A 54,457-nucleotide genomic window follows, 5' to 3' on the forward strand; every position below is an offset into this window, starting at 1 on the left:
TTCGGGGTGGAAGCGCAGCAATGCGTGCAGCTGACGAATACTAATCGGTCGAGGGCTTATCCTATTAAGAACAAACAAACCAGCTAAGTTCTATAACTTCATTCGCATCCGGTTTTCAGGGTGTAAGCAAATACGCTAGATTACCCCTGTGTAGTTGGTGCGAGAATGCTTATATAGACAGTTGATCAAGTCTTTACCTGATCTGAATGGTTAACCGATGGGCCATTTGGACAAGCTTACAATCATCGGACCAATGTGGCGGCATAGCTCAGCTGGCTAGAGCGTACGGTTCATACCCGTGAGGTCGGGGGTTCGATCCCCTCTGCCGCTACCAACTTTATAAGGACGCTTAGCTCAGCTGGGAGAGCATCTGCCTTACAAGCAGAGGGTCGGCGGTTCGATCCCGTCAGCGTCCACCATTTTTTTTTGCCGATTTTCGGTTTTAACTGTGGAGCTGTGGTGTAGAGGCCTAACATGCCTGCCTGTCACGCAGGAGACCGCGGGTTCGAATCCCGTCAGCTCCGCCATTTTTCTTATAAGGTACGGCTCGGTAGCTCAGTTGGTAGAGCAGAGGACTGAAAATCCTCGTGTCGGCGGTTCGATTCCGTCCCGAGCCACCATTTAAGCCAAATATGGCTGGTGGATTACATGGAGGGCTAGCGAAGTGGCCAAACGCAGCAGACTGTAAATCTGTTCTCTTACGAGTTCGGTGGTTCGAATCCATCGCCCTCCACCAGTTTTAAATCAAGAGCCATTAGCTCAGTTGGTAGAGCACCTGACTTTTAATCAGGGTGTCGTAGGTTCGAGTCCTACATGGCTCATAACGTTTCAGTCTTAACCCCTTGCGGATCCCCGCAAGGGGTTTTGTTATATCTAGGCGTACTTCTTCATGCTCGTGGGCATGCTACATCCGAAAGGGGTGTGAAGTCTTGGTTTTTTGGCTTGCCGCAATCACTTCGTTCGGTATTGTATATGCAGCAGTTCCCTTCATGAAGAAGATTGCAATCCGGTATGGGGTTGTAGACCGCCCAGGAGCACGCAAGATCCATTCCTTGCCGGTTCCCCTGCTTGGCGGTACTGCCATTTATGTCGGTACAATTGTGTCGCTCTGGTTGTTCACTGGGGTACATGACTTAACAGAAGCCATTGCAATTGGCGGCCTGCTGATCGTTGCAATTGGTTTACTCGATGATATTACCAAGTCACGCGGGATAGACTTTCCGGTCTGGCCAAGAATCATTGTATACACAACGGCTGCCATTGTGCCGGTTGTCCTGGATATCCGGGTACTCGGGCTGACCAATCCTGGTCCGGGAGGAATGTTTATTTTCCCCTACTGGCTGTCTGGGGTTGCTACCGTTCTATGGATATTCGCCATGATTAATATGGTCAACTTCATCGATGGTGTAGATGGTCTGGCGGCGGGTGTATGTATGATTTCCTCGTTGACCCTGTTTGTTGCAGCTTTTGTGAAAGGGAATATGGATACGGCTGTCTTGGCTCTAATTGTCTTTGGTGCTTGTGCAGCATTTCTGACCTACAACTTCTACCCAGCCCGTATTTTTATGGGGGATGCAGGGGCAGCCTTCTTGGGATATACGCTTGCAGTCATTGCTGTCCAAGGCACCTTCAAAGGCACAACCTTCATTACAACGTTTATCCCTTTCCTGGCATTAGGTGTTCCAATCATGGATACGCTCGTAGTCATGATGCGGCGGGCTATGGAGGGCAGAGAGCTGCACAAAGCGGATAAGCTGCATACTCATCATGTGCTGATGCGCTGGGGACTGACCCAAATCCAAACGGTATCGTTTATGTATTTGCTCGCTATCGTGTTTTCCCTGCTGTCCATTGTACTGCTGCTGGCCGCTGGATAAACCAGAAGGCATTTATAGGCAAGCTCCGGTTATGATACAATGGCAAAAAACAGGTGACACCGGATAGGAGCTGCCTAAACATGAATGCATCTTGGCGAAACCAGCTGGAATCATTATTTCCTCATACGTTCTCTACCAAGACAGTTAAGAAATCGGAGTGGCTCAAAGATTTGGAGGAAAGCGCCCTTCCTGAACAAATGGAGAATCAGGCATTAGAGATGGGAACTCCCTATCGAACGAAGAATGGAACTGTCCGTTTCTTGGTGAGCAAGAAGCCTGAGCAGATAGAATATGTTGAACTAACCGACGTTATAACCCACCGGGAGCAGCAGCTGCTTAGCATTATCATCCGTCAGGCAGCGCTAGAGCATAAGCCGGAAGGCGGAAAGCCGGCAGCTGAAAAGGAGCGGATCGCTCTGGAGCTTGGCAGATGGGTTAAGGAACAGCTGGAGTCCGGCAAGAGGACTAATCCGGTTCCTATTGATTATACAAGCAGCCGTTTGGAGCACGAGATGATTCCTTTCCTTATTGTGCGCGAGCAGGGGACTGCTCACTCTGAGCATGAAGGCCTGGAAAAGCTGCTTCAATCCTTCTTCGAGGAAGAAGTCATGATCATTCCTCTGCAGGAGCAGGAATGGCTTATATTAGGCCCGGCGTCTATTCTTAGGGAGGACATGGCTGAAAGCCGGATGGATGAAGAAGGTGAGACGGCTGATGATATGCTTACCGGCATCTGTTCCGGACTTCATGGCATGCTGGCGAACGAATGGGTAGGCGAATGCCATGTGGCGGTTGATTACCCGATCATCCCGGCGGAGTCGATTGTCGATACGGCAGCTACCCTGCGGGAGACAATCTCGCTGGGCCGTAAATATCATATCGGCGAGAATATCCATTTTCCCTGGATGCTTTCCCTGGAACGGCTGCTTAATGGCATCCCGGAGGAACAGAGGCACCGTTATATTGAGCTTGTTGTGAACCGGTCCGATCTGCTGCTGGAGCCTGAAATTATCACGACGCTGGAAACCTTCTTCAGTATGAATTGCAATGTTAGTGATACGGCCAAGAAGCTATACATCCATCGAAATACGCTTTTGTACAGACTGGACAAGCTGAAACAGGATACAGGGCTTGATGTCCGGCTGTTCCGGGATGCGGTTCTCGTCAAGATTATATTGTTATTGTATAAAGTAACGAAAAGAAAGTAGTTTTTTTGTATAGTATGTGCATATCCATTTCCCCCATATTGCGATACTATTAAGTCAGTTAAGAAATCAATCGTTTAGGGGGAAATGAACATGGCAGGCGTACGCTTAGAGCATGTCTACAAGAAATATCCCGGTTCCGATAATGCATCCGTTAAGGACGTTAATCTCGATATTAAAGATAAAGAGTTCCTCGTACTCGTTGGCCCGTCGGGTTGTGGTAAATCCACGACACTGCGGATGATTGCTGGTCTCGAAGAAATTTCCGAAGGCAAGCTGTTCATTGGCGACCGTCTTGTAAACGACGTAGCACCGAAAGACCGCGATATCGCAATGGTGTTCCAGTCCTACGCATTGTACCCGCACATGAACGTTTACCAGAACATGGCATTTGGCTTGAAGCTGCGTAAGTTTAAGAAAGCCGATATCGACAAGCGTGTTCGTGAAGCCGCTAAGATTCTCGATATTGAGCACCTGCTTGACCGTAAGCCGAAGGCACTTTCCGGTGGTCAGCGTCAGCGTGTTGCCCTGGGCCGTGCGATTGTCCGTGAACCACAAGTGTTCCTGATGGACGAACCGCTCTCCAACCTTGATGCTAAGCTGCGCGGTCAGATGCGTGCTGAGATCAGTAAGCTGGCTAAACGTCTGGAAACAACCGTTATCTACGTAACGCATGACCAGATTGAAGCGATGACAATGGGTGACCGGATCGTAGTTATGAAAGACGGTATCATCCAGCAAGCAGCTTCTCCGGATGAGCTTTACAATCATCCAGTCAACATCTTCGTTGCCGGCTTTATCGGCTCGCCTTCGATGAACTTCATCAAAGGTTCGCTGACAGAGCAAGGCGGATCGGTTCATTTCAAGACAACAGGAATCGATATCGCACTTACTGAAGGTAGAGCGAAGATCGTACGCGAGAAGGGTTACGTAGGCAAAGAAGTTATCATCGGCGTTCGTCCTGAAGACCTTCACGATGAGCCTGTATTCCTGGAAGCATCCCCTGGCAGCATCGTAACGGCTCTGGCTGAGGTTGTTGAGAACCTTGGTCACGAGAAGAATATCTACCTGAACGGTATCGGTAACGACACAGTTATCGGACGTGTAGATGGCCGTTCTGATATTAAAGAAGGCAGCAACGTCAAGCTTGCGATCGACATGAACAAGATCCACATGTTCGACCTGCAAACAGAGCTGAATGTCTTCGAAAGCTAATACAGGCTGAGTAAGCCTTACTGAAGCCGTCCCGTAAGGGACGGCTTTTTTATAACGACGAACAAGGCTAAGCTGCTATCCTACAGTCTGAAGCTTCAGGAGGCTAAACGTTGATTTCGGCGTTCAATTCCTTTACGATGAATACATTGGATAAATGAGACCCTCTGTACTGAGCCGATTAGTACAGGTATAAGGAGGCCACATCCGTGCCTAAACGAGTAAAAGTATCCGAATTAATTCAACAATTCAATCTGGAGATAATAGCCGGAGAAGATGGACTGAAGAGGGGCATCACGGTTGATGACCTGTATCGTCCGGGTCTCGAGATGGCCGGTTATTTTCATTACCATCCGACTGAGCGGGTACAGATATTGGGTAAGACAGAGCTTGCCTTCATGGAAACACTGGATAGTACGGAGCGTACAGAGCGGCTGGAGAGGCTCTGTCACGAAGAGACGCCGTGCATTATTATCACCCGCGGTATAGAAGCCCCTCAGGAGCTGCTGGAGCAAGCTGAGGCGAAGAAGATTCCGCTGCTTCGCAGTCAGGCAGCCACGACCTTCCTGATCAGCCGGATTACCGGTTTCCTGGAACGAAAGCTGGCTCCTACGGCAACGATTCATGGTGTTCTAGTGGACATCTACGGGATAGGCATGCTGATCACCGGTTCCAGTGGTATCGGCAAGAGTGAAACTGCCCTAGAGCTTGTTAAGCGCGGGCATCGGCTTGTCGCCGACGATGCAGTGGAGATCAAACAAACCTCGGACGGCCAGCTGCACGGCTCTGCGCCGGAGCTGATCCGGCATCTGCTGGAAATCCGCGGTCTTGGTATTATTAACGTGATGACGCTGTTCGGGGCAGGGGCTGTCCGCACGCAAAAACGGATCAGTGTTGTTATTAAGCTTGAGAACTGGCAGCAGGAAAAACAATACGACCGGCTAGGTCTTGATGAGGACACAACGAGAATTATTGATACGGATGTGCCGCTTGTAACCGTACCGGTAAGACCGGGCCGTAACCTTGCTGTAATTATTGAAGTGGCTGCTATGAATTTCCGGCTGAAGCGGATGGGGTATAATGCGGCTCTGCAGTTCACCAACAAGCTGACCGAAACCATTGCAGATGATATGGATGATTATGAATAATAAAGGAGCGTAACGCATGTTTGCAATGAGATTGGATCCCGTTGCCTTCTCCCTGGGCCCATTAACCGTGCACTGGTACGGTATTATTTTGGGTCTGGGTGCTTTGGCTGGTTTGATACTGGCCATCAGGGAAGGCAAACGGTTCGGGCTGCCGTCCGAGTTTTTCATGGATTTGCTGTTGTTCGGTGTACCTTCCGCCATAATCGGTGCAAGACTCTATTATGTCGCCTTCAAGTGGGACGAATACCGCGACAATCTGTGGGGCATATTCGCTATTTGGGAGGGCGGCATAGCCATTTACGGCGCGCTGATCGGGGCGCTGCTCTGCGGGTATATATACATAAGATCAAAGGGCTACAGCTTCTGGAGAGTAGCGGATATATGCGCACCTTCCCTGATTGCGGGGCAAATGATTGGCCGCTGGGGCAATTTCGTCAATCAGGAGGCATATGGCGGCCCGGTTGAGGAGAGCTTCCTGCGGGACACACTGCATTTGCCTGCCTGGATAGTGGATCAGATGAATGTTCAGGGAATATACCACCATCCTACCTTTCTTTATGAGTCGTTATGGAATCTTGCCGGACTTATCCTCCTCTTCATCTTGCGCAGGCAATCGTTCCTGCGAGCTGGGGAGCTGTTAATATCGTATTTTATCTGGTACTCGATCGGAAGATTCTACGTGGAAGGACTCCGGACTGACAGCCTGGCATTCCAGGGGCCAGGATGGCTGGATTCTGTTGTAGATGCGCTCTGGTCTCCGATGACTACTATCTTCGAAGCGGGATATCTTGACCCTGCCTATGGTAATGTCCGTACGTCCCAGCTCATGGCGATCCTGCTTGTTCTGGGCGGTATCGTATTAATCATTTATCGCCGCAAGAGCGGTGCGGCTTCCGAGCGTTATCTGGACCCGATGATTAACTTCAAGACAGGAAGACCGGCCGGCGGTACAGCAGAGGAATCCACACCCGCCAAGGATGCTGCGGAGCAGGGGGTTCCTATTATGATCACGCCGCTTGCTGCCGAAAAAGAAGCTGACCGGCCGAAGCAGGGGGAGGCTTATGAGAAGCAAGAACCCCGTGAGGAAGGCCGGGAAGGAGAGAACGATGACAGCAAAGACAAGAATTAATACGGTATTGTTCGATCTGGACGGTACCATTCTAGATACCAACGAGTTGATCATACAGTCCTTCATGCATGCACTGAAAGACATTGTCCCGGCTGATTTCAGCAGGGAGCACATGATTCCCAGCATGGGTATGCCATTGGCATACCAGATGCAGAAGTTCTCGGGACTTGAGGATGTGTCCCATCTGATTGCGACGTACCGGGAGATCAATCTCCGTCTGCACGATGATTTGGTGACTACCTTCCCCTATGTGAATGAAGTCATGGAGCGTCTGCACAAATCAGGCTTCAAGCAGGGAATTGTGACAACGAAGATGAGGCTGACGACTGACCGTGGACTTGCTTATGTCGGTCTTCGGGATTATGTCCAGTCGGTTATTACAGTAGACGATGTCCAGCATCCGAAGCCGCATCCTGAGCCTGTGCTGAATGCGATCAGGGAGCTGGATGCTGAACCAGCGGCCACGCTGATGGTAGGGGACAGCGTCGTGGATATTCAGGCGGCCAACGAAGCGGGTGCTGTTTCGGTCGGTGTTGCATGGTCACTGAAGGGTGAGAAGGTGCTTAGAGATGCGGGGGCCAACCATATCATTCACGACATGCGCGATCTATACGAGCTGGTAGGCCTGGAGCGTGTGACAGCTTGAGGAATGTCGAACGGTACCCTGTTGAGGGTCCTAATGCCCTCTGGCAAATGTACCGGACGGTCAGCCGCTTCAAGGCGGTACGAAATTTTATTTTCATTCAGCTGTCCCGCTACTGCCCGTCCCTGCCCGTTAAGAACTGGATTTATCGGCGCATCCTTGGCATGAAGGTGGGCAGGCACACCTCGTTTGCCCTTATGGTCATGGTAGATGTCTTCTTCCCGGAAAGAATCGAGATTGGAGATAATTCCATCATTGGCTACAACACGACTATTCTCACGCATGAGTATTTGATCCGGGAGTACCGGCTAGGGCATGTCCGGATTGGGAGCGGGGTTATGGTCGGAGCTAATACGACGATATTGCCCGGTGTAACCATTGGGGACGGGGCAATCATTGCTGCAGGCTCAATTGTTCATAAGGACGTCGAGCCATACTCATTCGTCGGAGGCAACCCGATTAAGGTGATCCGTGCACCTGACAGAGAAGAGGCTTGAGTCAGGCAGCAAGCGTGTAAAATAAACCGTAATGTCCGGCTGGATTTCAGCCGGATTTTGTTTTATGCGTGAGCAGAGGACGGCTACCCGGTGACACCCCCTGCTGTCTTGGGCATATACTGTGGTGATGGGCGGCATACCAGCTTGGGGGTAATGCGAATGGGCAGGAATAAGCGAGGGTTAGGCTATGAACTCATATAAACCGGAACAAGGCGCAAACAACTGGAACCCCTTTGAATTTATGGAGCAGCTGCAGGGAGATCAGAATACAGCAGCGGATACCTCTTGGGTGGAAGGCTTCGTCAAGGAAGCGATGGACCGGGCATTCCGCGGAGCTGTAAGAACATCTGCCGAACCACGAAGAAGCGGGGGAAGCTCGAGAGTTGAGCAGTTTGAAACCCATAAGAATGTGATCATTAAGATTCCGCTGCCCTATATGTCTCCCGATATTAGGACATACGCTGGGGAAGAATCGCTTAAGCTGGAAGGTGCTCCTCCGCATATTCCAGCTTTAATCCGGTTTCGTTCGGTTGTGGAGCCTACCAGCGGCAGAGCTGTTTACCGCAGCGGAATTCTGCAGCTTACATTTCGCAAACGGCCGCCTGAAAACCGGTTTCACGAGATCCGAATCCGGTATTAAAGAATACAAGGCTACCCGGGTCAAAGGGAAAAGGCGCACACCGACCGCGGCGTACACCTTTCCCGGAAGACGTCTCCCAGCCTGGCAAGCGGGCTTCTCTTAGAAGAATGGGGCAGCGAACAGTGCGGCGAGAAGGAATAACGGGATGGCAAAACCGAGTCCGGCTCCGAAGCCATAGCCAGGATAGCCATAGCCGCCGAAACCATATCCCGGATAGCCTAAGCCGAAAGCTTTCGTTCCGGCTTTCTTCATTTTGCTGCCGGAAGTCGATGCCTTGGCATTCTTGCGTTTACGAAGCCGTTTAACGGCAGGATGTGCGGCTGCTTGTTTACGAAATTGCTGGATCGCTGCCTGAGGAACACCTGCAGGCGGCTTAAAGTAGACGACGCCATCCTGAACACGGTCCATTACACCCGTGAAGAGATCACCAGAATGAGTCATAGCCAGAACGGTTCGCCCGCAATGAGGATGGATGGCATCCTCGATAATGGGATGGCAGGCAATCATGTGCATGTGTATTCACCTCCTGATTTCTTAGAAAAAGCCATCGGCCTTGCGACCGATGGCTGGGACAAGTATCAAAGGTTAAACAAGCAGTGAGCGGCTGATGATAACCAGCAGAATGAAGAGTACCAGAATCGCCCCTGTGCTTGTGAAGCCTCCACCAAAGCCTGCGCCAACTCCATGTGTCATCACGCGGTCACTCCTTTCTTTATTCGATAGACCATCTTATGCGGGGGGCACTATTCCGATTGTACGCCTGCCTTTAATTACAGGAGTTTCATCCTAAATAGGCGGAAGAAGCTGCCTGGGTAAATGGTGGACAAGCCTGCTTGAATGCTGAGTTGATTGCGGTTCTTGACGGAGGGGAAGCTGTCATGTTACGATATCGACTATCCTTTATTTTGGCAGTATGGTAACATGGTAGTACATTAACACACTAAAGTGACTGAAGGTGAATCGTGATGTCCAAACCGAAAGTATTTGAAAAACCGACCGGTGTGAAGGACTATCTGCCGGAAGCGGTCTCCAAGCTGCGCCATATCGAGCGACATGTGCTGGATTGTATGCATCGCTGGGGATATGAACAGATCATGACACCTACAATGGAATATTACGATACAGTTGGCGTGGCTAGCAGCACGTCCGACTCCAAGCTGTTCAAGCTGCTGAACAATCGGGGGACGACGCTTGTGCTGCGCTCTGATATGACGGCACCGATCGCGCGTGTAGTCTCTTCCTTGCTTAAAGAAGCTCCATTCCCGCTCCGTCTGTCCTATCATTCCAATGTGTTCAGAGCCATTGAGGAAGAGGCAGGCAGAGAGGCGGAGTTTTACCAGACGGGCGTGGAGCTCGTTGGGGACCCATCTGCAGAAGCGGATGCCGAAGTCGTGGCGCTTGCCATTGCATCCCTTAAGGCAGCAGGCGTACAGCGCTTCAAAATCGCTATTGGCCATGTTGGCTTCCTGAATGGCTTATTCGAGGAAACCCTTCAAGGTCGGGACGGCGCACAGGAGGCGCTGAAGGCCTGCTTGCTGGGCCGCGATTATGTGGGCTACCGCGAGCAGCTGCACAATCTGTCGCTGTCCGGTCCGGTGCGCCAGGAGCTTGAGGACATTCTTCGGTTAAGGGGCGGGCAGGAGGTCTGTGCGCAGGCGCTGAATCTCAGCAGCGACCCGACAGCCCGCGCATCGATTAACCATCTCTGTGAGATGTGGAATGTGCTGCAGGCGTATGGCGTAACCGAGCATGTGCTCATTGACCTAACCATGATCGGTGATTTTTCTTATTATACGGGGATGACCTTTGAAGGGTATGCGGCAGATCTGGGCTTCCCTGTCGTAAGCGGCGGACGTTATGATAACCTGCTGAAGCAGTTTGGACGCCCGGCTCCGGCTACAGGCTTTGCGCTGAAAACCACCAGAATTGTGGAGCTGATCGGTGATGACGCATCCGGAGAAGAACAGCGGATCCTTATCGGGTATAACGCAGCCGGCCGCGCAGAGGCGCTTAAGGAAGCCCTGATCCTAAGGGCTGATGGGCATACCGTTATAACCGAACAGATGGAGTCCAAGGACCGTCCTGCGGCTGATAGCTCGGGTCAGCTTGTCTATAAAGGAACGGCTTACGGATCCTATGCCGGGTTCTTCGGGAGCGAGCCGGAGCGGCTGACAGGACGACAAAGGGGGCTTGCAGACAAATGAGCGGTAATGAGGAATTGTTGAAGGTAGCGATGCCGAAGGGCCGAATCTACAAACAGGCCTCCAAGCTGTTCCGGGAGGCGGGCCTGCCGATACCAGAGGATTTTGACGATACACGGAGGCTGATTATCGAGGCTCCTGAAGCGGGTATGGCTTTCATCATGGCCAAGCCGGTGGATGTGCCAACTTATGTGGAATACGGCGTAGCTGATATCGGCATTGTCGGCAAAGATGTACTAATGGAAGAGAACAAGGATGTCTATGAGCTGCTCGATCTTGGTATTGCGAAGTGCCGGATGTCAGTCATTGGATTGCCGGACTGGAAGCCGGTTATTCATCCGCGTGTGGCGACCAAGTATCCGAACGTGGCGTCGCAGTATTTCCGGGAGCAGGGCCAGCAGGTGGAGGTTATTAAGCTGAACGGATCCATTGAGCTGGCGCCGCTGATCGGACTGGCAGACCGGATCGTCGATATGGTGGAGACGGGGCAGACGCTGCGGGAGAACGGACTGGTGGAGATGGAATCCATCTTCGGCATTACGAGCAGACTGATTGCCAACCGTGTCAGCTACCGGATGAAGAACGAGGCGATCCAAAGCTTGTGTGACCGGCTGCAGCAGACGATCTCGGCTAAGGTCTGATAGACCGTTATAATAAGTGAACAAGAGTGATTTTGGGAGGGGTAGAGGATGCGCATATTGGCTGCAGATCAATTTCAATTGAAGCGCGAGGTGGAGTACGGCACGCCTGAACAGAATGAGGCGGTCCGCCAGATCGTCGCAGCGGTTCAGAAGGAAGGGGACGCTGCCCTGCTGCGGTATACGGAGCAGTTCGACGGCGTGCGGCTCGAAGCCGGTTCCCTGCGTGTACCGGAAGAGGAGATACAGGCGGCTTATGATCGGGTGGATTCCGATTTTCTAATCGCGATCCGTGAGGCTGCTGTAAATATCCGGGCCTTCCATGAGAAGCAAATGCGTAAATCGTGGATGGATCTGCAGCCGGACGGATCGATGCTGGGTCAGATTATGCGCCCGCTGAAGCGGGTTGGCCTGTATGTGCCGGGGGGCAAAGCAGCGTATCCTTCCTCCGTATTGATGAATGTCATCCCAGCCCAGGTTGCCGGTGTGCCGGAGATTGTGATGGTCACACCGCCGTCTACAGGCGGCAAGGAAGGCATAGACCCTTACATACTCGTAACGGCGGCTGAAGCGGGTGTGAAGGAGATGTATCGCGTGGGCGGGGCGCAGGCCGTTGCCGCGCTCGCTTACGGCACGTCATCAATACCTCCAGTCGATAAAATATGCGGTCCCGGCAATATCTATGTCGCACTTGCCAAGCGGCTGGTCTTCGGTGCCGTCAATATCGACAGCATTGCCGGACCCAGTGAGATCATCGTGCTCGCGGACGATTCCGCAGACCCGTCCTATGTGGCAGCGGATCTCCTCTCCCAGGCCGAGCATGACGAGATGGCTTCCGCAATCCTGGTAACCCCATCGCAGAAGCTGGCTGAAGCGGTTGCGTCAGAGGTGGAGAAGCAGCTCGCTGAGCTGCCAAGAGAGGCGATTGCCCGCAGGTCAATCGATGATTATGGCGCGATCCTGACGGTAGGCTCGATTGAGGAAGGCATTGCCGTCGTTAACCGGCTTGCGCCGGAGCATCTGGAAGTGATGACAGAGGACCCGATGCGCTATCTGGGCATGATCGAGAATGCCGGGGCGATCTTCCTCGGCCCTTACAGCTCGGAGCCGGTTGGCGATTATTTTGCCGGTCCGAACCATATCATTCCCACTAATGGCACGGCGCGTTTCTCATCTCCGGTCAATGTGGATGATTTCCTTAAGAAATCAAGCCTGATTTATTATAGCAAGGAAGCCTTGATGGCAAGCGGCGAGAAGATTATAACGCTGGCCCGCCACGAAGGGCTGGAAGGCCACGCGAGAGCGGTAGAGATCCGACTGGAGCGTGAGGGCGGCAAGGGCAAATAGAGCGAGAGTAGCTAGAGGTTAAACACGCAGGGGAGCGCGGGCAGCCCGCCCGCCTGCTTACATTTTACAGGGAAAGAAGGGTCAACCGATGACAGAGGCAAGACGTGCGGCGGACGTAGCGCGCAAGACGAACGAAACGGATATCAAGCTATCCTTTGCGGTGGATGGCACAGGCCAGTCCGAGATTGAGACCGATGTGCCGTTCCTGAATCATATGCTGGATTTGTTCACGAAGCATGGCCAGTTTGACCTGAAGGTTGAAGCGCGGGGGGATGTCGACATTGATGATCACCACACCGTAGAGGACATCGGCATCTGTCTCGGCCAGACGCTGCGGGAGGCGCTTGGTGACAAGCGGGGCATTAAACGGTATGCCAGTGTGTTCGTCCCTATGGATGAGGCGCTGGCACAGGTCGTTATTGATGTGAGCAACCGGCCGCATTTCGAGTACCGGGCAGAGTATCCGTCTTCGACGGTGGGCAGTTTTCATACCGAGCTGGTCCATGAGTTTCTGTGGAAGCTTGCGCTGGAGTCGCGCATCACGCTGCATGTCATTGTGCACTACGGCAAGAACACCCACCACATGATCGAAGCGGTGTTCAAGGCTCTGGGACGTGCTATTGATGAAGCCACTACCATTGATCCACGCGTGCAAGGAGTGCCTTCGACGAAGGGAGTGCTGTAAGCATCATGATTGCCATCATCGATTACGGCATGGGCAACCTGCACAGCGTCAGCAAGGCGATTGAACGGCTTGGTTATGAGGCAGTCCTAGCTTCGGATGAGGCGGCCATTATGTCTGCAGATGCCGCTATTCTTCCCGGTGTCGGGGCTTTCGGGGATGCAATGCAAAACCTTCGGGATACCGGACTGGATGAGGTGACACAGCGCTATGCAGCCTCAGGAAAGCCGCTGCTTGGCATCTGTCTCGGCATGCAGCTGCTGTTCACCTCCGGTGAGGAGCACGGCGCCAATGCGGGCCTAGGCCTGCTGCCGGGCAGTGTGATCCGCTTCGAAGGCAGCTACAAGATACCGCATATGGGGTGGAACAAGCTGGAGTTCAGGCAGACCAGCCCGCTGTTCGAGGGCCTGACTGAAGGGCATGTATACTTCGTTCATTCCTTCCACGCACGACCGGAACGGGAAGAGCATTTGCTTGCGACAACCGACTACTACCAGCATGTAACGGCAATTGTCGGAAGAGATAACATCTACGGCATGCAGTTTCACCCGGAGAAGAGCGGGGAGCTTGGTATGCAGCTGCTGGCTAACTTCCTTAAGCTCAGCGGCAGGCCGCAGGCGTAAGGGCGGCTTTCGAGGGACAGCGCGACAATTAGGGAGCTGGTTACTGCGGGGCCGGGGCTATAGGAAGCTGCAAGCACCTGCAGCCTGTGAGAGGAGAAGATGACGGATGTTGGCTAAGCGTATTATACCCTGCCTTGATGTGAAGGACGGGCGGGTCGTGAAGGGCGTAAATTTCGTTAACCTGCGGGATGCCGGGGACCCGGTGGAGCTGGCGGCAACCTATGACCGGGAAGGCGCGGACGAGCTTGTGTTCCTGGATATATCGGCATCTCATGAAGGAAGGGCGACGATGGTTGAGGTCGTTCGTCAGACAGCGGGTGAAATCACGATCCCGTTCACTGTAGGCGGGGGAATCGGCCATGTGGATGACATGAAGCGCCTGCTGCGGGCAGGTGCCGACAAGATCGGCATTAACACGGCGGCGATCCGCAGTCCTGAACTGGTTTCTGAGGGAGCACGCAAATTCGGTTCGCAGTGCATCGTGGTAGCAATTGACGCGAAGTTTAACCCCGAGTGGGGCGAGTGGGAGGTCTATACTCATGGAGGCCGCAATGCGACCGGGCTGAAGGCGCTGGAGTGGGTGAAGCGCGTCGAGTCGCTGGGAGCAGGCGAGATTCTGCTTACCAGCATGGATGCAGACGGGACGAAGGACGGCTTCGACCTGAAGCTGACACGTGCGGTTTCCGATCTGGTCTCCATCCCGGTTATCGCCTCAGGCGGAGCCGGCAGAATTGACCACTTCTACGATGTATTCGAAGAAGGTCATGCGGATGCAGGCCTTGCGGCTACGATTTTTCACTATAAGGAAATGACGATCGGCGAGGTCAAGGAAGACCTGCGGGGCAAAGGAGTGGAAGTGCGATGAGTACAGCGCTTGGGGAGCTGGAAAGCCAGATACGCTGGAATGAAGATGGACTGGTGCCAGCTATCGTACAGGATGCGGTAAGCAAGGAAGTGCTTATGCTGGCTTATATGAACCGGGAGTCGCTTGCAAGGTCCATTGAGTCCGGGGAGACCTGGTTCTGGAGCCGCTCGCGGGGCGAGCTGTGGCACAAGGGTGCGACCTCGGGTCATACGCAGCGGATTGTGTCCATGCACTATGATTGCGACGGGGATACTCTGCTGGTCCGTGCGGAGCAGAAGGGTGCGGCCTGTCATACCGGACAGTATACCTGCTTCTTCAACAGCATTCCGGTTGGAGGCGAGTCTGATCAGCCTACTACGGCTGCAGAGGCAGCAGGCGGGGATCGCTTCGGGATGCTGAACGAGCTGGAGGCCATTATAGCCCGCCGCCATGCAGAACGGCCGGAGGGTACCTATACAACCTACCTGTTCGAGAAGGGTGTCGACAAGATTCTGAAGAAGATTGGCGAGGAGTCGGCTGAAGTCATCATCGCGGCCAAAAATCAGGATAACGATGAGCTGCGCAGCGAAGCGGCTGACCTTATTTTCCACCTGATGGTGCTGCTGCGTGAACGGGGACTGCCGCTGGATGAAATCATGCGCGAGCTCGGGGCTCGCCATAACAAACCGACAACGAATAAAATGCGCTAAGAAAGGCCGGTACTGACGCTATGAAAATCGATTATCATACCCATCATGCACGCTGCGGACATGCGGTTGGCTCCCTTGAGGAGTACGTGATCAGGGGGATGGAAATCGGCTTGGCGCAGATCGGTCTTTCCGATCATATGCCGCTGATTCATGTCAACCCTGCGACCTATCTGCCGGAGATGGCGATGCCGATGGACGAGCTGCCGCGTTATGTGGAGGAATGCCTCGAGCTGAAGGAGAAATATAAAGGCCGGATCGATATTCGTGTCGGTCTGGAAGGCGATTATATTGAAGGCTATGAAGAGGACATTGAACGAATCATCCGCGCGTATCCCTGGGACTACGTAATCGGTTCGGTTCATTTTCTCGGAGAATGGGATATTACCGACTTCCGCCAGACAGCGGGCTGGGAAGGACGTGACCGGATGGCGGTGTATGAGCAGTATTATGATGCCGTGCAGAAGGCAGCAGCCACCGGATTTTACGACTATATCGGACATATTGACGTGATCAAGCGGTTCGGTTATGCGCCGGAGGGTGATGTCACTCATCTGGAAAATGCCGCGCTTGACGCGGTGAAGCGTCACGGGCTCGCGATTGAGCTGAATGCTTCAGGCCTGCGGATGCCTGCCGCTGAGATGTTCCCCTCCGCCCGTATGCTGCAGTATGCGTATGAGCAGGGGATTCCGGCGACCATTGGTTCGGATGCGCATCAGCCGGAGAGGCTTGGCCAATATTTGGAGGAAGCGCGTGCGCTTCTGAAAAAGGTCGGATATACGCAGTTAGCTACGTTTGACGGGCGAAAGCGCCTTCTAGTCGATTTTTGAAAAATCGTGAAATCAATGTATAATGATAATTGACAAGACGGGTGGTGGACTAGTTCTGCCTATGGAGGGCAGGCTTCGATTGTCCCGCTCGTAAAATCAGGGTCGTGCCGCTTGCAAGAGGCGGATAGACAGATAGAGCATGCATTCGCGCAAGGACCGGTCAAAATGTTCCAGGAGGGTATCATGTTCAGCGATAAGGTGCGTATTTTCTCGGGTTCTTCGAACCCGCTGCTGGCCGAGAGAATCTGTGAGGAATTAGGGGTATCGCTCGGCAAAATCAAAATTTCCCGCTTCAAGAGCGGTGAGGTCTATGTCCACTACGAAGAGACAATCCGTAACTGTGATGTATTCCTTGTCCAGTCGTTCTCACATCCGATTAACGAAAATTTCGTAGAACTGCTTGTGATGATCGATGCAGCCAAACGTGCCTCAGCGCGTACCATCAATATCATTGTGCCGTATTACGGCTATGCGCGTCAGGAACGCAAGGCAGCACCGCGGGAGCCGATTTCGGCCAAGATGCTGGCAGATGTGCTGACAACGGTCGGTGTGGACCGTATCATTACGCTGGACCTGCATGCACCGGCTATCCAGGGCTTCTTCAACATTCCGGTGGATCATTTGACTGCCCTTGACCTGATTAGCGATTATCTGAAGTCGAAAAATATCAAAAATCCGGTCGTGGTGTCGCCGGATGCAGGACGGGCATCGACAGCCGAGAAGCTGGCCAACTATCTGGATTCCCCGTTCGCGATTATGATCAAGAAGCGTCCTGCTCATAATGAGTCCGTCATTACCCACGTAATCGGAGATGTTGAAGGACAGACACCGATTATTATTGAGGACTTGATTGATACAGGGACGACGATCGTCAATGTTGTAGAGAGTCTGAAGGAACGCGGCGCGGAGGATATCTACGTATGCGCTACGCATCCGCTCTTCTCGGGCCCGGCTGTACAGCGGCTTGATCACCCGAATATCAAGGAAGTTGTCGTGACCGATTCAATCTTCCTGCCGGAGCTGACCTCCGACCGGTTTAAGGTGATCTCGGTAGCGCCTATGCTGGCTGAAGCAACCCGGATTATTATCGAAGGCGGCTCCATCAGCACCCTGTTCAAGAACGCAGGAATCTAAGGGGCTGCCTTAGGGCAGAGCTTTCGCGAACGCGGTTTGCGGCATACCCGGAACACGGAGGACTCTACTGCTTAGTGCGGCCGGCGGGGCAGGGTGCAGGCTGGCGGCTGGCAGCATTTCCGTGGTGCCGGGACAGTAAAGGATTTGACCAGAGCGAATGTGCTGGCATGCTTCGGGCATGCCGGCGCATTCGCTTACATACTTTGTTTGTGTATGGTGATCCTGCACTGTGTTATAATCGAAGCAAATTCGTCGTACGGGAGGTGCCTTGCGGATGAAAGGGAAGAAACAGATGGCCGTAAGCAGCGGTAGAACGAATGTCATTCCGATTCAGCTGGACGCCACGTTTTTTTTCGAACGCGCGGTCCGTTCACTGGACCGGTATCATTATGACAGGGCACTGAAATATTTTCGGCGGGCCGTGGAATATGAACCGGATAACCCGGTTAATCATTGTAATATGGCCGGCATTCTATCGGAGCTCGGCAACTATGAGGAATCGAACAAAATTTTGAAGTGGGTTGTGGATGAGCTTGATCCTACCATGACGGAATGCCACTTTTACATGGCGAATAACTTTGCCAATATGGAGAACTATGAAGCTGCCGAAGATGCACTCGTCCAGTACCTGGAGGAGGATGCGGAAGGCCAGTTCCTTGATGAAGCAGAGGAAATGATGGACCTGCTTCATTTTGAGCTGGAGAGGCCGCCAAGACGGGCGAATATTAAATCCCGTGAAGGCCTATATGAGCATGATCAGGCCCGAATGCTGCTGGAGGAAGGCAAATTTGCCGAGGCCGTCCGCATTCTGCGAAGCATTACGGAGAAGCAGCCCGAATTTACGGCAGCCCGCAACAATCTGGCGCTCGCTTATTACTATATGGGGCTGTTTGACGAAGCCATGGCCACGGTGCAAACCGTGCTGGAGCAGGAGCCTGGCAACCTGCATGCACTCTGCAACCTGGCAATCTTTTATCAGCATGAACAGGACACGGAGCGTCTGGAGCTGTTGGTTCAGAGCCTGCGGAAGACCGTGCCGTTCCACCAGGAGCATGTCTTCAAGCTTGCCACCACGATGGGCATTCTCGGCGAGCATGATCATGCTTTTGTCCATCTGCAGCGGCTGCTGAAGGATGCCGACAACCAGCAGGACCCTTGTCTGCTCCATTATGCGGCAGTGTCGGCATGCAACTCGGATAAGCGCGGTGAAGCCGAACGTCTATGGAAGCAGGCGCTTAAGCTGGACAGAGAGTCAGGCATTCCCGAGTATTATCTGAAACATCTTCAAGATGGCGTGCTGCCGCCTTCGGTTAGCTATCAGTATCATTTGCCCTTCGAGGAACAGTTCAAGAAGTGGGGCAAGGATACGGATGATTTGCCGGACCAGGTAAAGAAGGATCCGCTTGTGCGTTCGTCCTTCTTCTGGGCGCTTCGTCATGGCGACCGGAGCACCAAGCTTCAGGTTATTCAAGCCTTGGGCATGATCGCAGACAATGAAGTTAAGGAAACGCTCAAGGATTTCCTGATGGAAGCCGGGGAAGAGGATTATCTGAAGCATATTGCGATGTTCGTTCTGCGGGGAATCGGCGTTACGGAGCCCCTCCAGGCTGTGCTTGAAGGGAAGGAAACGACTGTTGAGCAGAACCGGATGCCATCCCGTCTGCCGGTGTGGCATGAACGGTGGCAGGCTGTGGTAGAGACCGCGCTGACCCGGATGCAGAGCCGTTATGATATGATCGGGCAGCATGATCTTCTGACGCTTTGGGTAGAATTTCTTAGCAGGCTGTATCCGGAAGTGCCGCCCATTCGCAAGACGGAGGGCTGGGCAGCAGCTCTTGAATATCTGACGGCTAAGATGCATCGCAGAGCTGTAACTTACCAGGAAGTGGCGACAAGGTATGGCGTTTCCGTTGCCACAGCCAGCAAGTATGCGAAATGGATTGACGAAGTATGCGGTATCCGCGAGAAGATGCAGACCGTCTTCCCTGCATTGGATGGAATCGAGCAGGAGTAAGACTTTTTCTCAAGATATAAGTACAAAGGAGGGCAACCATCCATGACCATCTATAAATCCATTATTATCGGTACCGGACCGTCCGGACTTACGGCAGCCATCTATCTGGCACGTGCGAATCTCAATCCATTGGTTATTGAGGGACCTGAGCCAGGCGGCCAGCTGACCACCACTACGGATGTTGAGAATTTCCCGGGCTTTCCTGACGGTATTATGGGGCCTGAGCTGATGGCGAATATGCGCAAGCAGGCAGAACGCTTCGGAGCGGAGTTCAAGACCGGCTGGGTGAACAGTGTGGACCTGTCCAAGCGCCCATTCACCTTAAAGGTTGAAGGCCAGGAAGATATTCAGGCGGAGACGGTTATTATCTCTACCGGCGCTTCTGCCAGATACCTTGGTATTCCCGGCGAGAAGGAGAATGTCGGCCGCGGTGTAAGCACATGTGCAACCTGTGACGGCTTCTTCTTCCGCGGCAAGAAAATCATCGTGGTCGGCGGCGGTGACTCGGCGATGGAGGAAGCAAACTTCCTGACAAGGTTCGCAACGGAAGTGCGGCTGATCCATCGCCGGGATGAGCTTCGCGCCTCCAAGATTATGCAGGACCGCGCGAAGGAAAACGAGAAAATCAGCTGGAAGCTAAACAGCACACCGATTGAGGTCGTAGCTGGCGGAATGGGTGTGACTGGTCTTAAGGTCCGCAATAATGCCACGGGTAAAGAGGAAGTTGTGGAAACAGACGGCGTATTTGTGGCAATCGGCCACACGCCGAATACGAAGTTTCTGGACGGCCAGGTTGAAACGGATGAGCATGGTTACATTCTTGTTAAGCCAGGAACGACCGAAACGAATATTCCGGGTGTCTTCGCTTGCGGCGATGTACAGGATCAGCGCTACCGGCAGGCTATTACAGCCGCGGGCAGCGGTTGTATGGCAGCGCTTGATTGCGAGAAGTATCTGGAAGGCCATATGGTGCATGACTGGAGCCAATCGCTGTCCTGACGTGCTTGTCTGATAGCTGGCTCAGATAGTCTAGCCGGCAATATGAATGAATGGATTCCTAACGGCATTGCCCCGGACCCGGGGCAGTGCTTTTTTGTGCGGGGAAGCAGCAGAATACCTGCAGCTGCGGTTTGTGTCCTAAATCACTTGTCAGCTAAGGCTTCGGAAGAAGCGGCAGCCCCCGGACAGATATCCCGTTAACAGCCGGGAAGAACTTGGTTAAATGCTTGTCTGGCTTGGTTTTGTCGTCCTTGACCTTATCATAGTGTTCGCTTATAGTTGGTACAGAAGCAGTTAACTTTGTGATCGAGGTGGCCTAGTCATGTCAGAAAAAATCTACGTTGGCGTGGATGTCGGTGGTACGTCAATCAAGGTGGGCGTGTGCAACCAGGACGGCGCTCTGCTCCATACGTATGAAGGACCTACCGAAAATGATAAAGGAAGCGAACGGATTCTGGCCAATATTGCCGCTTATGCGCGGCTGGTAGTTGAACAAACAGGCCGTTCCTGGGCAGAGGTTGAAGGTGTGGGAGTCGGGATTGCAGGATTCCTTGATATTCCGAACGGTGTGATTGTATCCTCGCCGAACCTCAATCTGCGTAATGCTCCGCTTAAGGCCTACCTGCAGGAGCATCTGGGCAAAGAAGTGTATGTTAATAATGATGCAAACGTCGCAGCTCTGGGTGAGGCATGGGCAGGTGCCGGACGGGGGGTTGCAGACTGCGTATGCTACACGCTCGGAACCGGTGTAGGCGGCGGTATTATCATTAACGGCCGTATTGTAGAGGGCTTTAATGCAGCTGCAGGCGAGCTTGGCCACATCTCGATCGTTCCGGATCTGGAAGCGATTCAATGCGGCTGCGGCAAGATGGGATGCCTGGAGACGGTATCATCGGCGACAGGAATTATCCGCATGGCCAAGGATGCGGTGGCACGCGGCGATCAGACCTCCCTGGCTCATGTGCCGGACATCACTGCGAAGGATGTAGTGGATGCAGCCAAAGCAGGTGATGAAGTGGCGGCACGTATCGTCAACCGGGCAGCCTATTATCTGGGCAAGTCGATGGCGGTAGTAGCTGTCGTTATTAATCCTGAGCGGTTCATCATCGGCGGAGGCGTCTCCAAGGCCGGAGAATTTTTATTTGAACAAATACGGGAAGTATTCCTTAAATATACGCCGGAAGCGGCATCAAAGAATGTGCAGGTTGTCCCTGCCGAGCTCGGTAACAGCGCAGGTGTTGTCGGAGCAGCAGGGCTGGTACTGCGTTCGTAGATAGATTAAGATCATGGACGGCAGGTCATAGAGGAGAGGTGCGCAGGGCAGCAGATCAATCGGCTGCTCTGGCCCTGCTTATACGGCCCTTGCGCTGTGTGCTTGCCCGGAAAGTGATCAGGAGTGGAGGAGGAACAAGCGATGGAGAAAACTGCAGTAGCGAAGCTTGTCATCATCACCGGCATGTCAGGTGCGGGGAAGACAATAGCGGTGCAAAGTCTGGAGGATTTGGGGTTCTTCTGTGTGGATAACCTGCCGCCTGTGCTGATTCCCAAATTCGCCGAGCTGATTGAATCATCCAATGGCAAAATCGGTAAGGTGGCGCTCGTCATTGATCTGCGCGGCCGTGAATTCTTTACGGCACTTGCCGAATCGCTTCATTACTTAAGAGAGCATTATACCATCAGCTTTGAGATTCTGTTCCTCGATGCAACGGATAATGTGCTGGTACAGCGATATAAGGAAAGCCGCCGCCGTCATCCGCTTGCACCGGAAGGATTGCCGCTTGAGGGCATCAAGCTCGAACGCCGCCTGCTGGAAGAGCTGAAGGGCATGGCTTCCCAAGTCATTGATACAAGCAGCCTGAAGCCTGCGAAGCTGAAGGAGAAAATTGTATCCCGCTTCACTAATACCGGGCATCGCTCCTTTTCCGTTAACGTCACATCATTTGGTTATAAATACGGCATCCCGATTGATGCCGATCTGATATTTGACTGCCGATTCCTTCCCAATCCCCACTATGTCGAACATCTTCGGCCGAACACCGGACAAAATCCCGAAGTCTATGATTACGTGATGAAGTGGCCGGAGACCCAGACGTTTCTGTCGAAGCTGCTTGATATGCTGCATTACCTTCTTCCGATGTATGAGAAGGAAGGCAAGAGCCAGCTGGTCGTTGGAATTGGCTGTACAGGTGGTAAGCATAGGTCCGTAGCAATTGCGGAGTATTTGGGAAAGATGCTGGGCAACAGCGACACGGAAGTCGTCCGGGTGAGTCACCGGGATTCGGAGCGCGACCGACATTAAAGAGGTGAGTGGATGAAGCAGCAAGAATTGGGGAATATAAGCTTGCCGAAGATTGTTGTCATTGGTGGAGGGACCGGTCTGTCTGTTATGTTAAGAGGGCTTAAAGAGAAGCCGCTCGACATTACGGCGATCGTGACGGTGGCCGATGATGGAGGGAGCTCAGGCAGGCTGCGTACTGAGCTGCAGATGCCGCCGCCTGGAGACATCCGGAACGTGCTGCTGGCACTGAGCGATGTGGAGCCGCTGATGAGCCAGCTGCTCAGCTACCGCTTCTCGAACGGAAACGGGCTTGCCGGACATAGTCTTGGCAATCTGATGCTGGCTGCTATTACCGATATATCCGGTGACTTCGTGACGGGTGTGCGTGAGCTTAGTCGTGTCCTTGCCGTACGCGGCAGGGTGCTTCCTGCCGCTGCGCATGCTACGGTGCTGAAGGCCGAGATGATGGACGGCTCAATTGTCACGGGAGAATCCATGATCCCCAAGGCAAAAAACCGGATCAAACGTGTGTTCATTGAGCCTCCGCTTGTCGAACCGCTTCCTGAGGCAGTGGAAGCGATTCGCGAAGCGGATGCTATTCTGATTGGACCGGGCAGCTTATACACAAGCATTATGCCCAATCTGTTAGTTCCCGCTCTTGCTGATGCCATTATTGAATCAGAAGCGCTTAAGATGTTCGTCTGCAATGTTATGACCCAGCCCGGTGAGACGGACGGCTATACGGTCTCTGATCATCTGGATGCGATTGAAGAACATGTAGGCAGCTCGCTGTTTGACTATGTAATTGTTAATAATGGGGAGATCCCTGCCCCCGTGCTGGCTAAGTATGCGGAAGAAGGCGCACAGGCCGTCGTAGTTGATTCCGAGAAACTTGCGGGGCGGGATCTCAAGATCGTTGCAGACCGGCTGCTGATGTTCCGGACTTACCTGCGGCATGATGCCGCCCGGTTAAGCCGTCATATTTATCAGCTAGTGGAAAACTGGATGGCCAGGAAGAGGTGAAGAGCAGTGTCCTTTGCGGCGCAAACCAAAAAAGAACTGACGATGGTGGAATCGGACCCCTGCTGCGAGATGGCGGAGTTATCCGCACTTATCCGCATGAATGGTTCGGTTCAGCTGTCCAGCCGGAAGGTCATCCTTGATATCTCAACGGAAAATGCAGCTATTGCCAGGAGAATCTACACGCTTGTCAAGAAACAGTTCGAGGTGCATACGGAACTGCTTGTCCGCAAGAAAATGCGGCTGAAGAAAAACAACGTTTATATTGTCCGTATTCCGGCTAAGGTACAGGAAATCCTTTCGGAGCTGAACATTGTTTCAGAGGGGTTTGTCTTTAATCAGGGAATAGATCAAGCTATGATCAAGAAATCCTGCTGCAGGCGTTCCTACCTGAGGGGGGCTTTCCTGGCGGGAGGGTCCGTTAATAACCCGGAAGGCTCGTCTTATCATCTGGAGATTGCCTGTATGTATGAAGAGCACTGCCAGGCGCTGGTTGAACTCGCTAATACCTTTGAGCTGAACGCCCGCTGCATCGAGCGGAAGAAAGGCTTTATCTTCTATATTAAAGAGGGCGAGAAGATTATAGAGCTTCTCAATATCATCGGGGCCCACCAGGCGCTGTTCAAGTTTGAAGATGTCCGCATCATGCGGGACATGCGTAACTCCGTCAACCGCATTGTGAACTGTGAGACGGCGAATTTGAACAAGACGATTGGAGCTGCGGTCAGGCAGATCGACAATATCAAGCTGCTTCAGAAGGAGATCGGCCTTGAAAATCTGCCGGAGAAGCTTCGTGAGGTAGCTGAAATTCGCCTTGCACACCCAGACATGAATTTGAAGGAGGTTGGCGACCTTCTCAAAGGCTCGGTCAGTAAATCAGGCGTTAATCACAGATTGCGTAAAATCGATGAAATGGCTGAAAAAATAAGGAACGGATAAGTCGATGCCTAGTCGGGGCGTTTATTTAATGATATAATAATGCAAAAAGACCAAAGAGCGGCACCGCAGGCATAACGACTGTCTGGGCTGCAAGCAGATAGATACATAGAGGAATAGGTAACGCTTATTACTTCGCTTGTATAACTGCAGGTCTGGAACCGGAGAACAGCGGCTCCAACATTCTGTTGGATACTATCTGTTTACGTATAGGGAAGATTCAGCGAATTTGTATAGGGGGTATGGACATGACAAAACAACCGGTTGTCGTTCGATTGAAAACAGGCCTGCACGCAAGGCCAGCGGCGTTATTCGTGCAGGAAGCCAATAAATTTTCTTCAGAGGTATTCGTGGAGAAGGATGACAAGAAAGTAAATGCCAAGTCGATCATGGGCATTATGAGCCTTGCGATCAGCACAGGCACTGAAGTTTATATAAGTGCGGAAGGTTCGGATGCTGAGCAGGCTGTAACCGCTTTAGTCAACCTTGTCAGCAAAGAAGAACTGGAGAACCAATAAATATAAAGAAAAGCACCCGCTAATCGGGTGCTTTTCTTTATATAGCCTATAGAAAACAAAATAGCTGCCGGGTAATGACCAGGCAGCGTTCTCAATTAGGAATGGGCTTGCGGGACGTCCATCTCAATGTTACGCATCCTTAAAGCGTCTTCAATCAGTTCAATGAACTCAACTGACAGATTCATTGCTTTTGCTTCATGATAAACTTCCAGCAGATGATCATCATTGAGAGGCAGCAGCAGCAGGGACTTATCCTGTGACTGAATGCCCGTCGAATCAGTCGGCCCGTGGCCCTGGTTAAATACAACAGGGCGAGTGGCCGAACCGGATTTCCCAAGGGGTTCGTATTCTTTAATGTAATTTCGCATGGTCAGAAAAGGGTTTGAAAAACGCATAAGCAGCACTCCAAATTTCGTTTTCAAAAACCTACCTATTGCTGTATGAATATGGCAGGTTGACTTGTATTCATCATAACATGACATGACAGTGATGTGGTTGGCATTTCATCTTGCGAAAATTTGTTGACATTATGTAAAAAGTGTGATAATGAAATCTGGATATAAAAATAGAAACGGCCGGTCGGGAACCCATTCCCGACCGGCCGTTCGTATATCCTGCTGTCCCCCAAAGAATTATCTTTAATGAGACAAATCCTAATCGTTAAATCTTCTCGATTACCTTATCCACGAGGCCGTATGTCATTGCTTCTTCGGCACTCATAAAGTAGTCACGGTCTGTATCCTTCTCTATGCGGCTAAGCGGCTGGCCTGTACGTTCTGCCAGAATGCCATTCAGCTTGTCGCGCATCTTCAGAATGCGTCTCGCGCGGATTTCAATGTCGCTGGCTTGCCCTTCAGCTCCGCCAAGCGGCTGATGAATCATAACTTCACTGTTCGGCAGTGCAAGACGCTTGCCCTTCGCACCGGCAGCGAGCAGGAAGGCACCCATGGAAGCGGCCATACCTACACATATGGTAGAAACATCGGGCTTGATGAACTGCATGGTATCATAAATCGCCATACCTGCTGTAATCGAGCCGCCAGGACTATTAATATAGAGGCTGATATCCCGTTCCGGATCATCGGCAGCAAGGAACAGCAGCTGCGCGATAATGGAGTTGGCGACGACATCGTTTACTCCGGTTCCGAGGAAGATAATACGGTCCTTCAACAGTCTGGAGTAAATGTCATAGGCTCGTTCTCCGCGATTGTTTTGTTCAATTACCATTGGTACAAAGTTCATATCCACAAGTGTTCCCTCCAGTCAAAATTTGAAGTGTTGATTCAACTATCTGAGTTATCCCCATAATAGCGGATTCCGAATCAAAAGTCAAAGATAGTCAAACGAAGTGTATAAAAAAAACGGCCAAGGCCGATTTGAGCTTCACATATCGTGTTATAACATTCGTGTAATAAGGAAAAATATAATGGCGCGCCCGCTAGGAATCGAACCTAGATCTCAGGCTCCGGAGGCCTACGTCATATCCATTGGACCACGGGCGCTTAGTAGTAACAGCGAGATTTATTATATGCGATAGATAACCAAATTGCAAGTCAACAGGCCTTAAAATAATTATTTACCAAAAATAATTACGGCAAGCGGTTACATAAAGGCTAACCTGCTTGCGCATTTTATAGAAGTTGGGTACAATTGCTGTGGGACTTAAAAATAATACCTGGGACAAAAGACGTCCAGTTAGCAGGGGAAAAATTCGGCTTGGAGTGAACAGGAAGATGCGCCCATTCATTGAGCTGCAGCAGCAGCTAGTGCCCGATCTGCTCTATGTAATGAAGAAGCGATATGCTATCCTGAACCGGATTCTATCTTCCGACGTTGTGGGACGGCGAGCGCTCGCTACATCTTTGTCCATGACGGAGCGGGTATTACGGGCAGAGACAGACTTCCTGAAAGCGCAGGGATTGCTAGAGAGCAATGCCTCGGGGATGCGGATAACGGAAGCGGGCAGACAGCTCGTTGAAGCGCTGGACCCCATGGTGAAAGACTTGTTCGGATTATCCGAGCTTGAGAGCCGTATTCAGGCCTATTATGGCTTGGAACAGGTTATCATCGTACCGGGCGATTCGGACACTTCTCCTCAGGCCAAGCGAGAGCTTGGACGTGCCGGGGCCCATACCCTGCAGCGGTTCCTGAAGCCTGATGATGTTGTAGCGGTAACTGGCGGCTCGACGCTGGCAGCTATGGCAGGTCAGATGTCACCAGCACCACAGCTGAGGGGGGTACAGTTTGTACCTGCACGCGGAGGCCTTGGCGAGAGCTTGGATTATCAGGCGAATACGATTGCGTCCGCATTGGCGAAGCAGGTAGGAGCCGGGTACCGACTGCTGCATGTTCCCGACCATCTGAGCGAAGAAGCTTACAATTCTCTGATGCAGGAGCCTAATGTCAGAGAAGTGGTTGGCGTGATTCGCAGAGCCCGAATTGTCGTTCACGGCATAGGAGATGCTATCGTGATGGCGCGCCGCCGCAAGGTGGACCAGCAGACAATTGATGAGATTCGCTCTGAAGGCGCGCTTGCAGAAGCACTGGGTTATTACTTTGACCGCAGCGGTTCCGTCATTCACCGGATGTCGACAGTGGGTCTGCGTATCGATGATCTCAGTTCGGCGGATAAAGTGATTGCAGTTGCCGGCGGGAGCAGCAAGGGCGAGGCTATTGCAGCCGTACTGCTGTTCGGGCAGGCGGATGTCCTTGTAACAGACGAAGGAGCCGCACGCGAGCTGGAGTTTATCATGAACCGCGAAGAAATTGGCGAGAGGCCTGAATAATGGTTATCCTGACGGACAGGCAATCTGAGATAGCAGGTAATTGTCATCCGTCTTGTGATATATAAAATCAGATCCAAACTTAGGAGGCAGATCAGCATGGTTAAAGTAGGTATTAACGGTTTTGGTCGTATCGGCCGCAACGTATTCCGCGCAGCGCTGAACAATCCGGACGTTCAAGTAGTAGCTGTCAATGACCTGACAGACACGAAGACACTGGCTCACCTGCTCAAGTATGACACGACGCATGGTGTACTGGATGCGACTGTTGAAGCTAAAGAAGGCGCACTGATCGTTAACGGTACTGAAATTAAAGTTTTCGCTGAGCGTGACCCTGGTAACCTTCCTTGGGGACAGCAAGGTGTAGAAATCGTCGTTGAATCGACTGGTATCTTCACTGCTAAAGAAAAAGCCGAGCTTCACCTGAAAGGCGGAGCGAAGAAAGTTATCATCTCCGCACCTGCTACTAACGAAGACATCACAATCGTTATGGGCGTTAATGAAGACAAGTATGACGCAAGCGCGCATACTGTTATCTCCAACGCTTCCTGCACAACGAACTGTCTGGCTCCTTTCGCCAAGGTTCTGAACGACAAGTTCGGTATCGTGAAGGGCATGATGACGACTGTTCACTCCTACACGAATGACCAGTCCGTTCTTGACCTGCCTCATAAGGATCTTCGCCGCGCTCGTGCTGCAGCTGAGAACATCATTCCTTCCACAACAGGCGCTGCTAAAGCCGTTGCGCTTGTACTGCCAGAGCTGAAAGGCAAGCTGAACGGTATGGCAATGCGTGTTCCTACACCTAACGTATCCGTAACGGACCTTGTTATCGAAACAAGCCGTGAAGTTACAGTTGAAGAAGTAAACAGTGTCCTGAAAGAAGCGGCTAACGGCCCTCTGAAAGGCATCCTGAACTTCTCCGACGAGCCGCTTGTATCGAGCGACTACAACGGCGACCCTGCTTCCTCTACAATCGATGGCTTGTCCACGATGATCGTTGGCGGCAACATGGTGAAAGTTGTGTCCTGGTACGACAATGAGTGGGGCTACTCCAACCGTGTAGTTGACCTCGCTGCGTTTGTAGCTGCTAAAGGACTGTAATAGCATATTGAGTTAACGATGGAGTAAGAGGAGAGGCGGTTCGTACGTTCTCCTCTTCCCCCGTTAGCCAAGGTTCAGCTTATCCCTCCGGGCATCCCCAAGGTTGTCCGGGGATCCCTATATTACTTGCAGATGCTGCATAGCTAGGCAACAGGCAAAATCGAGGAGGAACCTACGATGAACAAGAAAAGTGTCAGAGACGTAGAAGTAGCCGGCAAACGCGTATTCGTACGCGTAGATTTCAATGTGCCGCTTGAAAATGGAGCGATTACGGACGATACACGGATCCGTGAAACGCTGCCAACGATCAAGTATTTGATCGAGAAAGGCGCAAGAGTCATTTTGGCCAGCCACATGGGCCGTCCAAAAGGCCAGGTTGTAGAAGAAATGCGCCTAACGCCTGCGGCTGCGCGTTTGTCCGAGCTGCTTGGCAAGCCGGTAGCCAAAGCTGATGAAGCAGTTGGCGATGCGGTTAAAGCCAAGGTTGCCGAACTGAAAGACGGTGACGTGCTGCTGCTCGAGAATGTCCGTTTCTATGCAGGTGAAGAGAAGAACGATCCTGAGCTTGCCAAATCGTTTGCTGAGCTTGCAGATCTCTACGTGAATGATGCCTTTGGCGCGGCTCACCGCGCACATGCCTCCACAGAAGGTATTGCCCGTCATCTGCCGGCAGTCTCCGGCCTGCTGATGGAGAAGGAGCTGTCTGTTCTCGGCAAAGCCCTGAACAACCCGGATCGTCCTTTCACAGCGATTGTTGGCGGTTCTAAGGTGAAAGACAAGATTGACGTTATCAACAAAATGCTTGAAATTGCAGACAACGTGATTATCGGCGGCGGTCTGACGTATACCTTTTTCAAAGCTCAAGGCCACGAGATTGGCAAATCACTCGTCGATAACGAAAAGCTTGATCTTGCGCTCGGTTTCATTGAGAAGGCAAAATCGTTGGGCAAAAATCTGCTGCTGCCTGTAGATATTGTAGTAACAGACGATTTCAGCGCCAACGCCAACACCCAGGTTGTTGCTATTGACGGTATCCCGGCTGAATGGGAAGGTATTGATATCGGTCCTAAGACGCGTGAGATCTTTGCAGATACCATCAAGAATTCCAAGCTTGTAGTATGGAATGGACCAATGGGCGTGTTCGAAATCGAGCCGTTCTCCCATGGTACACGTGCTGTAGCACAAGCTTGTGCGGAAACAGCAGGTTATACAGTAATTGGCGGCGGCGATTCCGCTGCTGCGGTCGAGAAGTTCCATCTGGCAGACAAAATGGACCATATTTCCACAGGCGGCGGTGCCTCGCTGGAATTCATGGAAGGGAAAAAGCTGCCAGGCGTCGAAGCATTGAACGATAAGTAAAAAAAATCCGTAACTCCGCAGTTAACGTTCCGTATTCATAGACAGTGATCAGGGAGACGTCCGGCTCCCGCTGGCAGCAGCGGGCATCCGGACGGTCTGCTGCGTAGAGAGGTCACATTGTGAACGGACCCTTGCGGGGGAGCGAAGCGAAGGAGAATACCCGGACATGAGAAAACCGATAATTGCTGGTAACTGGAAAATGTTCAAGACGGTAGCTGAAGCGACTTCGTTCTTCGCAGATGTGAAGGGCAAGGCAGAGGTTGAGGGTGTAGAGAGCGTAATCTGCGCACCGTTTACGAACCTTCCGGCACTGGTAGAAGCGGCGAAGGGCACATCGATTGCAATCGGCGCTCAGAACATGCACTTCGAAGAGAGCGGAGCTTTCACAGGCGAGATCAGCGGCGCTATGCTGAAGGAGCTGGGTGTTCAATATGTAATTCTGGGACACTCTGAACGCCGTGCTTATTTTGCGGAAACAGATGAAATCGTTAATAAGAAGACGCAAGCTGCATTCAAGAGCGGTCTTACCCCTATCGTATGTGTTGGCGAGAAGCTGGAAGAGCGCGAAGCCGGCCACACGAAGGAAGTCTGCAAGGTTCAGACCGAAGCGGCTCTTCAAGGCTTGACTGCTGAGCAGGCTGCACAAACCGTTATCGCGTATGAGCCGATCTGGGCAATCGGTACGGGCAAATCTTCAACAGCAACGGATGCTGAAGATGTCATTGCTTATATCCGTGATGTAGTGAAAGGGCAGTTTGGCGAAGAGACAGCAGCGGCAGTTCGTATTCAATACGGCGGCAGCGTGAAGCCGAACAACATTGCCGAATACATGGCTCAGCCGAATATTGATGGCGCACTTGTTGGCGGCGCCAGCCTGGAGCCGGCTTCTTACATCGCGCTGGTCGAGGGGGCCAAGTAAGATGGCAGTACCTAGACCTGTAGCGCTAATTATTATGGACGGCTTCGGACTGCGCGGTGAAGATCACGGCAATGCCGTTGCCCAAGCGAACAAGCCGAATTATGACCGTTACCTGCAGACGTACCCCAACACGACGCTCACCGCTTGCGGAGAGGCAGTCGGTTTGCCGGAAGGGCAGATGGGCAACTCTGAAGTAGGCCATCTGAACATCGGTGCCGGACGTATTGTGTATCAGGACCTGACACGGATCAGCAAGTCGATTCGGGATGGCGAGTTCTTTGACAATGAGACGATACTTGGAGCCATCAAACACGTCAAGGCGTTCAACAAGAAGCTTCATCTGTACGGGCTTCTGTCTGACGGTGGCGTACACAGCCACATCTCTCATCTATTCGCTATTCTGGAGCTTGCCAAGAAGCAGGGACTGACTGAGGTCTATATCCATGCTTTCCTTGACGGCCGCGATGTTGCGCCAGATAGTGCGAAGACGTATATGCAGGCGCTTCAAGCGAAGATTAAGGAAGTTGGCATTGGCAAAATTGCAACGGTTCAAGGCCGCTATTACGCGATGGACCGCGACAAGCGCTGGGAACGCGTGGAAAAATCCTACCGTGCCATGGTGTACGGAGAAGGCCCAGAGTACACCGATCCGCTTAAAGCTATCGAAGAATCCTACGAGAAATCGGTGTTTGACGAGTTTGTCATGCCAACTGTAATCGTTGGAGACGATGGTAAGCCTGTTGGCCTGGTAGAGTCGGAAGATGCGGTTATCTTCTTCAACTTCCGCCCGGACCGTGCGATTCAGCTGTCCCAGGTATTCACTAACAGTGATTTCCGCGGCTTCGAGCGGGGCGACAAGCATCCCGAGAACCTGTATTTCGTATGCCTCACCTTGTTCAGCGAATCGGTTGGCGGCTTTGTTGCCTATAAGCCGAAGAACCTTGATAATACACTTGGTGAAGTGCTGGTTCAGAATAACAAGAAGCAGCTGCGGATTGCCGAGACGGAGAAGTACCCGCATGTTACGTTCTTCTTCAGCGGCGGCCGTGATGTCGAGCTTCCGGGCGAGACTCGGATTCTGATCAACTCGCCGAAGGTTGCGACTTACGATCTGAAGCCTGAGATGAGCGCCTACGAAGTGGCTGAGGCGGCCGTTAAGGAAATCGAGGCCGAGAATCACGATACGATCATCCTGAACTTTGCTAATCCAGACATGGTTGGCCACTCGGGCCTGCTTGAACCGACAATCAAAGCGGTGGAAGCAACGGATGAGTGTGTCGGCAAGGTAGTCGAAGCAGTCCTGTCGAAGGGCGGCGTATGTATTATCACAGCTGATCACGGCAACGCTGATCTTGTGTTCGATGAACTGGGCCGTCCGCATACTGCGCATACGACAAACCCGGTGCCGCTGATTGTGACAGACAAGAATGTTACCCTGCGTGAAGGCGGCATTCTGGCGGATATCGCCCCTACCATCCTTGATTTGATGCAGCTGCAGAAGCCGGCCGAAATGACCGGAACTTCCCTGCTCAAGAAATAAATCAAGCATCACCTGGCAATTGCAATACCGGTATACCAACTATTCAACTATAACGAAGGAGTGTTTCCAAACCATGTCTATTATCGTTGACGTTTACGCACGCGAAGTCCTTGATTCCCGCGGCAATCCAACTGTTGAAGTAGAAGTAGCTCTTGAGTCCGGCGGCAAAGGCCGTGCAATCGTTCCTTCCGGCGCATCCACTGGTGCGTACGAAGCGGTTGAGCTTCGTGATGGCGACAAAGGCCGTTACCTCGGCAAAGGCGTTCTGAAAGCTGTTGAGAACGTGAATACATTGATCGCTCCTGAGATCATTGGTCTGGATGCACTTGATCAAGTAGCAATCGACCGCAAGATGATCGAGCTGGACGGTACGCCTAACAAGGCGAAGCTGGGCGCCAACGCGATCCTGGCTGTTTCCATGGCAGTAGCACGCGCAGCAGCAGACGCTCTGGATGTGCCTTTGTACACTTACCTGGGCGGATTCAACGCCAAGGCGCTCCCAGTGCCAATGATGAACATCGTAAACGGCGGCGAGCATGCCGACAACAACATCGACGTTCAAGAGTTCATGGTTCTGCCTGTAGGAGCTCCTACTTTCTCGGAAGCACTCCGCATCGGTGCGGAAATTTTCCACAACCTGAAGTCCGTACTGAAGGACAAAGGCCTGAACACAGCTGTTGGCGACGAAGGCGGCTTTGCTCCTAACCTTGGTTCCAACGAGGAAGCTATCACGACAATCATCTCCGCAATCGAGCGCGCTGGCTATAAGCCGGGTGTTGATGTATTCCTGGGTATGGACGTTGCTTCCACTGAATTCTTCAAGGACGGCAAGTACCACCTGGAAGGCGAAGGCAAGTCCTTCACATCCGCAGAGTTCGTTGACCTGCTGGCTTCCTGGGTTGATAAGTACCCAATCATCACAATCGAAGACGGCTGCTCCGAAGACGACTGGGAAGGCTGGAAGCTGCTCACTGAGAAGCTCGGCGGCAAAGTACAGCTGGTTGGCGACGACCTGTTCGTAACGAACACTGAGCGTCTGTCCCAAGGTATCGAGAAGGGCATCGGCAACTCGATCCTCGTTAAAGTTAACCAAATCGGTACGCTTACGGAAACCTTCGACGCTATCGAAATGGCGAAGCGCGCAGGCTACACAGCTGTTATCTCCCACCGTTCCGGTGAGTCGGAAGACAGCACAATCGCGGACATCGCGGTTGCAACTAACGCTGGCCAGATCAAGACTGGTGCTCCTTCCCGTACGGACCGCGTAGCAAAGTACAACCAACTGCTCCGCATTGAGGACCAGCTGGCTGGAACAGCTCAATACGCTGGCAAGGCAGCATTCTACAACCTGAAGAGCTTCAAGTAAGTTTTTGTAGAGTGTCTAGCTTGATGATATTGTACAACAAGGCAAGTTAAGAGCAGGCCGGTTAGCGGCCGCTCCCCACATACCAAGAACCGGCGCTGTTAGCTAACTAACGGCGCCGGTTTTTTTGTGTTATCAGAAGTTGCCCCTCTATAAGATCTGTCCAAACTCCCCGCAGTATCGCTGCGATGTATTTTCCTTGTAAAGAAAAGTGGAAATACCGCAATTATTTTCCTTGATTTCACACTCTCTTAAAGTCCTATTGACATGCCCTAAACAAAGCATCGTTAAAGTTACAGGAGTAACACGAGACAAAAGGAGTGGCATAATGGACGCACAGCATCCTGAATTGAAGCTGCCGGCAGCTCCGGCGGTTGTACAGGAGACACAGACAGCACACAAGGACAAGCTTCGTGCGAGGCGCTGGAAGGAAGGGGCCCTTGGGTACCTGTTTCTGGCTCCCTGCCTGGTTTTGTTTACGATTTTTCTATTCTACCCGCTTGTGAAGTCGGTTTATTTAAGCTTTCATCTGACAGATCCCCGTGGGGAGGTAGCTGCTTTCGTAGGGTTGGAGAATTACATCAATCTTGCAGCGTCCGGACAAATGTGGAACAGCTTGAAGGTCACGCTGCTGTTTGCGCTGTATACGGTTCCGGCGGGAATCGTGCTGGGGCTGATTATGGCAGGCCTTACCCACGCCAAGCTGAAGGGAATGAAGATCTTCCAATTCATCTTCTCCGTTCCGCTCGCCTTATCGGTCAGCACGGCATCGGTAATCTGGGTCATGCTGTTCCACCCTTCGATGGGGATGTTCAACTACTTCCTCTCCAAGATTGGTGCAGGACCGATTCAATGGCTGACTGACCCAAGCTGGGCCCTGATCTCCATATCGCTGATGACCGTCTGGATGCAGTCGGGCTTCAACTATATTGTGCTGCTGAGCGGCATACAAGGCGTGCCTGAGGATATCGTGGAGAGTGCGAAGATTGACGGTGCAGGCCCAATTCGCACATTCGTGCAGATCGTGTTCCCGCTGCTGACGCCGACCGTGTTCTTCTTATCCGTAGTGAGCATCATTCACGCATTCCAGTCGTTCGGTCAGATTCACCTGATGACCAAGGGTGGACCAGCGGGTTCTACGGAAGTGTTCGTCTATTCGATCTACAAGGAAGCGTTCATTAACTATCAGTTCGGTACAGGCAGTGCGCTGGCGCTGACGCTGTTCGCTATCATTATGATTCTGACATTCATTCAATTCGCCGTGCTGGAGAAGAAGGTGCATTACCAATGAGTATGAGAAAATCACTGAACAAAGCAGTCATCTACGGCATTCTCGCCGTGCTGGCCGCGCTGATGATGTACCCGCTTATCTTCACGTTTATGTCCGTCTTCATGACGGCTCCGGAGATGAACCAGTACCCGCCGAAGCTGTTCCCGTCGAGCCTCTATCTGGGCGGACTCCAGTCGGTGCTGGAGCTGATTCCGCTGGACCGTTTTGTCATTAACAGCTTCGTGATGTCGGGTATCATTATGATCGGACAAGTTATTACGGCGGCCATGGCGGCGTATGCCTTCTCTTATATCCAGTTTCCAGGGAAAAATGCATGGTTCGCCATCTTCCTGTCGACCATGATGATTCCGTGGGAAGTGACGATCATCCCGAACTATCTGACGATCAAGTCATGGGGCTGGATGGATTCCTATCAAGGGCTTACCGTCCCCTTCCTGGCTTCCGCCTTCGGTGTGTTTCTGCTGCGCCAATTCTTCCTGCAGCTGCCGAAGGAGCTGTTCGAGGCGGCGAAGATCGACGGCTGCGGCCATATCCGCCATTTTATAACGATTGTGCTTCCATTGGCTCGTCCGGGTCTGGCATCCCTTGGTGTCTACGTCTTCCTGACGAACTGGAATATGTATCTGTGGCCGCTGCTGATTACGAACAGTGTAGAGATGAGGACCGTGCAGATCGGCATCAGCATGCTGCAGTTTGAAGAGTATACGGCCTGGAACATTGTGCTGTGCGGCGTTGCGCTTGTCCTGCTGCCTTCGCTGCTGCTGCTCGTCTTCGGTCTTAGGCAGCTTGCCAGGGGCATTACGGCAGGTGCGGTTAAAGGTTAGTGCGATTGGCCTAAGGAAGCGCCAGACGCTGCTGACACTGCAGACAGGCTCTGCCTTTTGCTCAAGGATGTTGGAGGATGGGAAAGTCAAGCTGTTGGCCTTCGCCCTTTAAGGGGCGTGTCCATAAATAAAATTCAGGTAAGAAGAGGGAGAGAGAAGAATGAAAGCTGGAATGCTTAGAAAGCTACTGCCGCTTGTTACGGCGGTTATGCTCGTATTCTTGGCCGCATGCAGCGGCAACAACAATGCGGGTACGAACACGAACACATCAGGGAATGCGGTAGGGGCGTCTGCACAGCCTTCTGAAGGCGGCGCGGAACCAGCAGATTCGAAGGATCCGGTCAAGGTCGTATGGTGGCACTCTATGGGCGGCGAGCTGGGTAAGGCAGTAACCGGCCTGGTAGCTGATTTCAACGCTTCCCAGTCTGATGTAATAGTCGAGGAAGTCTACCAGGGTACGTATGACGAGAGCCTGAACAAAATGAAAGCTTCGCTCGGCTCGGACAGCGGCCCGACGATGATCCAGGTCTATGAAATCGGCTCCCGCTTCATGATCGACTCCAAGGCGATCACGCCGGTTCAAGAGTTTATTGACGCAGAAGGCTATGATCTCTCCCAGCTGGAAGAGAACATTATTAATTACTATACGTTCGACGGCAAGCTGAATTCGATGCCGTTCAATACATCCAACCCGATTCTGTACTACAACAAAACCATGTTCAAGGAAGCGGGTCTTGATCCGGAAAACCCGCCTAAGACATTTGAGGAAGTGAAGGCAGCTGCTGAAGCGCTGTCGAAGAACGGCAAGACCGGCGCTTCGTTCGCCATCTATGGCTGGTTCATGGAGCAGTTCTTCGCCAATCAGGGTGCTGAGTACGTCAACAACGGCAATGGCCGTACACAACCTGCCAGCGAGTCGGTTCTGAACGCTGAAGCTGGCGTGAAGACACTCACATGGTGGAAGGACCTTGTGGACAGCAAGCTGGCTATGAACCTTGGCCGCAAGACAGATGAGACCAAGAAGGCATTCGCAGCCGGTCAAATCGCGATGACGCTTGACTCGACCGCTTCGCTGCGCGGCATCGTGGACGGTGTTGGCGGAGCGTTCGAGGTAGGTACGGCATTCCTGCCAAAGCCGGCTGATGCGCCGGAAGGCGGAGTAATCGTCGGCGGTGCGAGCCTGTGGGTGATGAACAACAAGTCTGAGGAAGAGCAGAAGGCAGCTTGGGAGTTCATCAAGTACATGGCGAAGCCGGAAACGCAGGCACAGTGGCACATCAACACAGGCTACTTCCCGATTACGAAGAAAGCCTATGATGAAGCTGTCGTGAAGGAGAACATGGAGAAATACCCGCAGTTCCAGACAGCTGTTGACCAGCTGCATGCAACGGCAGCAAGCAAGGCGACTCAGGGTGCGGTTATGGGTGTATTCCCGGAAGCCCGCCAGATTGTTGAGGATGCCATTGAACAGGCATTGACTGGCCAGAAGGACCCGCAGAAGGCGCTCGACGATGCGGCGAAGGCCATCACAGACAAGATCGCAATCTACAACAAGACGGTAAAATAACGAAACACGGATTCAAGGATGTCCCGGATGCTCTGGGTGCGGCTGGCTAACAGCTGCATCCAGGGCATTTTCCCGCTTCAACGGGTGTTCATGTCCATCCAGCAGCAAAATCACAAAGAAATGCCCCAAAAAACGGAATAGTAACAACTGCATGAGACGGTATAATAAGAATTGATCCGGATTATGGCAGCGCTTTATACGAATATAAGAAACGGTGGTGTCTGATATGGCAAAAGCGCAAGTCGGTTTGCAGCTGTATACGCTTCGTGATCTTACGGAGAAGGACCTTCTGGGCACGCTTGGCAAGGTAGCGGAAATTGGATATAAGGCCGTTGAGTTTGCGGGTTTCTTCGGGCATTCAGCGGCGGAGGTCAAGAGAGCGTTGGATGATAACGGGCTGACAGCGCCGTCGGCGCATGTGCCGCTTAATTTTGAAGAACCAGAGAAGCTTGAATCGGATCTGCAGCGCCAGATTGAATTTGCGAAGGAGATCGGTTTGGAGTATGTGGTCACGCCTTGGTATCCAATGCCTGAGCAGCCGAGTGAAGAGGACTTGGCGAAATTTACCGGGGTTGTGGAGCGTGCCTGCGAGCTGGTTACTTCTGCCGGTCTGAAATACGGCTATCATAACCATGACTTTGAGTTCAAGCAGGTCGGCGGCAGGACGATCATGGACCATCTGCTGGAGCGGATCCCGGCTGAACGCATGATCGCGGAGTTTGATCTGGGATGGATTCATGTTGCAGGGTACAAGCCTGTAGACTACATCAATCAGTATGCCGGGCGCGTGCCGCTGGCCCATTTCAAGGATTTTGGCAATGGACGCCGGGATACGGAGATTGGCAGAGGTACAGTGGACTTCGAGAGCGTGCTTCACGTGGCAGATGAGGCCGGCATCGAATACATGATTGTGGAGCAGGAGGAGTTCGCGAATTCCTCGCTCGAGAGCGCAGCGATCTGTCTCGAGTTCTTCAAGGAACGGGGCTTGGCATAGCCCGGAACAGCCGAATGCTTATGGAGCGGTGTACCTCGTGCACCGTTTCTTCGCATTTGCAGATTTGTACAGGTAGTTGCTGTCAATTTGTTGTATTCACGCTTGTGATGTGGTAGAATGATGATGCTGTGTTTCTTGGACTGCTTTTTTCTGTACATGCCATTTCGGCGATCGTACATAGCAAGCTTTCCGATGAACGGGACTTGGATAAATTAGACTCCTCACCGGGAGGTGGAACTATGGATACCGCAATGAAAATCTTGTTGATCATCTTCTCGCTGGGCCTGATCGCGGCTGTTCTTCTGCAGAAGGGGAAGAGCGCAGGCTTGTCCGGTGCGATAACTGGCGGAGCTGAGCATCTGTTCGGTAAGCAAAAGGCGCGCGGCTTGGATTTGTTCCTGCAGCGTCTGACTGTTGTGCTGGCCGCAGGCTTCTTCATTCTGTCGCTTGTCGTCGCATACCTGGTGAAAGCTTAAAGCTGAATATGTGTACATGAGAAAGCAGGCTGATGCCTGCTTTTTTTGTTTTTTCCGCTGAGACGGATTCAATTTCCGCATTTCGTGTATACTTAATGGTATATGGAAATCTATCACAGACCTTAGTGTGCGCATGTTGTGTGCGCCGCAGGCGTGACTTGGGGTGAATTGACAGTGGTGACGGAGCAGGAATTGCTCGATTTTATGCGGGAGATGGCTTATAAGCCAATGACGTACCAGGAGCTGGAGCAGCACTTTGGCATTGAAGATGCTGCAGAATTTAAGGCTTTCCTGAAGCAGCTGAACGAGCTGGAGGAAGCAGGGAAAATCATACGCACCCGCAACGAGCGCTATGGTGTACCAGAGCGGATGAATCTGCTGCGCGGGCGCGTGCAGGGACATGCGAAGGGCTTCGCCTTCCTGATTCCGGACGAGAAGGAGCATCCGGATGTCTATCTGCATGCGAATGATCTCAAGAGCGCGATGAACGGAGATATTGTGCTGGTGCGCATAACGTCCAAGAGTGAGGGCGGCGGCCGGATGGAAGGTGAAGTGGTCCGCGTTGTTAGTCGTGCCATCAAGCAGGTAGTCGGTACGTTCGAGCATCATGAGGCCTTTGGTTTCGTCGTGCCGGATGACAAGCGGATTAACCGGGATATCTTCATACCCCGCGAAAGCTTTAATGGAGCGGTTACCGGGCAGAAGGTCGTGGCAGACATTGTCACGTATCCGGAGGGGCGCTCGGCGGCGACAGGCGAGATCGTGGAGATCCTCGGCCACAAGAATGATCCGGGTGTGGACATCCTGTCCATTATCCGCAAGCATCAGCTTCCGGAGGGCTTCCCGGATGAAGTGATGGCGGAAGCGGAGGCGGCGCCTGATTCCATATCGGAAGAAGAGATTGTGCAGCAGGGCCGGCGGGATCTCCGCGGCAGGACGATTGTGACAATCGACGGCGAAGATGCGAAGGATCTGGATGATGCCGTAAACGTTGAAATCTTGGAAAACGGTAATTACCTGCTCGGCGTCCATATCGCCGATGTTGGCTATTACGTGCGGGAGAAATCACAGCTGGACGAGGAAGCATACCGCAGGGGCACCAGCGTGTACCTAGTGGACCGGGTTATCCCGATGCTGCCTCACCGGCTGTCGAACGGCATCTGCTCGCTGCATCCGCAGGTGGACAGGCTAACCTTGTCCTGCGAGATGGAGTTCGAGCCGGGTACCCTCAAGCGGGTACGGCATGACGTGTTTACGAGCGTCATACGCTCCAAGGAACGGATGACGTATAAGGCGGTCCGCCAGATCCTGGTCGATGACGACGCGGAGCTGAAGGAGCGGTACGCCGACTTGGTCGACATGTTCAAGCTGATGGAGAAGCTTGCAATGGGCCTGCGCTCGAAGCGGATGAAGCGCGGCGCGATCGACTTTGATTTTCAGGAATCGAAGATCATCGTGGACGAGAACAGCAAGCCGGTCGACATCGTGAAGCGCGAGCGCTCGGTGGCCGAGCAGATTATCGAGGAATTTATGCTGGCGGCCAATGAGACGGTGGCGGAGCATTTCCACTGGCTGCGCGTGCCGTTCCTCTACCGGATTCACGAGAACCCGAACGACGAGAAGCTGATGACCTTCGTGCAGTTTGCGGCGAATTTCGGCTATGTGGTGAAGGGTAAAGGCAACAGTGTCCATCCGCGTGCGCTTCAGGATCTGCTGGAGCAGATCAAAGGACAGAAGGAAGAGACGGTTATCTCTACCATGATGCTGCGCTCCATGAAGCAGGCGAAGTACGATGCGGAGAGCCTGGGCCACTTCGGCCTGGCCGCGGAATTCTATTCGCATTTCACATCGCCGATCCGGCGGTATCCGGATTTGGTTATTCACCGCGTTATCCGGGAAGTGCTTGAGGGCGGCGGTATGCTCAGTGACCAGCGCCAGGACGCGCTCTCACAGCGGATGCCGGAGATTGCGCAGCATTCATCGGAACGGGAGCGTGTGGCTGTCGAGGCCGAGCGTGATGTCGAGCAGATGAAGAAATGCGAATTCATGCTGGATAAGGTCGGCGAGGAATTCGACGGCATCATCAGCAGCGTGACGAGCTTCGGCATGTTCGTGGAGCTGGACAATACCGTGGAAGGCTTGATCCGTCTGAGCGATCTGACGGACGATTATTACCACTTCCACGAGCTTCATATGGCGCTGATTGGCGAGCGCACCTCGAAGATCTTCCGGATTGGCGATGATGTCCGCATCCGTGTAGAGCGGGTTAACATGGCCGAGCATACGATTGATTTCGGCATGGTGGATATGAAGCCTCGGGGCGGCGGCGGCGGCTTCAGGAATGGCGCGCCAGGCGGCGCACGCGGCGGCGAAGGCCGTGGCGGCGGTCGAGGCCCGGGCCGCGGAGCGGGAGCGCCAGCCGGCGGCCGTGGCGGCCGGGGCGGAGAGGCAGTGCCGGCACGCGGCTCGCGTGGCGGCCGCGGGGGAAGCCGTGGCGGCAGCGATGCGCCAGCGGCAGGAGCAGCAGGCGGCGATCAGAAGCGCGGCACAGGCAGCAGCCGCAAGGATATGTGGGGCCTGCCGATCGGAGGCTCAGCAGGCGGCGGCGCAGGCCGGCCAGGCGGCAACGGCGGGACTGGCTCCCGGCGCAAGAAGGCATCTGACACCGGAATCTTCGTCGGTGAGCAGGGCGGCACAGCGGCTGGCGGCAGCGGCTCGGAAGGCGGCGCCGGCAAGAGGCCGCGCAAGCGCAAAGGGAAAGCTGGCGGCGGCAATGCGACAGCTGCTTTCGTAAGGAAGAAGAGGAAGTAAGCTTACGGGGAGCGAAGGAAACGGAAGCAGGCCCGTATAGTGCGCAGTGGAGCGGGAGCAGCACATCTGCCTTAGTGCGGATGGCTGCTTTCGCTGTTTTATATGGATGAGTGGGCGGCTGCCCTGTCATGCTTGGCAGCTGCCTTGATTTCCCCCATCAAAGTTGTTACAATTATTGTCTGACGCATGCAAGGCCGCAGCCTATGTTTAGTTGGCAGCGGGATGCGGGTAAGCTAATGATGTTACCGATGTGGTCTGTCAAATGGCGGATCCGCGGGGAACAGAATGATGTCGGTCCGGGCAGAGGAGGGGCAGTTATGGCGAAGAAGAACCAGGAGCAGAAGCCGCTTGCGCAGAATAAGAAGGCATCGCATGATTATTTTATCGAGGAAACGTATGAGGCTGGCATGGTCCTGACCGGTACGGAGATCAAGTCGGTGCGCATGGGCAAGGCTAACATCAACGACTCGTTCGCAACGATCCGTAATGGCGAGATGTTCATCCATAACATGCACATTAGTCCCTTCGAGCAGGGCAACCGGCACAATCCGACAGACCCGACGCGGGCACGGAAGCTGCTGCTGCACCGGTCGCAGATCAACAAGCTGCTCGGCCAGGCGAAGCAGGAAGGCTACGCGCTAGTGCCGCTCAAGATCTACACGCGCAACGGCTATGCCAAGCTGCTGATCGGTCTTGGTAAAGGCAAGAAGCAGTATGACAAGCGTGAGACGGCCGCGAAGCGGGATGCCCAGCGTGATATCCAGCGGGCGCTGCGTGAGAAGCAGAAGGTCGCGCGTTAAGAGAAGCTAGGATTTAGCCAGCTAGTGGTGGCTTGCCAGTACTGGCATACCAATACTGGCGGCAACCGGGATGGTTCCCAGCAAGCTACTGAGCATCTTGTTCGGAGATGTGCTATACTGATTTGTGTAAGGCGATTGCAGGCGGTCCTAGACACTTGCAAGAATGCAGCGTGGAGCTGCAGATTTAGCAATACCAGCTTGGCTGACCGTCAAGCCTCAGCTAAACGGACCATAGACGTTCGTTTATGCGACTTACGGGGGCGTTCTTGGATTCGACGGGGATAGTTCGAGCATGGGTTGCGGGTAGTGGGGACGCGTCCGCTTCATCAACGCTAAAGCCTATTAAATGGCAACCAACGTACAACTTTAGCAGCAGCCTAAGAAACTGTATGCTAAGCTTCTACCTGGCATCGCCCATGTGCTAGGATAGGGGCCCAACCTTAGTGGGATACGCCAATTGGTCTCCGCCTGGGGTCAATCGGAAGAAGACAATCAGGCTGACCTAGATCGAAGCCGGTTACGGGGCGTCGGCCTAGGTGACATCAAAACTGTGACTACACCCGTAGAAGCCTATGTGCCGTTATCTTCGGACAGGGGTTCAAATCCCCTCGCCTCCAAGGATATACAAGAAACTTGTATAAAATGAGCCTTGTATTTCCTTGAAGGACGAGGGACCTGTTCAGACGGTTAGCAGATCAACAATCTGCCAGCCGTTTTCTTTTTTTTCAAGGGTTATTTTGCGGAACATGGATTGGATGATTTCTTTTTGTGTTCCGGCATCAAGTAGCGTCCAGTGGTCACGAAGGTTGATCATCATCTGAATGAGGTCTTCCGTGGGTATTTCCATCTCGTACACATCTTCCTCTTTAGCCTTGGCGTATATGTCATTCATCCGCTTTTCTTCATCCTCAATCAGCATAGCGTAGTCCCCTGGCGATAATTTGCCGTCCCCCAGTGCCATCATCCAGTTTTTACGCCGCCGGTTGCTTATCTCGACTTCTTTCTGCATGTCTACCTGTTCCTTACGCTTTTGCTTGCGTTCTTGGACAGTCTGGCCACTTAAGAGGATGCGCTCGAACACTAGCTTATTCAAAACCGTCTCCGAAATAAATGGAGTATCACAGGTCTTGTATAGATAGTTATTGTGGCAGCGGTAACCTTTATATATGGTCATGCCGGTTTTTAGTTTTTGTTTAGTGCTGTTTCCATTGAAGTTTGATCCGCACTTATTGCACCTTAGAATACCACTATAAGCATATTCGTAGCTGTTGTTGCTCATCTCGCCTGACTTCCTTCGACTCTGCATCTTCTTGGCTTTCTCGAAATCGTCCACACCGATAATAGCCTCATGGTCGCCTTGCGTCAGAATGCGTTTATCTTGGTCCCAGTCGGCAGGTTTGAAATGGTTAAACCCTGCATAGGTGGGATTGGATACAATCGTTAGAACGGCCTTGGCATCCCATTTGCCGCCTTCCTTAAGCCGGGAATGTGAATTCATGTGCTGAGCAATTTTGTTCCTTCCCATACCACTGAGGTACAACTCATATACTTCCCGAACCAACTTGGCCTCATCTTCCACGATTACCAAGTTATGTTCGGGGTCATACGTATACCCTAGCGGCGGCCGGCTCATATGTCTGCCGCCTTTGTTTGCTTTCTTAACCAATCCTTTCAGCGTCTCTTCTCGAAGGTTGTCCAGGTAAATTTCAGCCCATATCCCGGAGAATAGAAGGAACGCTTTACCCATTGGCGAACGGGTATCAATCTCCTCCGACCCTTGGGCTGCGATGATAAGGCGGACCTCAAGTTTATTAATCATAGCCATGAACCCGTATAAATCCCCGAGGTTTCTGGATAACCGGTCAAGTTTGTGGATAAGTATGGTGTCAAACTTTCCATCTTTCATGTCCTTGATCATCATCTGTATGCCGGGACGTTTAAATGATCCCCCACTTACCCCGGGATCAGAATAGACCTTGAACAACTGCAGCCCCTTGCGTTCGATTAAATCCATCAGAATATCGTGCTGGGCTTCTAATGAAAAACCTTCCTCGGCCTGACGGTCGGTACTTACCCTTATATATATAGCAGCTCTATTCACTGTTAACCCCCTACATCATTTTATGTATATTATAGGGGACCAAATGAGGTATAGGAAGCAAAAAAAGCCCCCATTGTTGGGGGTGAATGATATAATATGGACAAGTACATAGAATGGCTTGCAAGGGCGGTCGGCTAATCTCCCGGAAGGGAGGTGAGGCCATGGAGGTATATCAGGCACTGACGTTGATGTTCATGTTTGGCATGTTCATTATCGCGTTGCTGACGTATATCAAAAAGAAATAGACCGCCCTGGGAAAAGGTAAACGGTCTATTTCTGATCGCTATTCCGAAGCCGACCGCTCTTCAAGCGGCTGTGTGCCCGGACCGTGGATGCTCCAACATCTGCGGTCCTTTCTTATTGTAATCTTATCACAGTGGTTTTAGACATGCAATTACCATATACCTGATTTGTCATTGATCTTCTTGACGGCGCTGTCAAGACTTTCCTCTTGCCTGCGAGCTTTTCTTATATTAAATCCGTGGCGAATGTACTCTAAAATGAGAACTAGAATTATAAATGACATGAAAGCATATAAAACGGATTGTTCGAAAGCATGATTATAAAGATCGCGTAAGCCATGAGAGTTTTCGATGAGAAAGTCTGAATTGTTAACCAGTTCTAGCTTCTCATAGTCTGGTAGATAACTATAGTACTCATCGTAAATTTTAGTGAAAACTGCACTGGCTACAACAAGCGATAGGATGATGTTCAGTATTCTGAAGAGCAAAAAATCTCCCACTTTCCCCGTTGGCAATAGTATTGAAGCTGTACTGTAATTTTAATCCATCCCACCAATAAGTCAATAATTTCAATAGTAAAAAATACCTACAGATTGTATAATAAAACCAGCAGTTACCTTGGCAATGGGAGCATGTTTATGGATTATGTCATCTATGTATTATTAGACTGCCTGGACACTCTAGCAGTGGTTTTCTTGATGCTGGCGATTTTTCAATACCCTATCCGAGAATACCTAAAAGAAATCACAATCCTTTGTCTGGTGTTAGGTCTAAGCTCTCTGCTGAACCGTGAGATCTTAGGGATTTCGCCGGTCGTTGACCTCTTAATTCACATCCTGCTTTTAATATTAGGATTACTTTTCTTGATGAAAGTGCGATTATATAGATCAGTGCGCATCGTGGGTCTTGGAGCTGTTGGTTACTTTGCAATACAGACTATAGTGGTCATGTTATCCAACTCACTAGGCATTGTGAGCACCGAATTGTTAGAGATATCTAACAGTTGGCCTTCCCGATCCGTCCAGTTAACTTCACAGGGAGTCACCTATCTGCTGGCTTACCTAATCGTTGTCTTTGATCTTGGCAGGACCAAGTACATCCGGCCGCCACATGATTTTTATATGGAGATAGGTAAAGAAGCTAGGGGAGTGTTCATTCAATCTGCTGTGACATTGGCTATTCTTGCAATTGGTTATTATATATATATCGAACATGTTGAGATTGCTGCTGCTGCAGCCATGGTTAACGTCTTGTTCTTGGTCATCATCTATCTAACATACAGGAGGGACAAGCGGAATGAGCTTAATACTCCAAGCCTCCGACATGATTTCTACCAAGATCAAGCAGGCGAACCCTGAAGAAACAAGTAGTGTAGAGCGTATGCGCGCGCTGCTGGCCTTGCAATTCCTGAATTACGGCATAATCGCAACCGTGTTAGTAGTGGGGTTGATAACGGGGAAGGTAGTGGAGTCAGCCTTATCCTGCCTTTGCTTTGTATTTCTGCGGAATGCAACAGGGGGATTCCACTTTAAAAATCTTGATCATTGTTTTCTGTTCAGTGTCTTTGTTATTTCTATCGGCCCTCATATACAGACAGAGAATTTGGCTGTGATCATTTTAACATCCAGCATTCTTGTTGCTATTTATTCTGAAAAGAAAAAGGCTTTACCGGTAACCCTGATACTGGGCAACCTTTTAATAATGTCGCCCGTCATAGCACTAGCATTTTTAATGCAGGCGCTAACTTTGATCAAACTAGGGAGGTGAACGCACTATGAAGAGGATTATTGCCAAGAAAGTGTCGCAGTGGTTAGAAGGCAGCAAGGCAGCTGAAGGACCAGAGGCAGCGAGAAAGTGGTTTACTGGGAGCATTGTGGTCCCAACTGATAACAAGCAAACAAAAAAGTAGGGATCGAGATGCCAATCATAGTTTATTGTGTGAAGATGGAACCGGAGAAAGGAAGAGTTATCTGCAGAAATTTGGATGTCCTGAGTGATGTCTTTTTCATGGGGCTAACTCCGAAACCGGTTAAAAAGGGACAAAAGTTCGAGCATCCCCCTGGCATTCCTTTTTTTCAAACTGTTGACGGCATGTATCTACAGATAAATAAAATTGATACCTATTATGAGCATTTGAGGCCGCATCAATTTGATCTGTTGACGACTTCCCATTTGGTTAATATGAATCTTGTAGATCGGATTATATTAACCCCTTATGGAAATGAGGCATATTTCATTGGCGGTGGAGACATAAAAGTTCCGGTATCTAAATATAAAACGCAAGAATACAAGCATTTAGTTGTAAAGAGGTCCTTTGGTCCCGAATGGGGGTTCTAGGACCTCTATTTTCTTGAAATTCCATATTATAATTTGCGTACATATAATCTGTCAATAGCAATTCAGGAGGGTAGACTGTCCCCAACAATTGACAATATTCGACATCCGTAGTTGTCAAAGGTGTGTTATGATCTAAATAATTCATGTGTTGAAAAAATGTTGACTTAATCAAGTTATTATGTATTTTGATAGTGTGCTGAGGGCGAAGGGTTGCCCCTTCATTCTTGATCAGGTCTCAGCCAAGAGTATAGGTCGTCAATATTGCACCTTAGAACGATAGATATAGACTTGGCATCGGTCAGACTCGCAAGATACCGGTTGTTCTCCAGGTTGGAAATCGTAGTTTGTGAGACGCCGGACAAGTCTGCAAGCCGCTGTTGTGACAGACCTTTATGCTTTCTGATTTCCCTGATCAAGCATCGCCCGGGCTTTATGATAGCCATGTGCGATACTCCTCAACAATAAAAATACGAACATGCGTTCCATTATGTGAGAACAAGTGATATAATATTAATCATTCGACAGGACGGAGCCGTGATAATAATGCCCAAGAAAACAATTGTGATCACCACTAGCCTACTAAGAGAATTGGGACTTAATTCGGCAACGTTCGCGAATATTAAAGATAAGAAATAATTACTTTAGACCTCTGAGCTGCCTTTCGGTTCGTACATAAGCTATAAACCGCAATAGTTCTTCCTGGGTAAGCTTTTCGCCATCAACAACCAGGTCGATTTGCTCGGAGATTTCTTCATCAGTAAGGTTAAGAATGTCTATTATAGTTTTAGCGTCTTCTGATAGGTTGTGATTAGGATCCTCGGTTCTACCTAATAAGAAGTCGGTGCTTACCGAATAGACTTTAGACAACTTCGCAATCATTTCGGCATCTGGTTGAGTGCGGTCATACTCCCAGTTGCTATATGTGCTATGTCCTCGCAACCCCAACTTTTCAGCCACTTCAGCCAAAGTCCATCTCTTTTCTCTTCGGAGTTGCTTAAGCTTGTTTCCTAGTGTACTCAAGGTGTTTACACCCCCTTCAAGGCTAACATTATCACATTTACACATAATGAAAAATATTTTAGCTAAAAAAGCCAATTAACTATTGACTTAGCTGAAATGTGTAAGTATACTTAAGTCATGAGTTACACAAAACATGTAAAAGGGAGGTGCCGATAATGGTGAGAGCAAAACTCCGCATGCTTAGAAAACAACGAGGCATTACACAGACATTCATCTCAGGAAAGCTGGGTTTCAAGCACCCCAGCGGTTACAGCAACATAGAGAACGGCCGGAATGGACTTAGTTTGGAACATGCAAAAATTATCTCCGACATCCTTGGTGTTCCACTCGAAGAACTAACCGAAGATGCAAAGGAGACTTTTTTATCGGCATAGTTACACATTATGTGTAAAAGCTAAAAATATACTCTAACGTAGTTTAACTCATTTACTTAATTTTGTGAAAGCGAAAGGAGATAACGACATGTCACAGTTATTTGAGTTTTCAGGTCGCGACTTGAGGGTCATCAGCAAATCTGGCGAACCATGGTTTGTTCTTAAGGATGTTTGTGAATTGTTGGACCTTGGTCAGGTTGCAGGGGTAAAGCGTAGGTTGTCAGAGGATGTGATTTCAAATCACCCCCTTGAAACGGCTGGCGGCAAACAAACGGTAACCATCATCAACGAAGACGGCTTATACGATGTCATTCTCGAAAGCCGCAAGCCTGAAGCGAAGACCTTCCGCAAGTGGATCACAAGCGAGGTTATTCCCTCCATTCGCAAACACGGCGCATATATGACGCCTGAGACTATCGAGAAAGCAATTCTCAACCCGGACTTCATTATTGGACTCGCGACCAAGCTGAAATCAGAAACAGCTCGCGCTGACCGAGCTGAAATCCAACTCGACGAACAACGTCCACTGGTAGCCTTTGCCGAAACGTGCATGGACAGTGAACGAAACATGCTGGTTCGCGAAGTGGCCAAACTCGCAAGCAAGAACGGGCTGCTGATCGGTGAGCGCCGACTATACATCAAGCTTCGTGAATGGGGCCTTGTATGCCAGAACAGCACAGAGCCAACGCAGCGCGGCATGGAGCTTGGAGTGTTCGAGGTTATCAAGGGCGTCCGGCAGACCCCGAAGGGATCACGGGATTGGGAGACCACCAAGGTAACGCCGAAGGGGCAAGCATACATCATCAACCGGCTTAGAAGAGAAGCTGCATAACAATGAAATTCGCCCGTGCAAATCTGATTAAACGGAAAGAACAGTACGATGCCGCCAAGTCACCAGAAGCAAAATGCAAAATCGCCCGTGCCTTCATGGAGAAAGACGCTAACACCACCATCGAAGAAATGGGCAAAGCCATAGACAAGATTGAACAAGCGGAGAAGGAGGAATAACCATGGAAAAGGTTGTCATCGACATAAAACAATTTGACCGGGGCCTGCTTGAACGGGTATACCGGCAGATCGAGGAAGCGAAGAAGCAGCAGCAGTCCAAGCCGAAAAAAGGCGCTTAATCCAAAACGAGGAGGAATCACAATGACCCACATACCACGCCGCCGGACGCCTGTACGCAACCCCCGCAAAAAGGGAGGCGAATCAGCATGACAGCCGAACGCATCTGCAAGGAGCTGCAAATGGAGATTGACCATCTGACGGAGAACAAAGCCGAAGGTACGCTGCAGGAGTACATCGCTGACAACTTTGATGACATCCTGAAGCTGCTGAGCAACGCCAAGGACTTCGCTGGACAATTCACCAAGGAGGAGAAGACGCATGCAGCTTAACAAAGCAACGGAAGTACTGGAAGCCCTGTCGGAGCTGGCTAATCACAAGCAGCACAGTTTGAACCTGCTTACCACGCTGCAGGAGCTGATGGAGAAGGCTCCTGCGGCACTGGAGGAAGTGCAGCAAGCAGAGGTTGATTTCGAGCAGCAGGACAAGCTGCTGACGGCTTATGAGAGGGGTGGGGCGGCGTGAGCAATGATCTATTAGACGAACAAGTCTGCCCGTACTGCGGATATGAAGTAGGGGACCACCTTTCCAACTGGAGCGATGAAACGGAACACGTAGAGTGTGGTCGTTGCCGTAAGACATACGCCGTGGCAGCTGAGTACCAATTTCTCGGATTCAAGGTAGAGAAAATGTGCATCGAGTGCGGAGAAGTGGAATCTGAGTGCTTCTGCGAAGAGGGGGATGAGCAATGAACCTATCACACCACGACTCAGCAGCGGACAGGCTCTTTGCCAACCTTCAGCGCATGGGAGTGCCGGACGAACACCGGGATAGCACGCTGCGGGTGATTGTATCGAACTGGACGCAGAACGTTCTCGAAGCAGGTAATGAACCAACGCTTGAGGGATTCGCAGACTTTTACCCCGAGTGGGACAGCCCACGGTATACGGACATTGTAGAGGCTGAAATTGAAAGGACGGTGCAGATGTGCTTACAAGAGAAGTGATACTGGCTATGGAGCCGGGCAGGGAATTGGACGCGCTAGTTGCTGAGAAGGTGCTGGGATGGAAGCAATGCAGCGTTGAGGGTACGGCCAAAATAGCTTACGGAAAACCGTCTGACTTTAGGGACCACGAACCGCGTGTGCGAATCGGCGATTACTCCACCGACATTGCCGCAGCATGGGAAGTGGTGGAGAAGATGCGCTCGAATGACTATCTGCTTGATATTGGAAATGGTTCAGGCGCGGGTTATGCGGCTATGTTTTATAACCCAAACAAAACCATATTTCTCATTGGTCCATATACGGAGACAGCGCCAGATACCATATGCAAGGCTGCCTTACTTGTGATGATCAAGGAGGACGCGGAATGACCTTCATAAGAGAAGTAATCCTGCTGAATCCCCGGGTTGTGTTCATTCTGCTGGCCCATCTCACCAGTAACGGGGTGCTGCGAAAGAAGTACCTGACCAATTATAAGCGCCAATTACACCGAGATTGGGGGTGGACAGCATGAGCGTCGAGATCGCAATTTCAAACGTCATGGCTGAGTACGGAGTGGACCGAGAAGGAGCCATAAAGATGATCGAGTTCTACATGATTTACTCGCCTAAAAAGCAAAAAGGCACCGCAGCAACGGAGCCCCAAGAAAAAACCTTATGCAACGATGATAACACATGGTGATGCCTGATGGAAACCCGTACCGCGTATTTACTGCGGCATAGAGCGTCCGGGCTGTACCTGGGGAGGGACTTGGAACATAAGTCCTCCCTCTGGCAAGCTTGGCGCTGGTACTCAGAAGAACAGTTAGAGATATGGCTGCAGGTGAGCATCTACGCTCCGGAGCAGCCAGACGATTACGAGCCAGTTACGGCAATTCTCACGATTGATACGGAGGTAGCAAATGAGCGAGAGAGTGAAGCTGTACCAGAAGATTAGCGCGGTCATGAAGGACGTTGAGTATCTGTCCAAGGACGACAAGGTGGAGTTCAGCAACACGAAATACAAGGCCATATCCGAGGAGAAAGTCACCTCTACAGTGCGTGAAAGTCTGATCCGCAATAAGTTGGTTATCCTGCCGGTCGAGCAGCAGCACAAGAGAGAGGGCAACCTTTCCACGGTTGATACCAAGTACAAGATTGTGGACATCGAGACAGGCGAATTTGAGATCATCGTCAGCTCCGGCACCGGCGCGGATACGCAGGACAAGGGAGTTGGCAAGGCCATGACCTACGCCTACAAGTACCTTCTGCTGCGGACGTTCGCCATCCCAACCGGTGAGGACCCGGACAAGGTTAGCAGCGCGGAGTTGGACGAGAAGCAGCGGAAAGCGGAGGAAGAGGACGCCAAGAAGTTCACGCTGGTCAAAGCCAAGTGGGAGACGCTGGCCGGTACTCTAGACGGCTTCGAAGATTGGCACGGTAAACAGATCAAAGCAGGCGTAACGAACGCCCAAATGGACCAGCTGCTTGCTAAAAAGCTGATGGAGAAAAAGAAGGAGAGTGCTTAAATGCTGAACAGAGTAATTTTGATTGGCCGCCTGACGAGAGACCCGGAGATGAAATATACACCCACAGGGATAGCGACCACCACTTTCACCCTTGCCTGTGACCGCCCGTTTCAGACCAATGGGCAGAAAGAAGCTGACTTTATCCCAATCGTTACATGGCGGCAGCTGGCCGAAACATGCGCCAACTACCTCAAGAAAGGCCGGCTGACGGCGGTAGAGGGCCGTATTCAAGTCCGGAGCTACGAGAACAACGAGGGCAAGCGCGTATACGTGACTGAAGTGATAGCAGACAACGTGCGATTCCTGGAGCGCGGCGAGCAGCAGGAGCAGTCCCGGAGCGAGCGCAACGATCCGTTCCAAGACGATGGGCGGCCCATTGAAATCAAGGAAGACGACCTTCCATTCTAGGAGGCTGACATATGAATCTGGACCAACACATAACCGAGATTACCCGGCTCCGGCGGCAGGCTGACCTGCTGCCGGACGACAGCCCGGGAGTGCTGATGCAGAAGATCGAACTGCTTGCCAAGTGCCTTGTGTACATCGGTCGCGTTTCTAGCCACCTAGACGGCGTTTACAAGCGCGTTTATGCCCGGAGGAAGTATGAGCATGCCCTAGCCATTACGAAGGCTCAGAAGGACAAACAGGCGCATGCAGAGCTGGCTGTGAAGGAACTGCGGGAGGAAGAAGCGACAGCATACGAGGATATGAACCGCTGGCGCAATGCCTTCTCCAGCACGACAGAGGAAATCCACTCGCTCAAGATGCGGATGAAACAAGATTTCTATGTGGAGGGTGCTGCCAATGTTTCAACTGAACGCCGTTCCCAAACCCCAGCATAGGCGTAGGACGCCCAGAAAGGCTGCTAGAGGCGCGTTCAGCAAGAAGACAAGGCAATCTATCATCGAACGTGACAGAGGGCTCTGCGTACGCTGTGGAGCCCGATACGAGGAGATTCATCATGTCATCTACCGCAGTCATAACGGGGCGGGTACGGAGGACAACGGCGTATGTGTCTGCCATGCCTGCCACGAACTGGCCCATAGCAAGGAAGAGGTAAGACGGTGGTTTGAGCATTACCGGAAAGTGATTCTATTACGAGAGGAGGTCGGACCATGCCACATGAAATCCTAGCCCCACCTACCATAGACCGCATACGCCAAGCCATCGAGCGAGACGAGGCCATAGGCCCGACGGAGCTCAAACGGTGGATAGCATGGCTGCTGGAGGAACGGGACTTGTACCGGAACGCTGCCCGGGCTGCTGCCGGTTCGCTGGCTGAGACAACGGCTGAGCTACATGAGGCGCGGAGACGGATTGCGGAGCTTGAACAGCGGAAGGGAGGCAGAACATGAACCATCCAAATGAAACAGGGCAGCTGCAGTATGAGCGGTTTACACCACCATCCAGGCTGCGGCGCTGGGTACGCAAATGGCGCATGCGGTACCGGGATTGGGACGCGTCGCGCTGGTACAGGAAGTACGGAGGAGGGGCTTAAGTATGGCAACGTATCGACAGGTTCACACAAGTTTCTGGCAGGATGGTTTCGTACTGGGGCTAACCCCGGAGGAGAAATACTTTTACCTCTATCTGATGACCAACAGCAAAACCACTCAATGCGGGGTGTACGAGCTGCCCAAGCAGATTATCGAGATGGAGACGGGTTACAACCGGGAGACGGTTGAGAAGCTGCTGGATCGGTTCGTAAATTACGACAAGGTTAGGTACAACGATAGCACCAGAGAGATCATCATTTTAAACTGGCTGCGCTATAACAGCATCAACAGTCCGAAGGTGAAAGCTTGCATCGTAAAAGAGCTCAAAAACGTGAAGAACAATGAATTTATCGAACTCT

66 protein-coding genes, 7 tRNA genes and 1 other RNA gene (1 of these 74 cut by a window edge) are annotated in these 54,457 nt (G+C 51.8%); 66 read left to right on the top strand and 8 right to left on the bottom strand.

All coding sequences use genetic code 11. The features are described from left to right. Positions 1–257 precede the first annotated feature (257 nt). From DNH61_RS11325 to DNH61_RS11390, 14 genes are all read left to right on the top strand, one after another. A tRNA-Met gene (locus tag DNH61_RS11325) sits at positions 258–334 on the top strand. A gap of 9 nt (positions 335–343) precedes the next feature. Then, positions 344–419 (top strand) — tRNA-Val (locus DNH61_RS11330). A gap of 31 nt (positions 420–450) precedes the next feature. Further along, a tRNA-Asp gene (locus tag DNH61_RS11335) sits at positions 451–527 on the top strand. A gap of 17 nt (positions 528–544) precedes the next feature. Continuing rightward, positions 545–620: transfer RNA gene (locus tag DNH61_RS11340), tRNA-Phe, on the top strand. 30 nt (positions 621–650) lie between these two features. After that, positions 651–736, top strand: a tRNA-Tyr gene (locus tag DNH61_RS11345). A 12-nt stretch (positions 737–748) separates the two neighbouring features. After that, positions 749–821, top strand: a tRNA-Lys gene (locus DNH61_RS11350). 108 nt (positions 822–929) lie between these two features. Next, positions 930–1,877 (top strand): MraY family glycosyltransferase, encoded by a 948-nt coding sequence (locus DNH61_RS11355; RefSeq protein WP_245948146.1) that lies wholly within the window; start codon positions 930–932, stop codon positions 1,875–1,877. Between the two features lie 80 nt (positions 1,878–1,957). Further along, positions 1,958–3,085 (top strand): PucR family transcriptional regulator, encoded by a 1,128-nt coding sequence (locus tag DNH61_RS11360; RefSeq protein WP_111146786.1) that lies wholly within the window; start codon positions 1,958–1,960, stop codon positions 3,083–3,085. A 90-nt stretch (positions 3,086–3,175) separates the two neighbouring features. Then, complete coding sequence (locus DNH61_RS11365) at positions 3,176–4,297, top strand: ABC transporter ATP-binding protein (protein ID WP_111146787.1); 1,122 nt, start codon at positions 3,176–3,178, stop codon at positions 4,295–4,297. Between the two features lie 206 nt (positions 4,298–4,503). Then, positions 4,504–5,442: an HPr(Ser) kinase/phosphatase gene (gene hprK / locus DNH61_RS11370; RefSeq protein WP_111146788.1), complete on the top strand. Its 939-nt coding sequence runs from the start codon at positions 4,504–4,506 to the stop codon at positions 5,440–5,442. Between the two features lie 16 nt (positions 5,443–5,458). After that, a complete protein-coding gene (gene lgt, locus DNH61_RS11375) occupies positions 5,459–6,571 on the top strand; it encodes a prolipoprotein diacylglyceryl transferase (RefSeq protein WP_111146789.1) in 1,113 nt (370 codons plus the stop codon). Beyond that, positions 6,549–7,217, top strand: a complete 669-nt coding sequence (gene ppaX, locus DNH61_RS11380; RefSeq protein ID WP_111146790.1) for a pyrophosphatase PpaX — start codon at positions 6,549–6,551, stop codon at positions 7,215–7,217. The genes lgt and ppaX overlap by 23 nt, the downstream gene beginning before the upstream one ends. A 47-nt stretch (positions 7,218–7,264) precedes the next feature. Then, positions 7,265–7,711, top strand: coding sequence for an acyltransferase (locus DNH61_RS11385; RefSeq protein ID WP_425452242.1), 447 nt, complete (start codon positions 7,265–7,267; stop codon positions 7,709–7,711). A 187-nt stretch (positions 7,712–7,898) separates the two neighbouring features. Then, entirely contained in the window at positions 7,899–8,351 is a 453-nt protein-coding gene (locus DNH61_RS11390; RefSeq protein ID WP_111146792.1) for a hypothetical protein, read from the top strand. Positions 8,352–8,450: 99 nt separating this feature from the next. On the opposite strand, the gene DNH61_RS26745 is transcribed toward DNH61_RS11390, so the two are convergent. Further along, entirely contained in the window at positions 8,451–8,864 is a 414-nt protein-coding gene (locus DNH61_RS26745) for a hypothetical protein (protein WP_245948147.1), read from the bottom strand. Positions 8,865–8,936: 72 nt separating this feature from the next. Continuing rightward, positions 8,937–9,044, bottom strand: coding sequence for a sporulation protein YjcZ (locus tag DNH61_RS26610; RefSeq protein ID WP_220036939.1), 108 nt, complete (start codon positions 9,042–9,044; stop codon positions 8,937–8,939). A 272-nt stretch (positions 9,045–9,316) separates the two neighbouring features. Between DNH61_RS26610 and DNH61_RS11400 the strand changes: the two genes are divergently transcribed. From DNH61_RS11400 to DNH61_RS11475, 16 genes are all read left to right on the top strand, one after another. Next, positions 9,317–10,555, top strand: coding sequence for an ATP phosphoribosyltransferase regulatory subunit (locus tag DNH61_RS11400; protein WP_111146793.1), 1,239 nt, complete (start codon positions 9,317–9,319; stop codon positions 10,553–10,555). Next, positions 10,552–11,193 carry an ATP phosphoribosyltransferase gene (hisG, locus tag DNH61_RS11405; RefSeq protein WP_111146794.1) on the top strand — a complete coding sequence of 214 codons (642 nt, stop codon included), beginning with the start codon at positions 10,552–10,554 and terminating at the stop codon, positions 11,191–11,193. Before DNH61_RS11400 ends, hisG begins: the two co-directional genes overlap by 4 nt. A 48-nt stretch (positions 11,194–11,241) precedes the next feature. Next, positions 11,242–12,537, top strand: coding sequence for a histidinol dehydrogenase (hisD, locus tag DNH61_RS11410; RefSeq protein WP_111146795.1), 1,296 nt, complete (start codon positions 11,242–11,244; stop codon positions 12,535–12,537). 88 nt (positions 12,538–12,625) lie between these two features. Further along, complete coding sequence (gene hisB, locus DNH61_RS11415) at positions 12,626–13,222, top strand: imidazoleglycerol-phosphate dehydratase HisB (RefSeq protein ID WP_111146796.1); 597 nt, start codon at positions 12,626–12,628, stop codon at positions 13,220–13,222. Positions 13,223–13,227: 5 nt separating this feature from the next. Further along, positions 13,228–13,842 carry an imidazole glycerol phosphate synthase subunit HisH gene (gene hisH / locus DNH61_RS11420; protein ID WP_111146797.1) on the top strand — a complete coding sequence of 205 codons (615 nt, stop codon included), beginning with the start codon at positions 13,228–13,230 and terminating at the stop codon, positions 13,840–13,842. Between the two features lie 106 nt (positions 13,843–13,948). Then, complete coding sequence (gene hisF / locus DNH61_RS11425) at positions 13,949–14,707, top strand: imidazole glycerol phosphate synthase subunit HisF (protein ID WP_111146798.1); 759 nt, start codon at positions 13,949–13,951, stop codon at positions 14,705–14,707. Next, a complete protein-coding gene (gene hisIE, locus DNH61_RS11430; protein WP_111146799.1) occupies positions 14,704–15,396 on the top strand; it encodes a bifunctional phosphoribosyl-AMP cyclohydrolase/phosphoribosyl-ATP diphosphatase HisIE in 693 nt (230 codons plus the stop codon). The genes hisF and hisIE overlap by 4 nt, the downstream gene beginning before the upstream one ends. 20 nt (positions 15,397–15,416) lie before the next feature. Further along, complete coding sequence (gene hisJ / locus DNH61_RS11435; RefSeq protein ID WP_111146800.1) at positions 15,417–16,223, top strand: histidinol-phosphatase HisJ; 807 nt, start codon at positions 15,417–15,419, stop codon at positions 16,221–16,223. Between the two features lie 183 nt (positions 16,224–16,406). Then, positions 16,407–17,357, top strand: a complete 951-nt coding sequence (locus DNH61_RS11440) for a ribose-phosphate diphosphokinase (protein ID WP_111146801.1) — start codon at positions 16,407–16,409, stop codon at positions 17,355–17,357. 274 nt (positions 17,358–17,631) lie between these two features. Next, entirely contained in the window at positions 17,632–19,371 is a 1,740-nt protein-coding gene (locus DNH61_RS11445; RefSeq protein WP_181438664.1) for a tetratricopeptide repeat protein, read from the top strand. Between the two features lie 48 nt (positions 19,372–19,419). After that, a complete protein-coding gene (gene trxB / locus DNH61_RS11450) occupies positions 19,420–20,370 on the top strand; it encodes a thioredoxin-disulfide reductase (protein ID WP_111147335.1) in 951 nt (316 codons plus the stop codon). A 322-nt stretch (positions 20,371–20,692) separates the two neighbouring features. Then, positions 20,693–21,643 carry an ROK family glucokinase gene (locus DNH61_RS11455; protein WP_111146802.1) on the top strand — a complete coding sequence of 317 codons (951 nt, stop codon included), beginning with the start codon at positions 20,693–20,695 and terminating at the stop codon, positions 21,641–21,643. A gap of 141 nt (positions 21,644–21,784) precedes the next feature. Continuing rightward, positions 21,785–22,669 carry an RNase adapter RapZ gene (gene rapZ, locus DNH61_RS11460; RefSeq protein WP_111146803.1) on the top strand — a complete coding sequence of 295 codons (885 nt, stop codon included), beginning with the start codon at positions 21,785–21,787 and terminating at the stop codon, positions 22,667–22,669. Between the two features lie 12 nt (positions 22,670–22,681). Next, a complete protein-coding gene (locus DNH61_RS11465) occupies positions 22,682–23,671 on the top strand; it encodes a gluconeogenesis factor YvcK family protein (RefSeq protein WP_111146804.1) in 990 nt (329 codons plus the stop codon). A 6-nt stretch (positions 23,672–23,677) separates the two neighbouring features. After that, positions 23,678–24,607, top strand: coding sequence for a DNA-binding protein WhiA (gene whiA, locus DNH61_RS11470; protein ID WP_111146805.1), 930 nt, complete (start codon positions 23,678–23,680; stop codon positions 24,605–24,607). Positions 24,608–24,852: 245 nt separating this feature from the next. Then, a complete protein-coding gene (locus DNH61_RS11475; RefSeq protein WP_111146806.1) occupies positions 24,853–25,122 on the top strand; it encodes an HPr family phosphocarrier protein in 270 nt (89 codons plus the stop codon). Positions 25,123–25,217: 95 nt separating this feature from the next. Here DNH61_RS11475 and sda read toward each other — a convergent pair whose 3' ends face one another. From sda to DNH61_RS11490, 3 genes are all read right to left on the bottom strand, one after another. Beyond that, the gene (gene sda / locus DNH61_RS11480; protein WP_181438665.1) at positions 25,218–25,517 is read right to left on the bottom strand and encodes a sporulation histidine kinase inhibitor Sda; all 300 of its coding nucleotides are present in this window, start codon (positions 25,515–25,517) and stop codon (positions 25,218–25,220) included. A gap of 265 nt (positions 25,518–25,782) precedes the next feature. Further along, positions 25,783–26,364 (bottom strand): ATP-dependent Clp endopeptidase proteolytic subunit ClpP, encoded by a 582-nt coding sequence (clpP, locus tag DNH61_RS11485; protein WP_111147336.1) that lies wholly within the window; start codon positions 26,362–26,364, stop codon positions 25,783–25,785. Positions 26,365–26,549: 185 nt separating this feature from the next. Continuing rightward, positions 26,550–26,624 (bottom strand) — tRNA-Arg (locus tag DNH61_RS11490). Positions 26,625–26,855: 231 nt separating this feature from the next. Here DNH61_RS11490 and DNH61_RS11495 point away from each other — a divergent pair. The 14 genes from DNH61_RS11495 (at position 26,856) to ssrA (ending at position 43,571) form a co-directional block, all read left to right on the top strand. Continuing rightward, on the top strand, positions 26,856–27,908 hold the full coding sequence (locus DNH61_RS11495; RefSeq protein ID WP_111146808.1) for a sugar-binding transcriptional regulator: 1,053 nt from the start codon (positions 26,856–26,858) through the stop codon (positions 27,906–27,908). Between the two features lie 96 nt (positions 27,909–28,004). Further along, positions 28,005–29,009: a type I glyceraldehyde-3-phosphate dehydrogenase gene (gap, locus tag DNH61_RS11500; RefSeq protein ID WP_111146809.1), complete on the top strand. Its 1,005-nt coding sequence runs from the start codon at positions 28,005–28,007 to the stop codon at positions 29,007–29,009. Positions 29,010–29,186: 177 nt separating this feature from the next. Continuing rightward, positions 29,187–30,368, top strand: a complete 1,182-nt coding sequence (locus tag DNH61_RS11505) for a phosphoglycerate kinase (RefSeq protein WP_111146810.1) — start codon at positions 29,187–29,189, stop codon at positions 30,366–30,368. Positions 30,369–30,534: 166 nt separating this feature from the next. After that, a complete protein-coding gene (gene tpiA, locus DNH61_RS11510; RefSeq protein ID WP_111146811.1) occupies positions 30,535–31,287 on the top strand; it encodes a triose-phosphate isomerase in 753 nt (250 codons plus the stop codon). A gap of 1 nt (position 31,288) precedes the next feature. Beyond that, on the top strand, positions 31,289–32,827 hold the full coding sequence (gene gpmI, locus DNH61_RS11515; RefSeq protein ID WP_111146812.1) for a 2,3-bisphosphoglycerate-independent phosphoglycerate mutase: 1,539 nt from the start codon (positions 31,289–31,291) through the stop codon (positions 32,825–32,827). Positions 32,828–32,900: 73 nt separating this feature from the next. Continuing rightward, positions 32,901–34,193: a phosphopyruvate hydratase gene (eno, locus tag DNH61_RS11520; RefSeq protein WP_111146813.1), complete on the top strand. Its 1,293-nt coding sequence runs from the start codon at positions 32,901–32,903 to the stop codon at positions 34,191–34,193. A 325-nt stretch (positions 34,194–34,518) separates the two neighbouring features. Continuing rightward, positions 34,519–35,481, top strand: coding sequence for a carbohydrate ABC transporter permease (locus DNH61_RS11525; RefSeq protein ID WP_111146814.1), 963 nt, complete (start codon positions 34,519–34,521; stop codon positions 35,479–35,481). 2 nt (positions 35,482–35,483) lie between these two features. After that, on the top strand, positions 35,484–36,305 hold the full coding sequence (locus tag DNH61_RS11530) for a carbohydrate ABC transporter permease (protein ID WP_111147337.1): 822 nt from the start codon (positions 35,484–35,486) through the stop codon (positions 36,303–36,305). Positions 36,306–36,465: 160 nt separating this feature from the next. Next, positions 36,466–37,872, top strand: a complete 1,407-nt coding sequence (locus tag DNH61_RS11535; RefSeq protein ID WP_111146815.1) for an ABC transporter substrate-binding protein — start codon at positions 36,466–36,468, stop codon at positions 37,870–37,872. A gap of 226 nt (positions 37,873–38,098) precedes the next feature. Next, a complete protein-coding gene (locus tag DNH61_RS11540) occupies positions 38,099–38,866 on the top strand; it encodes a sugar phosphate isomerase/epimerase family protein (protein ID WP_111146816.1) in 768 nt (255 codons plus the stop codon). Positions 38,867–39,105: 239 nt separating this feature from the next. Further along, on the top strand, positions 39,106–39,342 hold the full coding sequence (gene secG, locus DNH61_RS11545) for a preprotein translocase subunit SecG (protein ID WP_111146817.1): 237 nt from the start codon (positions 39,106–39,108) through the stop codon (positions 39,340–39,342). 174 nt (positions 39,343–39,516) lie between these two features. After that, positions 39,517–42,153: a ribonuclease R gene (gene rnr / locus DNH61_RS11550; protein WP_111146818.1), complete on the top strand. Its 2,637-nt coding sequence runs from the start codon at positions 39,517–39,519 to the stop codon at positions 42,151–42,153. A 317-nt stretch (positions 42,154–42,470) separates the two neighbouring features. Beyond that, complete coding sequence (gene smpB / locus DNH61_RS11555) at positions 42,471–42,953, top strand: SsrA-binding protein SmpB (protein ID WP_111146819.1); 483 nt, start codon at positions 42,471–42,473, stop codon at positions 42,951–42,953. A gap of 256 nt (positions 42,954–43,209) precedes the next feature. Next, positions 43,210–43,571, top strand: a transfer-messenger RNA (tmRNA) gene (gene ssrA / locus DNH61_RS11560). Between the two features lie 61 nt (positions 43,572–43,632). Here ssrA and DNH61_RS11565 read toward each other — a convergent pair. After that, on the bottom strand, positions 43,633–45,054 hold the full coding sequence (locus tag DNH61_RS11565) for a recombinase family protein (protein WP_111146820.1): 1,422 nt from the start codon (positions 45,052–45,054) through the stop codon (positions 43,633–43,635). Between the two features lie 161 nt (positions 45,055–45,215). Between DNH61_RS11565 and DNH61_RS26985 the strand changes: the two genes are divergently transcribed. From DNH61_RS26985 to DNH61_RS11590, 5 genes are all read left to right on the top strand, one after another. Then, positions 45,216–45,299, top strand: a complete 84-nt coding sequence (locus DNH61_RS26985) for a putative holin-like toxin (protein WP_181438715.1) — start codon at positions 45,216–45,218, stop codon at positions 45,297–45,299. A gap of 635 nt (positions 45,300–45,934) precedes the next feature. Beyond that, complete coding sequence (locus DNH61_RS11580) at positions 45,935–46,654, top strand: hypothetical protein (protein ID WP_111146823.1); 720 nt, start codon at positions 45,935–45,937, stop codon at positions 46,652–46,654. Next, a complete protein-coding gene (locus DNH61_RS11585) occupies positions 46,593–47,063 on the top strand; it encodes an accessory gene regulator B family protein (RefSeq protein ID WP_111146824.1) in 471 nt (156 codons plus the stop codon). Before DNH61_RS11580 ends, DNH61_RS11585 begins: the two co-directional genes overlap by 62 nt. Before the next feature lie 7 nt (positions 47,064–47,070). Continuing rightward, positions 47,071–47,205: a hypothetical protein gene (locus DNH61_RS26990; protein ID WP_281272379.1), complete on the top strand. Its 135-nt coding sequence runs from the start codon at positions 47,071–47,073 to the stop codon at positions 47,203–47,205. A gap of 8 nt (positions 47,206–47,213) precedes the next feature. After that, the gene (locus DNH61_RS11590) at positions 47,214–47,633 is read left to right on the top strand and encodes a hypothetical protein (RefSeq protein ID WP_111146825.1); all 420 of its coding nucleotides are present in this window, start codon (positions 47,214–47,216) and stop codon (positions 47,631–47,633) included. A gap of 218 nt (positions 47,634–47,851) precedes the next feature. Here DNH61_RS11590 and DNH61_RS27235 read toward each other — a convergent pair whose 3' ends face one another. Next, positions 47,852–48,076 (bottom strand): helix-turn-helix transcriptional regulator, encoded by a 225-nt coding sequence (locus DNH61_RS27235; protein ID WP_111146826.1) that lies wholly within the window; start codon positions 48,074–48,076, stop codon positions 47,852–47,854. Positions 48,077–48,269: 193 nt separating this feature from the next. Further along, positions 48,270–48,653, bottom strand: coding sequence for a helix-turn-helix domain-containing protein (locus DNH61_RS11600; RefSeq protein WP_181438666.1), 384 nt, complete (start codon positions 48,651–48,653; stop codon positions 48,270–48,272). 155 nt (positions 48,654–48,808) lie between these two features. On the opposite strand from DNH61_RS11600, the gene DNH61_RS11605 reads away from it, so the two are divergent. From DNH61_RS11605 to DNH61_RS11665, 17 genes are all read left to right on the top strand, one after another. Further along, positions 48,809–49,027: a helix-turn-helix domain-containing protein gene (locus tag DNH61_RS11605; protein WP_111146828.1), complete on the top strand. Its 219-nt coding sequence runs from the start codon at positions 48,809–48,811 to the stop codon at positions 49,025–49,027. 88 nt (positions 49,028–49,115) lie between these two features. Further along, entirely contained in the window at positions 49,116–49,859 is a 744-nt protein-coding gene (locus tag DNH61_RS11610) for a phage antirepressor (RefSeq protein ID WP_111146829.1), read from the top strand. Positions 49,860–49,861: 2 nt separating this feature from the next. Continuing rightward, positions 49,862–50,035 (top strand): hypothetical protein, encoded by a 174-nt coding sequence (locus tag DNH61_RS26340; RefSeq protein ID WP_181438667.1) that lies wholly within the window; start codon positions 49,862–49,864, stop codon positions 50,033–50,035. Between the two features lie 206 nt (positions 50,036–50,241). Next, complete coding sequence (locus tag DNH61_RS11615) at positions 50,242–50,424, top strand: hypothetical protein (RefSeq protein ID WP_111146830.1); 183 nt, start codon at positions 50,242–50,244, stop codon at positions 50,422–50,424. Next, a complete protein-coding gene (locus tag DNH61_RS11620; RefSeq protein ID WP_111146831.1) occupies positions 50,414–50,617 on the top strand; it encodes a hypothetical protein in 204 nt (67 codons plus the stop codon). The genes DNH61_RS11615 and DNH61_RS11620 overlap by 11 nt, the downstream gene beginning before the upstream one ends. Before the next feature lie 223 nt (positions 50,618–50,840). Next, the gene (locus DNH61_RS11630) at positions 50,841–51,098 is read left to right on the top strand and encodes a hypothetical protein (RefSeq protein ID WP_111146833.1); all 258 of its coding nucleotides are present in this window, start codon (positions 50,841–50,843) and stop codon (positions 51,096–51,098) included. After that, entirely contained in the window at positions 51,080–51,466 is a 387-nt protein-coding gene (locus DNH61_RS11635) for a BC1872 family protein (RefSeq protein WP_146240995.1), read from the top strand. The genes DNH61_RS11630 and DNH61_RS11635 overlap by 19 nt, the downstream gene beginning before the upstream one ends. Next, positions 51,463–51,609, top strand: coding sequence for a hypothetical protein (locus tag DNH61_RS26345; protein ID WP_181438668.1), 147 nt, complete (start codon positions 51,463–51,465; stop codon positions 51,607–51,609). The genes DNH61_RS11635 and DNH61_RS26345 overlap by 4 nt, the downstream gene beginning before the upstream one ends. After that, positions 51,606–51,776 (top strand): hypothetical protein, encoded by a 171-nt coding sequence (locus DNH61_RS26350; RefSeq protein WP_181438669.1) that lies wholly within the window; start codon positions 51,606–51,608, stop codon positions 51,774–51,776. Before DNH61_RS26345 ends, DNH61_RS26350 begins: the two co-directional genes overlap by 4 nt. A 69-nt stretch (positions 51,777–51,845) precedes the next feature. After that, positions 51,846–52,031 carry a hypothetical protein gene (locus DNH61_RS26355; protein WP_181438670.1) on the top strand — a complete coding sequence of 62 codons (186 nt, stop codon included), beginning with the start codon at positions 51,846–51,848 and terminating at the stop codon, positions 52,029–52,031. Further along, entirely contained in the window at positions 51,997–52,602 is a 606-nt protein-coding gene (locus DNH61_RS11640) for an ERF family protein (protein WP_111146835.1), read from the top strand. Before DNH61_RS26355 ends, DNH61_RS11640 begins: the two co-directional genes overlap by 35 nt. Further along, positions 52,603–53,010, top strand: a complete 408-nt coding sequence (gene ssb, locus DNH61_RS11645) for a single-stranded DNA-binding protein (RefSeq protein ID WP_111146836.1) — start codon at positions 52,603–52,605, stop codon at positions 53,008–53,010. It begins immediately after the preceding gene. 11 nt (positions 53,011–53,021) lie between these two features. Then, positions 53,022–53,444 carry a hypothetical protein gene (locus tag DNH61_RS11650; protein WP_111146837.1) on the top strand — a complete coding sequence of 141 codons (423 nt, stop codon included), beginning with the start codon at positions 53,022–53,024 and terminating at the stop codon, positions 53,442–53,444. Continuing rightward, on the top strand, positions 53,407–53,736 hold the full coding sequence (locus DNH61_RS27240) for an HNH endonuclease (protein WP_181438671.1): 330 nt from the start codon (positions 53,407–53,409) through the stop codon (positions 53,734–53,736). The genes DNH61_RS11650 and DNH61_RS27240 overlap by 38 nt, the downstream gene beginning before the upstream one ends. Further along, positions 53,718–53,957, top strand: a complete 240-nt coding sequence (locus DNH61_RS11660; RefSeq protein ID WP_111146839.1) for a hypothetical protein — start codon at positions 53,718–53,720, stop codon at positions 53,955–53,957. The genes DNH61_RS27240 and DNH61_RS11660 overlap by 19 nt, the downstream gene beginning before the upstream one ends. Next, positions 53,954–54,100, top strand: coding sequence for a hypothetical protein (locus DNH61_RS26360; RefSeq protein ID WP_181438672.1), 147 nt, complete (start codon positions 53,954–53,956; stop codon positions 54,098–54,100). The genes DNH61_RS11660 and DNH61_RS26360 overlap by 4 nt, the downstream gene beginning before the upstream one ends. Positions 54,101–54,102: 2 nt before the next feature. After that, positions 54,103–54,457, top strand: the 5' portion of a protein-coding gene (locus tag DNH61_RS11665) for a conserved phage C-terminal domain-containing protein (protein WP_111146840.1). It continues 473 nt past the right edge of the window; the window shows 355 of its 828 coding nt (coding positions 1–355); its start codon is at positions 54,103–54,105; its stop codon lies beyond the right edge, outside the window.

Origin of the sequence: Paenibacillus sambharensis (assembly GCF_003233845.1) — a bacterium.
Lineage (GTDB): Bacteria > Bacillota > Bacilli > Paenibacillales > Paenibacillaceae > Paenibacillus_I > Paenibacillus_I sambharensis.

What these genes read in the sequence shown, in the direction of transcription:
- DNH61_RS26610 (WP_220036939.1), bottom strand. Translation starts at nt 9,044, where the DNA reads ATGACACATGGAGTTGGCGCAGGCTTTGGTGGAGGCTTCACAAGCACA.
- DNH61_RS11630 (WP_111146833.1), top strand. Translation starts at nt 50,841, where the DNA reads ATGAACCTATCACACCACGACTCAGCAGCGGACAGGCTCTTTGCCAAC.
- hisB (WP_111146796.1), top strand. Translation starts at nt 12,626, where the DNA reads ATGACAGAGGCAAGACGTGCGGCGGACGTAGCGCGCAAGACGAACGAA.
- DNH61_RS11610 (WP_111146829.1), top strand. Translation starts at nt 49,116, where the DNA reads ATGTCACAGTTATTTGAGTTTTCAGGTCGCGACTTGAGGGTCATCAGC.
- DNH61_RS11365 (WP_111146787.1), top strand. Translation starts at nt 3,176, where the DNA reads ATGGCAGGCGTACGCTTAGAGCATGTCTACAAGAAATATCCCGGTTCC.
- rapZ (WP_111146803.1), top strand. Translation starts at nt 21,785, where the DNA reads ATGGAGAAAACTGCAGTAGCGAAGCTTGTCATCATCACCGGCATGTCA.
- DNH61_RS11530 (WP_111147337.1), top strand. Translation starts at nt 35,484, where the DNA reads ATGAGAAAATCACTGAACAAAGCAGTCATCTACGGCATTCTCGCCGTG.
- DNH61_RS11615 (WP_111146830.1), top strand. Translation starts at nt 50,242, where the DNA reads ATGACAGCCGAACGCATCTGCAAGGAGCTGCAAATGGAGATTGACCAT.
- DNH61_RS11360 (WP_111146786.1), top strand. Translation starts at nt 1,958, where the DNA reads ATGAATGCATCTTGGCGAAACCAGCTGGAATCATTATTTCCTCATACG.
- DNH61_RS26360 (WP_181438672.1), top strand. Translation starts at nt 53,954, where the DNA reads ATGAACCATCCAAATGAAACAGGGCAGCTGCAGTATGAGCGGTTTACA.
- hisIE (WP_111146799.1), top strand. Translation starts at nt 14,704, where the DNA reads ATGAGTACAGCGCTTGGGGAGCTGGAAAGCCAGATACGCTGGAATGAA.
- DNH61_RS26340 (WP_181438667.1), top strand. Translation starts at nt 49,862, where the DNA reads ATGAAATTCGCCCGTGCAAATCTGATTAAACGGAAAGAACAGTACGAT.
- secG (WP_111146817.1), top strand. Translation starts at nt 39,106, where the DNA reads ATGGATACCGCAATGAAAATCTTGTTGATCATCTTCTCGCTGGGCCTG.
- gap (WP_111146809.1), top strand. Translation starts at nt 28,005, where the DNA reads ATGGTTAAAGTAGGTATTAACGGTTTTGGTCGTATCGGCCGCAACGTA.
- smpB (WP_111146819.1), top strand. Translation starts at nt 42,471, where the DNA reads ATGGCGAAGAAGAACCAGGAGCAGAAGCCGCTTGCGCAGAATAAGAAG.
- DNH61_RS11440 (WP_111146801.1), top strand. Translation starts at nt 16,407, where the DNA reads ATGTTCAGCGATAAGGTGCGTATTTTCTCGGGTTCTTCGAACCCGCTG.
- DNH61_RS11650 (WP_111146837.1), top strand. Translation starts at nt 53,022, where the DNA reads ATGAATCTGGACCAACACATAACCGAGATTACCCGGCTCCGGCGGCAG.
- DNH61_RS26345 (WP_181438668.1), top strand. Translation starts at nt 51,463, where the DNA reads ATGACCTTCATAAGAGAAGTAATCCTGCTGAATCCCCGGGTTGTGTTC.
- hisD (WP_111146795.1), top strand. Translation starts at nt 11,242, where the DNA reads ATGCGCATATTGGCTGCAGATCAATTTCAATTGAAGCGCGAGGTGGAG.
- DNH61_RS11605 (WP_111146828.1), top strand. Translation starts at nt 48,809, where the DNA reads ATGGTGAGAGCAAAACTCCGCATGCTTAGAAAACAACGAGGCATTACA.
- hisG (WP_111146794.1), top strand. Translation starts at nt 10,552, where the DNA reads ATGAGCGGTAATGAGGAATTGTTGAAGGTAGCGATGCCGAAGGGCCGA.
- DNH61_RS27235 (WP_111146826.1), bottom strand. Translation starts at nt 48,076, where the DNA reads ATGGCTATCATAAAGCCCGGGCGATGCTTGATCAGGGAAATCAGAAAG.
- hisH (WP_111146797.1), top strand. Translation starts at nt 13,228, where the DNA reads ATGATTGCCATCATCGATTACGGCATGGGCAACCTGCACAGCGTCAGC.
- sda (WP_181438665.1), bottom strand. Translation starts at nt 25,517, where the DNA reads ATGCGTTTTTCAAACCCTTTTCTGACCATGCGAAATTACATTAAAGAA.
- DNH61_RS27240 (WP_181438671.1), top strand. Translation starts at nt 53,407, where the DNA reads ATGTTTCAACTGAACGCCGTTCCCAAACCCCAGCATAGGCGTAGGACG.
- DNH61_RS11660 (WP_111146839.1), top strand. Translation starts at nt 53,718, where the DNA reads ATGCCACATGAAATCCTAGCCCCACCTACCATAGACCGCATACGCCAA.
- DNH61_RS11535 (WP_111146815.1), top strand. Translation starts at nt 36,466, where the DNA reads ATGAAAGCTGGAATGCTTAGAAAGCTACTGCCGCTTGTTACGGCGGTT.
- ssb (WP_111146836.1), top strand. Translation starts at nt 52,603, where the DNA reads ATGCTGAACAGAGTAATTTTGATTGGCCGCCTGACGAGAGACCCGGAG.
- DNH61_RS11620 (WP_111146831.1), top strand. Translation starts at nt 50,414, where the DNA reads ATGCAGCTTAACAAAGCAACGGAAGTACTGGAAGCCCTGTCGGAGCTG.
- DNH61_RS11400 (WP_111146793.1), top strand. Translation starts at nt 9,317, where the DNA reads ATGTCCAAACCGAAAGTATTTGAAAAACCGACCGGTGTGAAGGACTAT.
- DNH61_RS11540 (WP_111146816.1), top strand. Translation starts at nt 38,099, where the DNA reads ATGGCAAAAGCGCAAGTCGGTTTGCAGCTGTATACGCTTCGTGATCTT.
- DNH61_RS11465 (WP_111146804.1), top strand. Translation starts at nt 22,682, where the DNA reads ATGAAGCAGCAAGAATTGGGGAATATAAGCTTGCCGAAGATTGTTGTC.
- DNH61_RS11640 (WP_111146835.1), top strand. Translation starts at nt 51,997, where the DNA reads ATGAGCGAGAGAGTGAAGCTGTACCAGAAGATTAGCGCGGTCATGAAG.
- DNH61_RS11580 (WP_111146823.1), top strand. Translation starts at nt 45,935, where the DNA reads ATGGATTATGTCATCTATGTATTATTAGACTGCCTGGACACTCTAGCA.
- DNH61_RS11495 (WP_111146808.1), top strand. Translation starts at nt 26,856, where the DNA reads ATGCGCCCATTCATTGAGCTGCAGCAGCAGCTAGTGCCCGATCTGCTC.
- lgt (WP_111146789.1), top strand. Translation starts at nt 5,459, where the DNA reads ATGTTTGCAATGAGATTGGATCCCGTTGCCTTCTCCCTGGGCCCATTA.
- DNH61_RS26990 (WP_281272379.1), top strand. Translation starts at nt 47,071, where the DNA reads ATGAAGAGGATTATTGCCAAGAAAGTGTCGCAGTGGTTAGAAGGCAGC.
- hisF (WP_111146798.1), top strand. Translation starts at nt 13,949, where the DNA reads ATGTTGGCTAAGCGTATTATACCCTGCCTTGATGTGAAGGACGGGCGG.
- tpiA (WP_111146811.1), top strand. Translation starts at nt 30,535, where the DNA reads ATGAGAAAACCGATAATTGCTGGTAACTGGAAAATGTTCAAGACGGTA.
- hisJ (WP_111146800.1), top strand. Translation starts at nt 15,417, where the DNA reads ATGAAAATCGATTATCATACCCATCATGCACGCTGCGGACATGCGGTT.
- DNH61_RS11385 (WP_425452242.1), top strand. Translation starts at nt 7,265, where the DNA reads ATGTACCGGACGGTCAGCCGCTTCAAGGCGGTACGAAATTTTATTTTC.
- DNH61_RS11590 (WP_111146825.1), top strand. Translation starts at nt 47,214, where the DNA reads ATGCCAATCATAGTTTATTGTGTGAAGATGGAACCGGAGAAAGGAAGA.
- DNH61_RS11455 (WP_111146802.1), top strand. Translation starts at nt 20,693, where the DNA reads ATGTCAGAAAAAATCTACGTTGGCGTGGATGTCGGTGGTACGTCAATC.
- gpmI (WP_111146812.1), top strand. Translation starts at nt 31,289, where the DNA reads ATGGCAGTACCTAGACCTGTAGCGCTAATTATTATGGACGGCTTCGGA.
- clpP (WP_111147336.1), bottom strand. Translation starts at nt 26,364, where the DNA reads ATGAACTTTGTACCAATGGTAATTGAACAAAACAATCGCGGAGAACGA.
- DNH61_RS11445 (WP_181438664.1), top strand. Translation starts at nt 17,632, where the DNA reads ATGAAAGGGAAGAAACAGATGGCCGTAAGCAGCGGTAGAACGAATGTC.
- DNH61_RS11505 (WP_111146810.1), top strand. Translation starts at nt 29,187, where the DNA reads ATGAACAAGAAAAGTGTCAGAGACGTAGAAGTAGCCGGCAAACGCGTA.
- eno (WP_111146813.1), top strand. Translation starts at nt 32,901, where the DNA reads ATGTCTATTATCGTTGACGTTTACGCACGCGAAGTCCTTGATTCCCGC.
- DNH61_RS26350 (WP_181438669.1), top strand. Translation starts at nt 51,606, where the DNA reads ATGAGCGTCGAGATCGCAATTTCAAACGTCATGGCTGAGTACGGAGTG.
- DNH61_RS11585 (WP_111146824.1), top strand. Translation starts at nt 46,593, where the DNA reads ATGAGCTTAATACTCCAAGCCTCCGACATGATTTCTACCAAGATCAAG.
- DNH61_RS11525 (WP_111146814.1), top strand. Translation starts at nt 34,519, where the DNA reads ATGGACGCACAGCATCCTGAATTGAAGCTGCCGGCAGCTCCGGCGGTT.
- DNH61_RS26985 (WP_181438715.1), top strand. Translation starts at nt 45,216, where the DNA reads ATGGAGGTATATCAGGCACTGACGTTGATGTTCATGTTTGGCATGTTC.
- ppaX (WP_111146790.1), top strand. Translation starts at nt 6,549, where the DNA reads ATGACAGCAAAGACAAGAATTAATACGGTATTGTTCGATCTGGACGGT.
- DNH61_RS11475 (WP_111146806.1), top strand. Translation starts at nt 24,853, where the DNA reads ATGACAAAACAACCGGTTGTCGTTCGATTGAAAACAGGCCTGCACGCA.
- DNH61_RS26745 (WP_245948147.1), bottom strand. Translation starts at nt 8,864, where the DNA reads ATGCACATGATTGCCTGCCATCCCATTATCGAGGATGCCATCCATCCT.
- DNH61_RS11390 (WP_111146792.1), top strand. Translation starts at nt 7,899, where the DNA reads ATGAACTCATATAAACCGGAACAAGGCGCAAACAACTGGAACCCCTTT.